Source organism: Teredinibacter purpureus (assembly GCF_014217335.1).
Lineage (GTDB): Bacteria > Pseudomonadota > Gammaproteobacteria > Pseudomonadales > Cellvibrionaceae > Teredinibacter > Teredinibacter purpureus.
Map to the genome: position 1 here is coordinate 4,593,528 of NZ_CP060092.1, position 50,086 is coordinate 4,643,613.

The 50,086-nt window shown below is 47.0% G+C and carries 47 protein-coding genes and 1 tRNA gene (1 of these 48 running past the window's edge); 18 read left to right on the forward strand and 30 right to left on the reverse strand.

Translation table 11 applies throughout. The features are described from left to right. From H5647_RS20440 to H5647_RS20485, 10 genes are all read left to right on the forward strand, one after another. Positions 1-458: the 3' portion of an ATP-dependent zinc protease family protein gene (locus H5647_RS20440; protein ID WP_045860838.1), read on the forward strand. 28 nt of this gene lie to the left of the window's left edge; the window shows 458 of its 486 coding nt (coding positions 29-486); the start codon falls outside the window, past its left edge; the stop codon is at positions 456-458. Between the two features lie 88 nt (positions 459-546). Beyond that, entirely contained in the window at positions 547-1,458 is a 912-nt protein-coding gene (gene rimK, locus H5647_RS20445; protein WP_045860839.1) for a 30S ribosomal protein S6--L-glutamate ligase, read from the forward strand. 13 nt (positions 1,459-1,471) lie between these two features. Next, a complete protein-coding gene (locus H5647_RS20450; protein WP_045860840.1) occupies positions 1,472-2,533 on the forward strand; it encodes a succinylglutamate desuccinylase/aspartoacylase family protein in 1,062 nt (353 codons plus the stop codon). Between the two features lie 15 nt (positions 2,534-2,548). Beyond that, positions 2,549-3,589, forward strand: coding sequence for a DUF21 domain-containing protein (locus tag H5647_RS20455; protein WP_045860841.1), 1,041 nt, complete (start codon positions 2,549-2,551; stop codon positions 3,587-3,589). 33 nt (positions 3,590-3,622) lie between these two features. Continuing rightward, positions 3,623-4,828, forward strand: a complete 1,206-nt coding sequence (locus H5647_RS20460; protein WP_045860842.1) for a cation:proton antiporter — start codon at positions 3,623-3,625, stop codon at positions 4,826-4,828. Positions 4,829-5,092: 264 nt separating this feature from the next. Continuing rightward, the gene (locus tag H5647_RS20465; protein WP_408034010.1) at positions 5,093-6,331 is read left to right on the forward strand and encodes an FMN-binding glutamate synthase family protein; all 1,239 of its coding nucleotides are present in this window, start codon (positions 5,093-5,095) and stop codon (positions 6,329-6,331) included. A gap of 53 nt (positions 6,332-6,384) precedes the next feature. Beyond that, positions 6,385-9,057 (forward strand): aconitate hydratase AcnA, encoded by a 2,673-nt coding sequence (gene acnA, locus H5647_RS20470; protein ID WP_045860843.1) that lies wholly within the window; start codon positions 6,385-6,387, stop codon positions 9,055-9,057. A 14-nt stretch (positions 9,058-9,071) separates the two neighbouring features. Beyond that, positions 9,072-10,439 carry a class II fumarate hydratase gene (locus tag H5647_RS20475; protein WP_045860844.1) on the forward strand — a complete coding sequence of 456 codons (1,368 nt, stop codon included), beginning with the start codon at positions 9,072-9,074 and terminating at the stop codon, positions 10,437-10,439. Positions 10,440-10,509: 70 nt separating this feature from the next. After that, positions 10,510-11,478 carry a zinc transporter ZntB gene (locus H5647_RS20480; RefSeq protein ID WP_045860845.1) on the forward strand — a complete coding sequence of 323 codons (969 nt, stop codon included), beginning with the start codon at positions 10,510-10,512 and terminating at the stop codon, positions 11,476-11,478. A gap of 42 nt (positions 11,479-11,520) precedes the next feature. Beyond that, the gene (locus H5647_RS20485) at positions 11,521-12,396 is read left to right on the forward strand and encodes a mechanosensitive ion channel family protein (RefSeq protein ID WP_045860846.1); all 876 of its coding nucleotides are present in this window, start codon (positions 11,521-11,523) and stop codon (positions 12,394-12,396) included. A 278-nt stretch (positions 12,397-12,674) separates the two neighbouring features. On the opposite strand, the gene H5647_RS20490 is transcribed toward H5647_RS20485, so the two are convergent. The 10 genes from H5647_RS20490 to H5647_RS20535 all read right to left on the reverse strand — a co-directional run bounded on the left by H5647_RS20490 (position 12,675) and on the right by H5647_RS20535 (position 21,816). Further along, the gene (locus tag H5647_RS20490; protein WP_082087134.1) at positions 12,675-14,405 is read right to left on the reverse strand and encodes a potassium channel family protein; all 1,731 of its coding nucleotides are present in this window, start codon (positions 14,403-14,405) and stop codon (positions 12,675-12,677) included. 250 nt (positions 14,406-14,655) lie between these two features. Beyond that, positions 14,656-15,183, reverse strand: coding sequence for a BON domain-containing protein (locus H5647_RS20495; RefSeq protein WP_045860847.1), 528 nt, complete (start codon positions 15,181-15,183; stop codon positions 14,656-14,658). Between the two features lie 59 nt (positions 15,184-15,242). Beyond that, positions 15,243-15,827, reverse strand: coding sequence for a sigma-70 family RNA polymerase sigma factor (locus tag H5647_RS20500; protein ID WP_045860848.1), 585 nt, complete (start codon positions 15,825-15,827; stop codon positions 15,243-15,245). 45 nt (positions 15,828-15,872) lie between these two features. Further along, positions 15,873-16,703, reverse strand: coding sequence for a mechanosensitive ion channel family protein (locus H5647_RS20505; RefSeq protein WP_045860849.1), 831 nt, complete (start codon positions 16,701-16,703; stop codon positions 15,873-15,875). Positions 16,704-16,750: 47 nt separating this feature from the next. Beyond that, on the reverse strand, positions 16,751-17,023 hold the full coding sequence (locus H5647_RS20510) for a hypothetical protein (RefSeq protein ID WP_045860850.1): 273 nt from the start codon (positions 17,021-17,023) through the stop codon (positions 16,751-16,753). A gap of 87 nt (positions 17,024-17,110) precedes the next feature. Next, positions 17,111-17,740, reverse strand: a complete 630-nt coding sequence (locus tag H5647_RS20515; protein WP_082087135.1) for an LEA type 2 family protein — start codon at positions 17,738-17,740, stop codon at positions 17,111-17,113. Between the two features lie 91 nt (positions 17,741-17,831). Then, positions 17,832-18,680 carry a universal stress protein gene (locus tag H5647_RS20520; RefSeq protein ID WP_045860852.1) on the reverse strand — a complete coding sequence of 283 codons (849 nt, stop codon included), beginning with the start codon at positions 18,678-18,680 and terminating at the stop codon, positions 17,832-17,834. A gap of 60 nt (positions 18,681-18,740) precedes the next feature. Continuing rightward, positions 18,741-20,084 carry a magnesium transporter gene (gene mgtE / locus H5647_RS20525; protein WP_045860853.1) on the reverse strand — a complete coding sequence of 448 codons (1,344 nt, stop codon included), beginning with the start codon at positions 20,082-20,084 and terminating at the stop codon, positions 18,741-18,743. Further along, positions 20,081-20,929 carry a magnesium transporter MgtE N-terminal domain-containing protein gene (locus tag H5647_RS20530; protein ID WP_045860854.1) on the reverse strand — a complete coding sequence of 283 codons (849 nt, stop codon included), beginning with the start codon at positions 20,927-20,929 and terminating at the stop codon, positions 20,081-20,083. Before H5647_RS20530 ends, mgtE begins: the two co-directional genes overlap by 4 nt. Further along, positions 20,926-21,816 (reverse strand): mechanosensitive ion channel family protein, encoded by an 891-nt coding sequence (locus H5647_RS20535; protein ID WP_045860855.1) that lies wholly within the window; start codon positions 21,814-21,816, stop codon positions 20,926-20,928. Before H5647_RS20535 ends, H5647_RS20530 begins: the two co-directional genes overlap by 4 nt. A gap of 254 nt (positions 21,817-22,070) precedes the next feature. On the opposite strand from H5647_RS20535, the gene H5647_RS20540 reads away from it, so the two are divergent. From H5647_RS20540 to H5647_RS20550, 3 genes are read left to right on the forward strand one after another with little or no spacing between them, the layout of a single operon-like run. Then, positions 22,071-22,862: a hypothetical protein gene (locus H5647_RS20540; protein ID WP_052692244.1), complete on the forward strand. Its 792-nt coding sequence runs from the start codon at positions 22,071-22,073 to the stop codon at positions 22,860-22,862. Between the two features lie 31 nt (positions 22,863-22,893). Then, entirely contained in the window at positions 22,894-23,781 is an 888-nt protein-coding gene (locus tag H5647_RS20545; RefSeq protein WP_045860856.1) for a mechanosensitive ion channel family protein, read from the forward strand. After that, a complete protein-coding gene (locus H5647_RS20550) occupies positions 23,778-24,167 on the forward strand; it encodes a hypothetical protein (protein WP_045860857.1) in 390 nt (129 codons plus the stop codon). The genes H5647_RS20545 and H5647_RS20550 overlap by 4 nt, the downstream gene beginning before the upstream one ends. A 56-nt stretch (positions 24,168-24,223) precedes the next feature. On the opposite strand, the gene H5647_RS20555 is transcribed toward H5647_RS20550, so the two are convergent. After that, positions 24,224-25,389 (reverse strand): IS3 family transposase gene (locus H5647_RS20555; RefSeq protein ID WP_408034011.1). Its coding sequence is split into 2 segments (ribosomal slippage): positions 24,224-25,134 and positions 25,134-25,389, totalling 1,167 coding nucleotides; the frame shifts between segments, so codons are not numbered across the junction. A 58-nt stretch (positions 25,390-25,447) separates the two neighbouring features. Here H5647_RS20555 and H5647_RS20560 point away from each other — a divergent pair. Further along, entirely contained in the window at positions 25,448-26,383 is a 936-nt protein-coding gene (locus H5647_RS20560; protein ID WP_045860860.1) for a hypothetical protein, read from the forward strand. A 458-nt stretch (positions 26,384-26,841) separates the two neighbouring features. Here the strand turns inward: H5647_RS20560 and H5647_RS20565 are convergent, their stop codons facing one another. From H5647_RS20565 to ruvC, 17 genes are all read right to left on the reverse strand, one after another. After that, a complete protein-coding gene (locus H5647_RS20565) occupies positions 26,842-28,050 on the reverse strand; it encodes a tyrosine-type recombinase/integrase (RefSeq protein ID WP_045860861.1) in 1,209 nt (402 codons plus the stop codon). Between the two features lie 361 nt (positions 28,051-28,411). Further along, positions 28,412-28,915 (reverse strand): ribosomal protein S18-alanine N-acetyltransferase, encoded by a 504-nt coding sequence (rimI, locus tag H5647_RS20570; RefSeq protein ID WP_052692245.1) that lies wholly within the window; start codon positions 28,913-28,915, stop codon positions 28,412-28,414. Positions 28,916-28,924: 9 nt separating this feature from the next. Next, positions 28,925-29,746 (reverse strand): hypothetical protein, encoded by an 822-nt coding sequence (locus H5647_RS20575; RefSeq protein ID WP_162926448.1) that lies wholly within the window; start codon positions 29,744-29,746, stop codon positions 28,925-28,927. A gap of 52 nt (positions 29,747-29,798) precedes the next feature. Beyond that, positions 29,799-31,346: a 2-isopropylmalate synthase gene (locus tag H5647_RS20580; protein WP_045860863.1), complete on the reverse strand. Its 1,548-nt coding sequence runs from the start codon at positions 31,344-31,346 to the stop codon at positions 29,799-29,801. Between the two features lie 504 nt (positions 31,347-31,850). Further along, a complete protein-coding gene (gene nadA / locus H5647_RS20585) occupies positions 31,851-32,921 on the reverse strand; it encodes a quinolinate synthase NadA (protein ID WP_045860864.1) in 1,071 nt (356 codons plus the stop codon). Between the two features lie 160 nt (positions 32,922-33,081). Beyond that, positions 33,082-33,157 (reverse strand) — tRNA-Lys (locus tag H5647_RS20590). Between the two features lie 137 nt (positions 33,158-33,294). Then, positions 33,295-33,972, reverse strand: a complete 678-nt coding sequence (gene queC, locus H5647_RS20595; RefSeq protein WP_045860865.1) for a 7-cyano-7-deazaguanine synthase QueC — start codon at positions 33,970-33,972, stop codon at positions 33,295-33,297. Beyond that, complete coding sequence (gene queE / locus H5647_RS20600) at positions 33,965-34,615, reverse strand: 7-carboxy-7-deazaguanine synthase QueE (RefSeq protein WP_045860866.1); 651 nt, start codon at positions 34,613-34,615, stop codon at positions 33,965-33,967. The genes queC and queE overlap by 8 nt, the downstream gene beginning before the upstream one ends. 86 nt (positions 34,616-34,701) lie before the next feature. Beyond that, positions 34,702-35,451, reverse strand: a complete 750-nt coding sequence (locus H5647_RS20605) for a YbgF trimerization domain-containing protein (protein ID WP_045860867.1) — start codon at positions 35,449-35,451, stop codon at positions 34,702-34,704. A 22-nt stretch (positions 35,452-35,473) separates the two neighbouring features. Further along, positions 35,474-35,962: an OmpA family protein gene (locus H5647_RS20610; protein ID WP_045860868.1), complete on the reverse strand. Its 489-nt coding sequence runs from the start codon at positions 35,960-35,962 to the stop codon at positions 35,474-35,476. Positions 35,963-36,015: 53 nt separating this feature from the next. Then, positions 36,016-37,329, reverse strand: coding sequence for a Tol-Pal system beta propeller repeat protein TolB (tolB, locus tag H5647_RS20615; protein WP_045860869.1), 1,314 nt, complete (start codon positions 37,327-37,329; stop codon positions 36,016-36,018). Beyond that, positions 37,326-38,090: a cell envelope integrity protein TolA gene (gene tolA / locus H5647_RS20620; protein WP_045860870.1), complete on the reverse strand. Its 765-nt coding sequence runs from the start codon at positions 38,088-38,090 to the stop codon at positions 37,326-37,328. The genes tolB and tolA overlap by 4 nt, the downstream gene beginning before the upstream one ends. A 5-nt stretch (positions 38,091-38,095) precedes the next feature. Next, positions 38,096-38,518 carry a protein TolR gene (tolR, locus tag H5647_RS20625; RefSeq protein WP_045860871.1) on the reverse strand — a complete coding sequence of 141 codons (423 nt, stop codon included), beginning with the start codon at positions 38,516-38,518 and terminating at the stop codon, positions 38,096-38,098. 9 nt (positions 38,519-38,527) lie between these two features. Next, positions 38,528-39,220 carry a protein TolQ gene (gene tolQ, locus H5647_RS20630; RefSeq protein ID WP_045860872.1) on the reverse strand — a complete coding sequence of 231 codons (693 nt, stop codon included), beginning with the start codon at positions 39,218-39,220 and terminating at the stop codon, positions 38,528-38,530. 286 nt (positions 39,221-39,506) lie between these two features. Then, on the reverse strand, positions 39,507-40,517 hold the full coding sequence (gene ruvB / locus H5647_RS20635) for a Holliday junction branch migration DNA helicase RuvB (RefSeq protein WP_045860873.1): 1,011 nt from the start codon (positions 40,515-40,517) through the stop codon (positions 39,507-39,509). 30 nt (positions 40,518-40,547) lie between these two features. Next, a complete protein-coding gene (ruvA, locus tag H5647_RS20640) occupies positions 40,548-41,171 on the reverse strand; it encodes a Holliday junction branch migration protein RuvA (protein WP_045860874.1) in 624 nt (207 codons plus the stop codon). A gap of 36 nt (positions 41,172-41,207) precedes the next feature. After that, on the reverse strand, positions 41,208-41,741 hold the full coding sequence (ruvC, locus tag H5647_RS20645) for a crossover junction endodeoxyribonuclease RuvC (protein ID WP_045860875.1): 534 nt from the start codon (positions 41,739-41,741) through the stop codon (positions 41,208-41,210). Positions 41,742-42,140: 399 nt separating this feature from the next. Here ruvC and H5647_RS20650 point away from each other — a divergent pair, with 399 nt between their 5' ends. The 4 genes from H5647_RS20650 to H5647_RS20665 all read left to right on the forward strand — a co-directional run bounded on the left by H5647_RS20650 (position 42,141) and on the right by H5647_RS20665 (position 44,453). Next, complete coding sequence (locus tag H5647_RS20650) at positions 42,141-42,863, forward strand: DUF1538 domain-containing protein (RefSeq protein ID WP_045860876.1); 723 nt, start codon at positions 42,141-42,143, stop codon at positions 42,861-42,863. A 62-nt stretch (positions 42,864-42,925) separates the two neighbouring features. Then, a complete protein-coding gene (locus tag H5647_RS20655) occupies positions 42,926-43,696 on the forward strand; it encodes a DUF1538 domain-containing protein (RefSeq protein WP_045860877.1) in 771 nt (256 codons plus the stop codon). Positions 43,697-43,698: 2 nt separating this feature from the next. Continuing rightward, entirely contained in the window at positions 43,699-44,049 is a 351-nt protein-coding gene (locus H5647_RS20660; protein WP_045860878.1) for a P-II family nitrogen regulator, read from the forward strand. Further along, complete coding sequence (locus H5647_RS20665) at positions 44,046-44,453, forward strand: CBS domain-containing protein (protein ID WP_045860879.1); 408 nt, start codon at positions 44,046-44,048, stop codon at positions 44,451-44,453. Before H5647_RS20660 ends, H5647_RS20665 begins: the two co-directional genes overlap by 4 nt. A 67-nt stretch (positions 44,454-44,520) precedes the next feature. On the opposite strand, the gene H5647_RS20670 is transcribed toward H5647_RS20665, so the two are convergent. Then, positions 44,521-46,023 (reverse strand): tryptophan halogenase family protein, encoded by a 1,503-nt coding sequence (locus H5647_RS20670; protein WP_045860880.1) that lies wholly within the window; start codon positions 46,021-46,023, stop codon positions 44,521-44,523. Between the two features lie 65 nt (positions 46,024-46,088). Beyond that, positions 46,089-49,316 (reverse strand): TonB-dependent receptor domain-containing protein, encoded by a 3,228-nt coding sequence (locus H5647_RS20675; protein ID WP_045860881.1) that lies wholly within the window; start codon positions 49,314-49,316, stop codon positions 46,089-46,091. Positions 49,317-50,086: the final 770 nt, after the last annotated feature.

A 50,086-nucleotide genomic window follows, 5' to 3' on the forward strand; every position in this document is an offset into this window, starting at 1 on the left:
TGGCAGATTCCGAGCTGATTATGCTGGGTTGGCGCGAGTGGGTCAGCTTGCCTGAATTGGGTATTGGTCCCGTTAAAGCAAAAGTGGATACCGGAGCCCGAACCTCTGCCCTGCATGCCTATTTCGTGGAGCCCTATCAAAAGCAGGGCGAGCACCGGGTCAGGTTTGGTATTCATCCCCATCAGGACGACAATGATACCGAGGTTATCTGTGACACAGCCGTGCTGGAAGAGCGTACAGTAACCGATTCAGGTGGTCATGCAGAGCGCCGCTTTGTGATAGAAACAGCAGTTGTTATCGGTGAATTGAACCGTATGGTCGAAATAACGCTCACCAATCGCGACAGCATGAAATTTCGCATGTTGCTCGGGCGCACCGCGCTGAACGGCTGCTATTGTGTCTATCCGATGGCATCCTATCTTGCCGGAAACCCCCAATGTGACTTTATGCAAACTTAGTCAGTCCAATACCCATTAAAAGCGTCGCTCGGATGTCATGCTCGAGTAACATACTCAAAAATAACAGAACGACAGTAGAGGACAACCCATGAAAATAGCCATTCTTTCAAGAAACCCCAAATTATACTCTACCCGTAGACTCGTAGAGGCCGCTACTAAACGTGGCCACGAGGTTCGTGTGATTGATCACATCCGCTGCTTTATGGATATGGGGACGGAGAACCCCTCGATCCATTTCAAAGAAGAGGAATTCAATCCCGGTGACTTTGATGCGGTTATCCCTCGCATCGGTGCATCGGTAACCTTCTACGGTACCTCGGTAGTACGTCAGTTTGAAATGATGGGTACCTATTGTGTTAATGAGTCTGTCGCTATTTCCCGCTCGCGGGACAAGCTGCGTTCCATTCAGTTATTGTCACGCAAAGGCGTCGGCATTCCCGTTACCGCTTTCGCCAATTCGCCTGATGACGTGAAAGGCCTTATCAGAGAAGTTGGCGGCGCCCCGCTGGTGATTAAACTGCTTGAAGGCACACAGGGTATCGGCGTCGTGCTCGCTGAGACTAAAAAAGCGGCGGAAAGTGTTATCGAGGCCTTTATGGGTGTAAAAAGCAATATCCTGATACAGGAGTTTATTAAGGAAGCCGGTGGCAGTGATATACGCTGCCTGGTTGTGGGAGGCAAGGTTATTGCTTCCATGCAAAGGACAGCGCCCGAAGGTGAGTTCCGTTCCAACCTGCACCGGGGTGGCTCTGCCCAGCTCGTTAAATTATCACCGGCAGAACGCGCCACAGCCGTTAAGGCGGCAAACATCATGGGACTCAACGTATGCGGTGTCGATTTACTGCGCTCTGAAAGAGGTCCATTGGTGATGGAAGTCAACTCTTCACCCGGATTAAGGGGTATTGAAGAGGCCACTAAAAAAGACGTGGCCGGTATGATTATCGACTTTATCGAAAATAACGCTAAACCCAACAAAACACGCACGCGTGGCAAAGGATAATAGTTACGTGACAATGACGATAAAAAATCAACCTATCACTATCAATGGCATAACAGTACAGCCTGGTGAACAACAGGTGATTGACCTGCCCGTGGCCAAACTGTACACCCATATCAGTCTAAATATACCCGTGCAAGTTATCTGCGGTAAAAGACCTGGCCCGCGACTGTTTATCAGCGCAGCCATTCACGGTGACGAACTCAATGGCGTTGAAATTGTTCGCCGTTTATTCACCACAAGTGCGCTTAAGAGCCTGCGTGGAACGCTGGTGGTGATTCCTGTCGTCAATGTATTTGGCATTATCCAGCACTCCCGTTATCTGCCCGATAGACGTGATTTGAATCGCTCTTTTCCAGGTTCCAGCCGCGGCTCTCTTGCCGCCCGGCTTGCCCATATTTTTTTGCAGGAAATAGTCAGCCAATGCAATTATGGGATCGACCTACACACCGGCGCATTAAACCGCTCCAACCTGCCACAAATTCGGGCTAATCTGGATGACCCGGAAACAAAAATGCTCGCCGAAGCTTTTTCGGTACCGGTGTTACTGAACTCGAATCTGCGTGATGGCTCTTTGCGCCAGGCTGCCGATGAGCATGGCGTGAAAGTACTTTTGTATGAAGCCGGTGAAGCGTTACGTTTCGACGAACTCTCCATTCGCGCAGGCGTGCGGGGTATCATATCGGTTATGCGCAAGCTGGCTATGTTGCCAGCGGCAAAAAAATCATCAAAACAGCAAGAGCCTTTTATTGCTCGATCCAGTAGTTGGGAGCGCGCACCGGAAAGCGGCCTGCTGCGCTCAATGGCATCGCTAGGATCACGAGTCAATAAAGGTGATATTCTGGGCATAATATCTGACCCGTCGAATTTGTTCGATCCGGTGGAGCATGACGTTAAAGCAGGATATTCCGGCATCATTATCGGTACAAGTAATATTCCTTTGGTCAATGAAGGGGATGCACTGTTTCATATCGCTCGCTTTGAAGATATCAAAGAAGCAGCAGCATCAGTCGACGCTTTTCAAAGTACGGCTGAGCGGTCTCCCAATCCAGGCTTTGACGACCAGGCACTCATTTAATAGGAGCACACATGAATGTCCTGGCTTAACACTCTGCCTCAGCAAGACCTGTGGATATGGCTGGGCATCGCTTTTTGTATATCCCAATCCGCTATGTTTTCCGGTTTAAATCTGGCCTTTTTTAGCCTGAATCGCCTGCAACTGGAAGTTGCAGCGGGTGACAAAAACAAAGCTGCGTTAACCGTGCTCGCTATGCGTCAGGATTCCAACTTCTTACTAACAACCATTTTGTGGGGCAATGTCGGGATCAATGTCCTATTAACGTTATTGTCAGATTCAGTGCTGGCCGGAGTCAGTGCTTTTGCATTTTCGACGGTATTTATCACCCTGTTTGGTGAAATCACGCCACAAGCTTACTGCTCACGCCACGCGCTTAAAACAGCGTCTCTATTAGCGCCTTTATTACGGTTTTATCAACTACTGCTTTTTCCTGTCGCCAAACCTTGTGCGCTGTTACTGGATGTATGGCTTGGCAAAGAAGGCATCACCTATATGCGCGAGCGTGACTTGCGACAAGTGATCAAAAAGCATATGGAGGCTGACGAGGCTGAAGTTGAGGCTGTCGAGGGAATTGGTGCGCTTAATTTCCTGCAAATCGACGATATTGCGGTGTGCAATGAAGGCGAGACTTTAGATCCAGAGAGTATTATCGAATTACCCACCCATTTGGACCTACCGATACTGCCAGACTTTAAACCTTCAGCAGATGATCCGTTTTTGCAACAAGTACAGTGTTCCGGCCATAAGTGGGTTGTACTCGTTAACCAACAGCAGCAACCACTGGTCGTGTTGGATGCTGATGGTTTTTTACGCGCCGCTCTGTTTAGACCATCCGCTGACTTTCAACCTTATGATTATTGTCATCGGCCTATTGTCATTACTAACCCGCAATTACCTTTGGGGGATGTACTGGGTAAGCTAAAGAAGAGCCACGATACTCAGTGCGATAGCGTCATTGATCACGACATTATTTTGTTGTGGTCCGAGCAGCGCCGAGTCATTACCGGTGCTGACATCCTTGGACGACTATTAAAAGGCATCCATGCGGGTACCTGAATCATTGGATAGATAATCTGGAGCAATAGTCTTATGAACCATGTCATGCACTCCGTTGAATTTCAAATGAGCGTACTGCTGTTTATGGCACTGAGCGGTTACCTGCTGGCCTCTATGCTCAAACAACCCTCAGTAGTAGGACAAATTTTGGCGGGCATCATCATCGGCCCCAGCGTCTTTGGCTTGATAACCTATACCGGTTTCGTCTCCAGTCTCGGTCATTTGGGCGCTGCAATTTTGCTGTTTACCATCGGTCTGGAATTCAAGGTTAAGGATCTGCTGCAACTACGCTATGCTGTCATTGGCTTGTTTGGTGTAGTAGTGCCTTGGGCCTGCGGTTTTGGTTTAGCTTTGTTGTTTGATTTTGACCCTGGCCGAGCCACGTTAATTGGTGTGGCTTTGTCCGCAACCAGCATTGCGATTACCGCCGATACCCTACGCGAAATGGGCAAGCTCGATAGTGTGGCAGCCAAAGCCATTATCGGTGCCGCCGTTATTGACGATGTACTGGCGCTATTAGCACTCTCTATAAGCCTGCAGGTAGGCGGTGGCGAAGCGTCGCTGCCTGACATCGGTTTTATGCTATTGAAAGCCGTGGTGTTTTTAGTGGCAGGTGTCATATTAAGCCAGCGCTATCTCCGCCACTGGATTACCAAACTCGACGGCACTGCTTTTGCTCAACGTTATACAGAAGCGGTTTTTGTCCTCGCCATGATGCTGGCCTTTGCCTATGCCATTGTCGCTGAACTGATGGGTTTGTCGGCTATTGTCGGTGCCTTTATTGCCGGTGTCAGTTTGGAAGGCGTACACCTCAAACACAGCCGTAATTTCCATGAAGGCGCGGATTACCTACGTATCGTCTTTGGTGCCATTTTTTTCGTTTCGCTGGGAATTTTAGTCGATGTATCGGCATTCACCACTGACATGTTTCTGTTTTTATTGGCGCTGACGGTTGCAGCGATTGCCAGCAAATTGATCGGTTGTGGTCTACCGGCACGCTTGTTGGGTATGAGCAATAAAGATTCTATCGCTATCGGTGTTGGTATGGTCCCACGTGGAGAAATCGCCATGGTGGTGGCTTTATTAGCGCTCAATTCTGGCGCCATTGAACAGGCTGCTTATATCGCGATCGTGCTAATGAGTTTGTTAACGGCTGTATTTACGCCATTGGTATTACGCAACTGGGTTTATCGCCCATCCCCTCATCAAAACAAAGCGCATCAACACTCTGCTGATTAAGTAAAAATCATCGAGGATGGTTAAGGCACTGACACTATCGAACACCTGAAAAACTATCAGTTTATTGTTGAAATACTGGTTTACAGTATTGTTCTGGCTGCAGGTTTTTTTGCCGCAGTCATTGTCTGGATGTATATCAACGATAAATTACAAACCAAACAGGCCATCCGTCATAACTTTCCGGTTATCGGCCGCCTGCGTTATGTGTTTTAGCATTGGGGGATATTTTTCCGCCAGTATTTTTTTGCCAATGATCGTGAAGAAATGCCGTTCAACCGTGCCCAACGTAACTGGGTTTATCGTGCCGCAAAAAATCTCGATTCCACGACCGCCTTTGGCTCAAGTCGTAATCTGTCCATTCCGGGTACGGTGTTTTTTGCCAATGGGCTCTATCCCGTTCTGGAAAATGAAGCGATTGATACAACAGGGATTATTATTGGGCCCGACACACCTACCCCCTATTATTGTGAAAAATTTTTCCATATTTCTGCCATGAGTTATGGTGCCATCTCAGTGCCCGCCGTTAGAGCATTATCGCGTGGGGCAAAGATGGCTGGCATTTGGCTTAACACGGGTGAAGGTGGACTATCATCGTATCATCTGGAAGGTGGTTGCGATTTAGTGTTTCAAATCGGCACCGGTAAATTTGGTGTGCGTGATCATAACGGCGATTTTTCTGATTCAAAACTGAAAGAACTGGCAGACCATCCAACGATTAAAATGTTTGAAATCAAGCTCAGCCAAGGGGCAAAACCCGGCAAAGGCGGCATCTTACCCGCCATTAAAGTCACTGAAGAAATTGCCCGTATCAGAGGTATTGCGCCCGGAGAAGCCGCCATCAGTCCCAATCGTTTTCCCGAAATCGAGGGGCCTGATGATTTATTAACTATGATCGACCATGTACGAACAATTACCGGAAAGCCGACGGGCATTAAGTTATGCATAGGCAATCCTGTTGACATGGAGTTATTGTGCGAGGCGATTATCAAAAGAGGCCAGGCAAGTGCACCGGATTTTATAACTATAGATAGTGGTGATGGCGGCACCGGAGCAGCACCGATGAGCTTGATCGATAATGTGGGTATGTTGGTTTACGAAAGTTTGCCGCAAGTCGTCGACATCCTTATTCGGCAAGGTTTACGTGAACGCATCAAAGTCATTGCCAGCGGCAAGTTAATTAATCCTAGTGATGTCGCCTGGGCACTGTGTGCCGGAGCTGATTTTGTTAATAATGCGCGCGGCTTTATGTTTTCTCTGGGCTGTATTCAGGCGATGCAGTGCAATAAAAACACCTGCCCTACCGGCGTAACGACACACAATAAACGGCTTCAGGCAGGTTTAGACCCACTCGACAAGGCTCACCGTGTTAATCATTACGCCAACAACATGATAAAAGAAGTGACAACTATCGCTCATTCCTGCGGCGTTAAAGACCCACGACAACTAACGCGACAACACATACGTACTATTGCAGACAATGGGAAATCAATGGCTTTTGATTAAAAACATAGACCCTGTAATGCTTACAGCAATCCATACCCCCGAGGCAATTCACGATGACTCGTTCAAAAAACTCTTTTAATACCCTCAACACATTGCAGGTTAACAACACTACATTCAGTTACTACGCAATCAATGGTGGTGAGTTAGCAACCCTGTCAGCCATTAACCGGCTACCGGTTTGCACAAAAATCTTATTGGAAAACCTGCTTCGCCATGAAGATGGACAAACTTGCAGCCGGGAAGATATACAAGCGCTGGCAGCCAGCGCCGGTCGCGGCAGCGATCAGGAAATAGCCTATCACCCAGCGCGCGTTTTGATGCAAGATTTTACCGGGGTGCCAGCCGTTGTCGATCTGGCCGCTATGCGCCATGCGCTGCTTGAGCAAGGGATAGACCCACAGAAAATCAATCCACTATCAAAGGTAGATTTGGTCATCGACCATTCGGTGAATATCGACAAATTTGCCACCGCAGATGCTTTTGGCGAAAACGTTGACATCGAAATGCAGCGTAACAGTGAGCGTTACCAATTTTTGAAATGGGGACAAGGTGCGTTTAATAACTTCAGTGTGGTACCGCCAGGCACAGGAATTTGCCATCAGGTTAACCTGGAGTATCTGGCCAAAACGGTGTGGACTGAACAGGACGGCGACCAACTCATGGCCTACCCTGACACGCTGGTAGGTACCGATAGCCATACCACCATGATCAATGGGCTGGGTGTATTGGGCTGGGGGGTCGGTGGTATTGAGGCTGAAGCTGCCATGCTAGGACAGCCAATCCCCATGTTAATACCAGATGTCATTGGCTTTGAGCTGACCGGGCAACTAGCCGAGGGCATTACTGCCACCGATCTGGTACTGAGAATAGTGCAACTGCTGCGCGAACACGGGGTGGTGGGTAAGTTTGTTGAATTTTACGGCGCGGGGCTTGATCATTTGCCACTGGCCGAACGCGCGACCATTGCCAATATGGCGCCGGAATATGGCGCCACCTGCGGCTTGTTCCCCGTGGATAAGCAAACCCTGCATTATCTGCACTTAAGTGGCCGCGACGAGGACAGTATTGCGCTGGTCGAAGCCTATTGCAAAGCACAGGGCTTATGGCGCGATGAAGATAGCCCAACACTGAATTTTGCTGACACGCTACACTTGGATATGGCAACCGTCGAGGCGAACTTGGCCGGGCCGAAACGCCCTCAGGATCGTGTCACTGTGTCAGCACTGCACTCGGCGATGGATGGCTATATTGAACTGGAAGGCAAACTCGGCCAGCTCGACCAGGGTTTCCCGCTAGCGGACAGTGATCTGGAAATGCATCATGGTGATGTTGCCATTGCCGCGATCACCTCTTGCACCAATACCTCTAATCCCGCCGTCATGCTTGGCGCCGGGTTGTTGGCCAAAAAAGCGCTCGCCAAAGGTTTGCAGAGAAAACCCTGGGTTAAATCATCCTTAGCCCCCGGCTCAAAAGTCGTTACCGACTACCTGCTAAAAGCCGGTGTACAAGCATCGTTGGATGCGCTGGGATTTAACCTGGTGGGTTATGGCTGCACCACCTGCATCGGTAATTCAGGGCCATTATCCAAAGCGGTAGAGGATACGATACAGGCTAACGATCTGATCGTTTCATCCGTATTGTCGGGCAACCGAAATTTTGAAGGCCGGATTCACCCACTGGTCAAAGCAAACTGGCTAGCCTCACCGCCACTGGTTGTCGCCTATGCTTTGGCGGGCACCACCCGCATTGACTTAAGCCGCCAGCCGATCGGTAATGACAGGGACGGTCAACCGGTTTATCTTCGCGATATTTGGCCCAGTAATGCAGAGATAGCCGAGCTAATGCAATCCATCACCAGCGACATGTTTAAAAAACAGTACAGTGCGGTTTTTCAGGGTGACGCCGCCTGGCGAGCTATCGATAGTGGTAATGACGCGGCCTATACCTTTATGCCTAACTCCACTTATATCCGCCTGCCCCCCTTCTTTGAAGAACAATATCAAGGCAACCAAAGCAACATCCTAGGCGCACCCATGCTAGCGATGCTGGGCGACTCTATTACCACCGACCACATATCCCCCGCCGGAGCCATCCCGGCGGACAGCCCGGCTGCTCAGTATTTGATGGAGAACGGCGTGGCTAAACCTGACTTTAATTCCTACGGTTCCCGGCGTGGTAATCACGAAGTCATGATGCGTGGCACTTTTGGCAACATTCGTATTCGCAATGAAATGACCCCGAAACTGGAAGGCGGTTATACACGACTTTCCGGCAGTACCGATGCTCTGCCAATTTACGATGCAGCCATGCACTACCTATCCAAGGCAACGGCAACCGTCATCGTTGCCGGTAAGGAATACGGCACCGGTTCCAGCCGCGACTGGGCGGCTAAAGGTACATTACTGCTCGGAGTAAAGGCTGTTATTGTAGAAAGTTTTGAGCGTATTCACCGCTCTAATCTTGTCGGAATGGGTGTATTACCCTTGCAGTTTTTACCGGGTGACAATCGAAAAACGCTGGCACTCACCGGCGATGAACATATCGACATTCTCGGTCTGGATCAAGCACTGCAACCCAAGCAGCATCTGACTGCCTTGATTCATTATCCGTCCGGTGAACAGCGTCAAATCACGCTGCAATCGCGCATCGATACCGCTGTGGAAATAGAATACTACCGCGCGGGTGGAGTCCTCAGGTATGTCCTCAACCGAATTGTTAACAATTAACAGGAGCGAGTGTCATGGCCCAAAACACCCGGATTGAAAAAGACAGTTTGGGCGAAATCCCTGTTCCTGAACAGGCACTGTACGGTGCACAAACCCAACGAGCCATTAACAATTTCACCCTTAGTGGCATTCCCATGCCAAGGGATTTTATTCGCAGTCTGGGGTTGATCAAAGCAGCGGCGGCCAAAACCAATAATGAACTGGGCGAACTCGATACTGATATAGCCGAGGCCATCAGTGCTGCCGCGCTTGATATTACCGAGGGTAAGTATGCGGATCAATTCCCAGTGGACGTATTTCAAACCGGCTCCGGCACCAGCAGCAATATGAACATCAATGAAGTCATTGCTACATTGGCCAGCAAGGTACTAAAGCGCCAGGTACACCCCAACGACCACGTCAATTGCAGCCAAAGCAGTAACGACGTCATCCCCACCGCCATCCATATCAGCGCCAGCCTGGCTCTGCATCAGCAATTAATACCCGCGCTGCATCAGCTAACTAACGCCATTGCCAAACGTGAAAGTGAGCTGACAGGGCAGGTCAAAACGGGGCGCACTCATTTAATGGATGCTATGCCTTTGACCTTCACTCAGGAGTTATCAGCCTGGCGCGCACAACTGCAACTTGCAGAGCAACGCCTTAATGATACTCAGCAACGTCTTCGTCAACTGGCACAGGGCGGCACCGCTGTGGGTACCGGGATCAATGCACCTAAGAGTTTCTCTGAGGTATTTATAAAACATTTATCTGTACTCACCTCACTTCAATTTGAACCTGCCAATAATTTATTTGCCGCGATAAGTAGTCAGGACACAGCGGTAGAATTGTCCGGTCAGCTCAAAACCCTAGCGGTAACCTTGATGAAAATCGCTAACGATTTACGTTGGATGAATAGCGGCCCCTTGGCGGGTTTAGGTGAAATCAGTCTTAAGGCCCTACAACCCGGCAGCAGTATTATGCCGGGAAAAGTTAATCCAGTGATACCCGAAGCTGTTGCGATGGCGGCAGCACAAGTCATTGGCAATGACACAACGGTAACGATCGCCGGTCAATCGGGAAATTTTCAGCTCAATGTGATGTTACCGGTGATTGTCTTTAATCTGCTGCAAAGTATTCAGCTACTGGCAAACAGTTGTAGCTGCCTGGCAACAACAGCGATTGCAGACTTCGTGGTCAACGAAACAGCCACTGAAAAACATCTGGCACGCAACCCTGTGCTCATTACCGCACTAAATCGGGAAATAGGTTACAGTCAGGCCTCCGAAATTGCCAAGCGCGCTTATCACGACAATCGCTCCATATTAGAGGTCGCTATAGAAATGACCGACATTGATGAAGATCGGCTCCAGCAATTACTCGATCCGAAAAACCTAGTATAAAATCCGTGTAATAAGACTGTATTCAACCAAGTTTGCCCTCGGTGATTCGTACACAATAAGGAAAAAGACAATGCCTGACTCTGCACTTATTTTTGCAAAAGAACTAGATGGCAATGGTGGTGCTATCGAGCACACAGATCTCGAGAAAATCAGCCAATCTAATCACCCCTTGTGGTTTCATTTTGACGCCAATCATCCAGATTCCGAAAGCACTGTCCACCACACATTTCCAGATATTGACGAATACAGCGTGCGTGCCATTTTCGATCAAGACGCCAGGCCCCGTATGCTCGAGCTAGAAAATGGAGTGCTTATTATTTTGCGTGGTATCAACCACAATGAAGGTGGCCAAGCGGAGGATATGGTCGCCGTTCGGCTATGGATTACTGAGACTCGAATCATCAGCCTGCGCTATCGAAAATCCAAAGCCGTAATGGAAGTAGCTGATAGCTTCAATCAAAAACATGGGCCGAAAACCATCGGCGACACTTTCGCCGCTATCAGCTCAAGATTATTTAATTATATAGAAAACGGAATTGACAAGCTGGATGAAAAAATTGGTCTGCTGGAATCGCGGATACTGGACAAACCTGATCGTCAACTGCGCCACGACATTTCCGAGATTAGAAAATCAGCGATATTGTTACGTCGTTATATCGCACCACAAAAAGAGGCCATTAACCAACTACGCTATGCCGAAGTTGTCTGGCTAACCGGCAAGAACCTACGTCGCCTTCAGGAAGCTCAGGATATTCTAATGCGAGGCATCGAAGAACTGGATGCTATTAGGGAACGCTCACAAGTGGTCAAAGATGAGCTGGTAAACGCATTGTCTGACCAACTCAATCGCAACTTATATGTGCTATCGGTGATTACCGCTGTTTTTTTACCGCTGGGGTTTTTAACCGGTTTATTCGGCATTAATATCGGTGGTATGCCCGGCGTAGATAACAACATAGCTTTTTCATATTTTGTGGCTAGTTTAGTGACGGTCGTTATTATTCAAGTAATTTTATTTAAATTTTTTAAGTGGTTTTAAACACCCCGATCAGAAAACAGTTATGAATAAAAAAGGATACCTATGTCAGATGTTAAAGCACTCATTCTAGATATACTAAATACGACTCTATTTACATTGAGCGATACCTCCGTAACGGTTAGCAAATTATTGCTTCTTCCGCTCTTACTCTTATTGGGTTTTCTCACACTAAGATGGTTATCTCGTAAAATAGTCAAGCAATTGGAAGCCAGACATGTCAATGCCGATGTTATTCATTTGGTGAGAAGAATTCTCTTTGTTTTGACACTCATCATTCTGGTTATCACCACACTCGATATTTTCAATATACCCTTAACGGCATTTGCGTTTATATCAGGCGCGGTGGCTATTGGCGTAGGTTTTGGCGCGCAAAATATCATTAATAATTTTATTAGTGGTTGGATACTAATGTGGGAGCGGCCAATTAAGATAGGTGATTTCTTGGAGATTGGTGATACCGCCAAAGGTACAGTAGAGTCAATCAACACCCGCTCTACACGCATTCGCCGAGTCGATGGCGTTCATCTTTTAGTCCCCAACAGTCATCTATTGGAAAATGCCGTCGTCAACTGGACATTAATTGATCGACTATCTCGCACCTCAGTTAAAGTGGGTGTTGCCTATGGCTCACCGGTAAAAAAGGTCGCTGAATTAATCAGGCAGGCGATAGATGAAAATACTCAAATTCTACGCGAACCAGAACCGCTAGTTATCTTTGATGACTTTGGCGACAACGCATTGATGTTTGATAGCTCATTCTGGATGAATGCTAGCAGTGAAAGAGATTTACGGGTTATTCGTAGTGATATTCGATTTCGCATTGAAGAGCTTTTTCGTGAGCATGATATTGTTATTGCTTTTCCACAGAGGGATATCCATCTCGACGGAACAGTGAACATTAAGTCGTGCACTGAATAGCCCATTAATGGGTATTGAACGTTAACGCCGCGATGAGGAGCACTTCATCCAGATAATAACCCTGCTTACTCATACGCGTCCAACAATTCCGTTCCCCTAAAGTTGCACCTCTTTATAAAACAGGTAGTGTTTCTGTGCATCGTCACTGCGGGTAAAAACATTGCTTGAGGCTAAAACTCTATACCCTCGGATATCAAACTGATCATTGGATAGAGTGTGGAATTCAAAGATTTGAGCAATTTATTGCGGAATAAACTAACTACGAAGGTGCTGCAGGCCTATTCGGATTCAGAATTAAAGCGTCTGAGGAACTCAGCTTCACCTGCCGGGGTGCCAATTAACACAACCTCCCCGCCTTCTGGTAAAATAGAATCCGGTCCCGGATTAGTCATAGTCTTATCATCCAGATCGATACCAATCACACTGCAGTGGGTCATTTGTCGAAAGTTCGATTCAGCCAATGTTTTTCCTGCCAGCGTTTTCGGTACCTGAACTTTAAACACATCTAAGCCTTCAGCAATCATCAGCAAGTCACTGCGTTGCAGAAAATTAAAGAGTGCGTTTGCACCCATCGATGCATAGGACAGCGCAATATCACATCCCGCACGATGCAGTGCCGCCAGATTGCGCTCGAAAGTGGCTCGGCTAATAATCTGTATGTCGGGTCGCAGTAGTCGACAGAAAATGGTTAGGTAGATATTGGTTTCATCATCCCTGGGGGTAATGATGACGGTTTGTGCGTTTTTTATGCCCGCTTTTTCCAGTACCATCTTATCAGCGCCCGAACCAATAATAGTCTTGTCGCTGTCCATAACACGTTCTTCAATCAATTCAACGATGCGATAGTCCATACCACGTCGTTGCAGTGCTGCTGCGGTTGATCTGCCCACACGGCCTCCGCCGATAATGATGACAGGGTTTGGTTCAGTCGCTGCTTGCTCCGCTTGAAAACTGGCATTGAACTCCTTGAACTGATCCGCAGAGCCCGCTATAACCAGTAAGGTATCTTCTTCGATGATACTTTCAGGTTGCGCAATTTCAAATGTTCCTCGCGCCCAGTAGCCAATAATGCTGATGCTGGTTATCGTTTGGGCTTCCAGATACCCCTTTCCAACAAGGGTCGTACGCGTTGAATCAACCTCCGCAATCAGCAGGTCATCAATCCTGCCGATGATATGTGGAAACTTCGAACTACCCGCAATTCTGCGGCTCAGTGCCTCTGCCATTAGCTTTGTAAGTTCAAGCACCTGGCTGCACCCTGCCAGTTTCAGTACCTCTACAGCCGCCTCTTCTCTTGCGGTCGCTATCACCGGTGTTGAATCCGTCACCCCGCGTATCGTAAAAACGACAGAAGTATTCACGATATCGTCGCGTGTTGTTGCTACCATCGCCGCTTCTTCAACACGGGCCTGAACCCATGTGTCAGGGTCATTTAACTCACCGAACATCGCATTGATGCCATCGTCAATCAGATTAATCACCTGGTCGAGTTCTTGAAGGACAACAATATAGGAGTAATTGAAATGCTCTAGTTTATCTATTAGCGCACGTGCTACCGGGCTGTAGAACGTTAGAATCACATGATCGCTCATCTGTGCTGAAACACTTCGATGAATCTGATTGGCTGCGCGGGCTTTCATCCAAGGCTCATAAAACATTTCGATAAAAGTAAAAGGCAAAATAATCAGCAGAAAGATCATGCCTGATAGCAGTACGATGATAGAAAACACTCGACCAATGTCACTCACAAAACTGATGTCACCGTAGCCTAGCGTAGACATCGTTGACAGCGTCCAGTAAAGACCGGAGATCATTGAATGCTGCTGCCCCTCATAGGCCATCAGCAACTGGAAAATAACAGCGTATCCAGAGATTAAGCCCGTCAGAATTAATATAAAACGCAAAAATTGTTTCACATCACGCCGCCTGATCAGCTTCTTCAAACGAGATGACAGCAACTCACATTTGACACTAATCCAAGTGTTTACTGAATGTTTATTTTCTGACATTACATTTCCACACGGAGGAGAATAGCTTAATTATCAGCACTACTGACATCCATTTTTACCGTTTGACTTTTTAATCGGGTAGGACACCAGGCATTATTCTCATCGACGTTTTCCTGGCAACGAAAATGCATTGCCTAAAAAACTACGTCTTGGTAAAAAATCAGTAATACTAATAAATAGGGTGTTTGAACTAATGATTCATACATGATAGCTGACTACTTAAAGTAAATTTCTGATACTTTTTTGATGTCTATTTTTGCTGCCTGAGTTTGATTTCTATAGTCGAAGCAACGGATATTACACCCTCTGTATTGTAAGCGAGAACAATAGCACGGCCGATAAATCCTGGTGGAAGACGACCCCCTGATAATGATACTTTGCCATTACGGGATTGCACTTTGATAACACTTCTGGCCAACACTGGATCATTAGCATAGCCTTGTACTATTTTTACGCGAATACTCTCATCACTTATAGCGGCTTCGACAGCCTTACTCGCTTTTTTCTTCGTCCGTATAACACGACCATTGCGGGTCATTTCGTCTTCGACAAAAATAGGCGATAAATCTAGCATTAACGCAGTCGCAGCGGATAGATTAACACTATCATTAGCGTCTTTTTTGTGTGCCGGCTCTACTGCAGTTGCATCACCACTATTCTCATAGCCGCTATACAAATTATATTTTATGGCGATAAATACGGTTAATCCAATACCAACAACAGCGCCCAATAAAAAAGTGTAAGCCAAGGATTTAAATGATGTCCGATTATTCTCCATGGATATAATCTCCTCACTTTGGTTCATTGACTGACCAATCGTGTTTGTCTGTTTAGCACTCAAAGTTGTTCTTTCAATTTTTCCAATGCGCGATAAAAACGCATTTTAGTAGCGCTAAGCCCCAACTCCATCAGGGTGGCGATCTCTGCCAAAGATAGCTCGCTAACAAAACGTAAACTGAGAATATGTTGTTCTTCCTCACTTAAACAATCAACCATAACATCGAAGCTATCCCTCCATAATGACTCCGGTGACTCATCCTGTTGATCGTTATGGTTATCATCGCTCTGCTCTGTAAACGCAGAATAGAACGCCCGATCCCGCTTCAGTTTTTGATGGCGACTAAAGCAGGTATTATGAATAATTTTTGTCAGCCAGGTTTTAAACGCTGAGCGCTCTTGAAAACGCGGCAAGCCATTGAACACTTTAAGCAAGATAACTTGACTGGCTTCTTCAGCTTCACCGCTATCACGCAATATGCCAAAGCAGGTGCGGTAGATGAGAGGGTAATAGCGTTTGATCAACAGTTCATAGGACCGAGTCACATAAGGCAACTCTTTAATAGCCTGCGCGACCAACTCGGTATCGCCACAGTCAGCCGAAGGCGTGTTACTCGTCACCATGGGTTCCTGAGCCAACAGCATAATATCGCATCCTTAAATGGCCGCGATGAATAAATGAATAGGCGTTCAGCGCTTCACGCTGACTTTGGCATTGATAATGATCGTATTAGCGACCGAGACCAGGTCGCCGTCTTGTTGTTTGATCTGGGTTTTAACCGTACCAATACTTTCCAACGTACCGCGAATATCGTCCAGTTGTATTTGATCCCCGGCGCGGTATAAGTCACGCGCATACACGCCAGCGAGAATATTGGCAGAAAGATCGCGACTACCCAAGCCAAGAGACAATGCAGCGGCAATGCCAATAGCGGCAATAAAAATCGAAATAACTGTATCCAATAAGCCTGTATCAATCTCCAACCGGCCAATCGACAGCGACACAATCACCACAAATAATAAACCATAAACCGCTGATGCCAGAGGTTTCGCATACTCTACACCGATGCCTTCGGCACCGGTACGAATCAAATCGCGAACAAAGTGTGCCACGAACAAACCTATAATAAGAATAAGGGCTGCCGCGATGACCTTGGGCAAGTACATGACAAATTCATCAATGGTTTCCGATACTCTGGGCAAACCCAAGGCCTCAGTAGCCGTCACCAGGAATGTCAGCATAATGATCCAGAACGCGATTTTGCCGATGATTTCAGCAGCATCGAGCGTGATATTGGCACGCGCCATCGTCGCCGCTACACCCACCTTCTTGCTGAGTTCATTAAACCCTGCTTTATTGAGTCCTTTGGCTAACACAAATCCAACAAATCTAGCGACAAAGTAACCTATTACGAGTAATAAAATAGCCCCCAGCAAATTAGGTAAAAAACCGGCAAGCTTACCCCAAAGAGTAGTCATTACAGTGAGAATCGTTTCGCTCCAGACATTGACTTTTTCCATGATGTACTCCTCAAAATATTGTAAGATTATTTAGGCAAAAAAGGTTTTTAATCGCTATTAGCTCTAAATTTTTTAGTGTTTTCAGTCGATGTGAAACGTCTTCCTTTTCTTGCCGCTGAGGCGGCTACTATCGGCGCGCAAAAAGCCAATAAGAAGGCAAAGAAAGACGAAATAGCGAGCGTTAATAAATCACGGGCGCCGGTCTGTACACTGGCTTGCCGAACAGTTATTTCGAGGAGTCCTTCCAGGGCTGGTGGTTCTGGAATTTCAATTCCCAATCTATCGCGCAACTGCTTTTCTTCGTCTGAAAGGTCGTTCATAGCGTATCCTCTGTTTCGATCATAGACTCAGCGATAAGCAGCAAAGTCACAATTTTATTCACCACTCTACTCCAATGCATTTTGCCGCTATTCACTGCCCTCAACAGACTGGGCCAATCGTGGTAAAAGCAATGGTCCGGCATGGTGGAAAAGCAACGGCGTATTTTCACCCTGGAGTTTCACGCTACCACTGATTTCATAAGACGATGATGTTGTACGGCTTAAGGCAGTAAGAATATCAGACAGATGTTGATCATACGCCAGGGATACCGGAACTCGAACTGAGCGTTCGCTGTTCGCAGAAAAGTGTTCTTGCTGCTGAATACGACCGTATTTGATGTGAGTTTGATTCAAAGTAAGGCCGTAGAGAATCGTTTCAACAACCATATCGACTGAATTAGGATTGCGAACCTCTAAGTCTATAACGATATGCACCACATCCAGATTGAAGGAAACCAGTGCTATATCTCGCAACTGAATCATCGGCGGTTTTAGCTGTGTGGTTTCAGCAACCAACGGCGCTTGCCACAGTAGCGAGAGAAGTACCGATATAATAACGAACAATCTGCAGCGCAGTTTCATTGATGCACTGCCTGTTATTACTGCTATTTTCTTAGCACTTGGTTTTTTTACTGCCCTGTAGGATATCAACACCGGCGAGATGCCCCGCGTAGATAACGGTATGGCGTACTCAGTCTTGTTAATAGGCCTTCTCATTGCCGTTTTGTCCAGAGCTTTCTATTTAGATTGTTTACGTCGTTTTCAAATCAATTCTTATTTTGGCCTTGTAAACTTCCCACGCTGCCGATTATGTTTTGATGAGCAGCATGTCACAAGGTGGCGACTCTAACAACGCGCTGGTTGTACTGCCGACCCAAAAATGTCCCAAGCGCGTCCTCGCCACCAAGCCGATAACGAGCAAATCACTGTGGTTCGCTTTTATATATTCCGGGAGTACATTTTCAGGATTACCCTGTAGTAGCGTGGTTTGCGATGCTTTCACCGCCGATTCTTTGGCAAAATCATCCAGTCCTTCACGGTGTATTCCCAAAATAGCCGTTTTATGCTCCAAAAAAACTCCCGGTACAAAACAACAATGAATCAATTGCCAATTGGCATCCAGTCTACCGCCCCACTTTTTAGCCCATTTAACAATCGATGTATCCAGTGTTTTCGGACGTGCGTTTTCATGCAGCGGATCAACCGCAGCCACCACTTTGAAGGGGGTATGCCATGACGTTGTTGTCAGCAGCAATACCGAACAAGGAAGCTGGCCAAGCTGCTGGAAAATCGAATGCCTTTTACCCGGTGGTTGATTGTCGATAATCAGCAGATTCTTTTCTTGAGCGTTCAGGCATTTATCTAGCGAGATCAAATAGTCCGCATCGATAACATCAACTACTCTGTGCTTGATATTATTATCGCCCAATGAACGCTGCACATAGCTGGTTAATTGGTTTTGTTGAGTTCTACTGTGCTCTAATAGCTGGGTGTTTTGCGGCCACTCTGGCAGATACCAGCGTTCAAAACTGCGTATTCGTTTATCCACGATAATATCTATCGATACAGCAAAAATAGTCGCTATCTCGATAACCTTTTGTAGTGTTATATCAGAGACGGTAAAACGCGCATCAATAAACCAAATAACTTTATTCATAGGTTTTTCTCCCCGCTACACTATCCACACTTTTTGATAAAGTGCTACCGGCGCTCCGGCTCATACCAGCATGCTGGACAGTGCTGTAGCGATACCCAAAAAAGACATAAATCCGGCGATATCCGTCACCGTTGTCAGAATGATTGAGGACGACTGCGCTGGGTCTTGCCCCAGTTTTTTGAGGCAAATAGGTACCAATGCACCAGCCATTCCGGCAATCGTCATAGAGATCACCATGGATACGGCTATCACTAACGCAAGACCTAGACTCTTACTCCAAAAATAAACGCCCACAGCGCATGTCAGCGCAATCGCGATACCATTGATCAAGCCGGCACTGGCTTCTTTAAACAGCACATTAAACCAATGGCGAGTAGTAATCTCACGCAGAGTCAATCCCCGCATAGTAACAGCGAGCGCCTGCGCGCCGGTGTTACCCGACTGCCCAGCAACGACCGGCATCAATACGGCAAGTGCAGTAAACTGTGCGATCGTGCCTTCAAACAAGCCCACAACGGAGGCCGCCAAAAAACCCGTTAATAAGTTTATTTGCAGCCAGGGTTGGCGCTTGCGCACGGCGAACAAGCTGCTCGATAAGGCCCGTTCGTCGGCGCTGGCACCCACCATAGTTTGCAGATCAGCCGCAATATTCTCTTTTAATACTTCAATCGCGTTAGCGCCGCGGATAATACCGAGTAAACGGTGGTGGATGTCGACAACCGGCAGGATGTCGATGGCGTTTTTCTGTAGTTTTTCAGCGACCTCCTCTTTGGGATCTAGCGCAGTCACGAATACGGTAATCGAACGACTCAGCTCTGCCAACGTTTCTGTTGGCTGCGCTGCTACCAAGTCGATCAGGTCAACCTGCCCGTGCAAGCGCCTGTCGTTATCCAACGTATACAGTCGACGGCGCATAATGGCGGGGTGCTGTGTCAGCTGCACCATGGCTTCTTCTACGGTAATCGTCATGCTAAACGTCAGCACGCCAGTATCCATCATATGGCCGGCGCAGTTGGATGGATAATCCAGTAACTCGCGCAGTTCATGAGCCTGTGATTCAGCCATTAAGCCCAGATAGCGCTCGCGCTGGCTCTCATCAAAGCGACTGATCAAGCTCGCACAAGGGCCTGCATCCAGGGCCCTTAGCAACTCAAGAGCGACTGGGTCCGGTGTCAGTGGCAAGATATGACTTGCTGCCGGTGGTGTGATGTCTGCCCAGACACGCTGGCGCAGCGCTGAAGGTTGTGACGCGAGAATGTGCGCTGCGTCCTCCGGTGTTAAGGATTCCAGTTTGCGTGCGGCATCGCGTGGGTAACCGCGAAAAAATGCCTGTGTCAGTGCCTCTGCGGACGTTGACACAGCAGCCTCTGCTTGCTCGGGTAATACCGCTGTATCGACTGTCATGAGGATTCACCCATTAATGAGCCAGACTGCGGCTTATTCAGCAGTCCCAGTAATGCAATCAAAGTGCCCTTATAAGCCTCACCCATTTCGCCCAATAAATCATCTTGAGATACCGCGCGGGATGTTTCACCGAACTGCTCCAGGCTGCGCCGTAAATCGGCATGGCGTAATAAACCCACTAACTGTTTGTCACGGTTAAGTACCGGTAAGGTGTCATAGCACTGCCAGCCCTCATGACGGGCAGCCGCCGCCAAACTGGTTCTACTCGACAAGACTGGAGGCCCATCCTTACTCAGTTGAGAAACCGGAGACTCTCCCTTTGCACGTAACAAATCCCTTAGATAGACCTGGCCTATCGGGTGATTTTCATTATCGACAAGCAGCAGCGCATCGCCCAGTAGTGAACTGTCCTCGACCGTGAAACGCTGTAGTGCTTCAGCCACCCGACAATTAGGCGGTAACATGATGATATCCGCATGCATCCAGGCACCTACCGAATCATCAGAATAACTCAGCAATAGGCGGCACAGTATCGCGTTTTTTTCGGGCAGAGCCTTAAGCAAATCGTTGCGCACGGGTTTGCTTATGTATCTCAATATAGCCGCAGTTCGGTTGGCATTAATAACGCAGAGCAGTGCCGCCGCCATATCTAACGGCCAGTGAGTACACAGTCTGGCAACATAGGACGGCAACATAGTGGCGATCAGTTGGCGACCCTGAGTTAATGGCAACGCCAAAATAAATTCGGCCGCATTGCTCTGTGGTTGCAACTCCAGTTGACGTGCGGCGTCATCGGGGTGCTGTTGAATAAACGTTAACACAACATCCAGTTCACGAGGGCTCATGCTGACCCTCCTTCTTTTTTGAATAGACCGCCCATAAAGGAACTGCCTTCTTCGGGGGTGTCAGCAATAATCTCAGTGATCTGCTCATGACATAGTTTGGCAGGTACTACTGCCCTACCCTTTTTTGTATCCAGGATCATCAGGGTGGGCGTAATCTCTAATAAATAACCCTCACTATCGCCAAACTTAACCAACTGCCCCAGCTGATAGTGCTTACGCGCTGTCTGTACGCCAATCACATTGGCAACAAAGTGCCTCGCACCCAGTGCAAAAGCCAGCGCCGCACCACCCAATAATACGCCAGCAACAACAATCAAGGTGGTGGTGAGAAAAGCAACATTAATACCCAGCTGCTCGACACCAATGGCCATCGCCGTCAACACAACCGTTACCTGAGCGATTCGAGCCAGTAAATCAGCCTGAGCGATGCCAGTAGATTCAGCGGTGCTGGCTACTGCTGAGCGCGCAACCCCACTTAAGGCAAAGCCGGCCAGAATAATCAACAAACCTGTCAGCACATTGGGCAGATAAGTCAATAGCGCAGTGGTCACACCAGAGAACACTTTCCAACCCAGCAGGTTGGCGCTGGCGGCGACAAAAAACAGCAACACGCTCCAGAATACAATATCGCTACCCAGTCGTGCATAGGACCGAACCGATGACGTTTGCGAGCCGCGTTTTTGCGCGGTGCGCAGCAACAACAACTCAAACCCTCGAATCAGCTTGCGCGCTAATAGGCGCAGCAGCCAAGCGATAATCCAGCCGGCCAGTAGCAACGCCAACGCGCCCAGCAATTGCGGTATATGATCAATCATTTGCCGGGTGAATTCCTGGTAGGTTTCGGCCAGCGCCCCCTGCCAATCGAAAGCCTGTTTAGTCTCTGCCATGGCAGACTCCTTATTTTTTACATTAACGTTTAGCCGCTATTGCTGTGTTTGACTGATAGGCTGTCATCAAAGTCACATTAGCTGTATTTTTTGTATTCTAATAGAGCTATGCAAAAACAAAGCACCTTTATTGATAGCCTTTATTTGATGTGACTTTTTGTCGTTTAATACAGTCTATAGCACGCTGGCATCTCCGGGTGGTTTAATGAGCTGTCACGTATGCCCGCAGATAATTATCAATAGAGATCAGACACATGCCAGACAGCGAACCTTGGTGGGGAGATTTTCCGCTTACAGAACAACAATCATTGTGCTGGTCCATCGGCGAGCGGCAACTCATCATTCAACGCCAGGCTAGCGAGTGGAGTACCTGGAATATTGAAACCGAGACAGAAAACCAGGAACGACTGGTACGGACAGACCATGCCAACCAGGAACTACCCGATCAGGTATTGCTGGGGCGGCATTTACAAGCGACTACGGCGGCCAGCCTTCGTGTGATACCTGCCCTGGCCGATCGTTCCATCGTTACTCGCCCCAATGTGCCCTTGCGTTTGCTGGGTGGAGAGAAAACACGAATTTATGTCAGCACGCCACTCTGGTTTAAAGCACTGACACTACCCGGTGATTTGTGTTTGTTGGACGTTCCTTTTTGGCGCCCTTCTGATTCTTGGTTCGGCCCCTCAACTCGGGAGGGAGAAATGTGTTATGCCAAGTATACCGAGGCTCGCCTGCAGGTAGCGCTACTTGAACAGCGCCCGCATCGCGCTATTACGCCCGTTTTTATCCACAATAAACAACGGGAGGCGCTGCTGATTGATCGCCTGAACGTACCCGTGCCCTTGCTCAGCCTCTATCAGGATACCCATCAAGGGCTATGGACCAATACTATCAGCGTGACCCGTGAGGCGGACGATGACCTGATAGAACTGCTGCTGGAAAAACAAGCGCCGGCAGAAGCTCAGGATGCCAGCCTAGTCGCAGCACCTCGAATCGCCAGCGGCAGACATACGCTGATTCGTAGTTTGGGTAGTTTATTCGCCTAGTTTTACCCATACATAATTACAGGAGACTATTGTGGAAGATATTAAACGCATTATTGAATTCTTGGAGGCGACTCATTTGCCGTCTATCGCCCACGCAATACTATTATTGCTATTTGGTTATATTGCCGGACGCCTCGCCAGTACCACCTTGGTGAAACTCTTTCACAAAGGCATGAGTCCGCATGGGCAACAAATTCTAAAAAGGTCTGTATTTTACGGAATTTTTGGGTTGCTGGTGATATCTGCACTCAAACAATTGGGATTTGACCTAAGCATATTACTGGGTGCCGCAGGTATTTTCACCGTAGCCATTGGTTTTGCCTCACAAACTTCTGCCTCCAATTTAATCAGCGGACTCTTTTTGATGATTGAGCGGCCCTTTTCCATTACCGATATCATTCGCGTGGGTGACACTACCGGCGAAGTGATTTCCATTGATCTATTGTCTGTCAAGCTGCGCACGTTCGACAATTTATTTGTACGGATACCCAACGAGACCATGATCAAAACCGAAGTCACCACATTAACCAAATTCCCTATACGTCGTGCCGATCTTAAAATTGGCGTTGCCTATAAAGAAGACATAGACCGGGTAAAGACGCTGTTGACAGACATGGCCAGTAAAAACCCTTTATGCCTCGAAGAACCCGCGCCGCTATTCATATTTAGCGGCTTTGGTAATTCATCCATCGATATCCAGTTTTCAGTGTGGGCGCAGCGAGAAAACTTTTTGCAACTGAAGAACAGTCTCTATGAGGACATTAAAAAAACCTTTGACCGGGAAGGCATTGAAATTCCTTTTCCTCACGTCAGTCTTTATACTGGCTCTGCGACGCAGCCACTACCGATTACCCTGACCAATAACGATCCAGGCAATAACAACCCGGAAGATAAACTATCAACAGAGGAGTTAACATGAACATACAACAATTTTTACTGCGTACCGGCATTGCCATACTACTGGGTACTCCTCACTATTTATCCGCTAGTGAGGAACTCAAGACTGACTGGCTCAAAGCGACAACTGGCAGCAGCGGCGAAACATTAGGCTCAGAAGTTATCAACGTAAAACAAGAGGGCGATATCACCACCGTGGAGGTGGATATCGATGTTGATAATTTGGAAGATTACGAAACAGTGGTGGTCATTGGCAAAAAATCCAATAAGCCAGTCGAACTAACAAAAGAACCTGAGCTGCTAAGCAATGACGACGAAGTCTACGGTATTCGTTTTCAAATAAAGCGGCTACCCGGATTTGAATTCCGTCTACGCATGGCGGATGACAGTGAGCAGATACTTAAATAACGCGATTAATATTGTCGGGAACACCATCAACATTGTCGGGCTTGTGAGTGTAGTGGTCAACCTTTTCTGGCCAGCCAATTAGAGGTTTTCCAGTAAAAATCTTCTTTTTTATTTGGCGGTAATCCCAAGTTATGACTGTGAGGCCGAGCAACGTTGTAGTATTTGTGAATGTAATTCATCACTGATCGCTTAGCCAGACCCTCATTTATGTAACCTTTTTTAGGCATGTTCTCCGTCTTCAAACTTCTGAAGAATCGCTCCATCGGTGCATTGTCCCAGCAGTTTCCACGGCGACTCATACTCTGCTTTATCTGGTATTTCCAAATCAACTGCCTGAACGACAAACTGGTGTAATGGCAACCTTGATCCGAGTGAAACATTAAATTCTTTGGCCGGCCACGAGCCTCAAAAGCATTTGATAAGGCCTGCTTTGTTAATTCACTATCAGGTGAATCTGATAAAGAAAAACCCACAATTTTGCGGCTATATAAATCCAAAACCGCCGCTAAGTACTGCCACTTGTCACCGACCCAAAGGTATGTAACATCACCACACCAAACTTGATTGGGCCGTACGGGACTGAACTCACGGTTTAGATGATTTTTAACATTTACGTGCTCTTTTTTTGCGACTTTATATTTGTGAGTTGTTGGCTGACAACTCACAAACGACAAGCGCTTCATAGATTTAGCCGCTCGATAACGGCTCAACGGATAACCATCTTGCGTGACCAGTGTAGCGATCGTTCTGGCGCCTGCTGACCCATCGCTTAATGCGTAGGCTTCCTTCACTTCCGCATCTATACGTATATTTTTGGCGTTAACTTTGCCGTAATTTTCAAACCAATAGCGATAGCTACTTCGGTGAACACCAAAGACCTGGCAAAGCAGGTTAATCGGGTAGCTCTCTTTCAATGACTTAATCAACGCAAATCGTTCATTGAGTCCGACATCAAGAGAGCGGTAGCCTTTTTTAAAATTTCTTTCTCCGTTTTAAGCCGCTGGATTTCTCGCTCCAACGCTTTAATTTTGACTTGCTCTTCAGATATTGGGGTACTCTCTGGCGGTTCTCCTTGGCGTTCGTTGTTTAATGAACGTGACCACTTATCAACGGTGGACTTACCAACACCCATCGCCTCAGCGGCTTCTCGGATGGAATATCCTTGATCAAGAACCAGTTCTGCAACTTCCTGTCTGAATGCGGGTTTAAAATGTTTTGGCATGATGCGACCTTCGTTAAGGGCGATTATAATATCACCTCTAAATAGGTGGCCAGATTCAGTGTGCCACTACAAAGCCGACTGGCCGGAAGATTTGGACACACAATATGATGCTTTAGTTGAAAAGCAGGAGGCACTGGAACGAGAGCGAGACAATCAATATCTTACCTTCTCCGACGAGCAAAAAGCTTACAGCGGCTGTATCGTGGGCTTTGATCGAGACGGTAAATTAACCCTGACCCAAGGGGTGGCGCGCAAGAAGGACATTCCACAACCTAACAGCAAAAATAATGATGGCGAGGGGCATCCTAGCGATGGACAAGAACTTGCTCAAGAGACACAAGACACAACGATTTCTCAAGCACTTCGCACGGATTTAGGCCGTTATCGACAGCAAGCAGTGAAGGCCGCATTGCTGGCTGACGCTACAGCAGCTACGGATATTCTTTACTACAGCTTATGCCAACAGATTCTCTCAGGGGCATACCGGCGGTTGGACGATCTAATGGATGCGTCCTTTAATCGGGCCTGCTCAGAAAGCAGCAGGGAGGAAACCGACAGCCCTACCGCCTCGAATGCCTTGCAAGCCGCTGAATCGAAACTGGATACCCAGTGGGTGGCCATTGAGGATGACGGTGAGCGTTTCACGGCCTTTCGTGCCCTTCCCCAAAAAATGAAAGACAAGCTGGTGACGTACTGTGTTGCTCAATCATTACAAATTGGGGTTCGAGGTGCTAACACGACCCAAGATGCGTTGGTGGATATGTTATCGGTTGATTTTGCCGACTACTGGCGACCCACCAAGGACAACTACCTGTCTCGCTTGAGCAAACCCCTGCTACTAGCGACATTTACACCGCTGCGCCACAAAGACTGGGCAGCAATGTACGGTGATATGAAAAAATCAGCGGTGGTCGAAAGTATGCATGAATGGTTTAGCAGTACGCCTGACAGCGACAATGGCAGTGCCGTGACATGGATGCCGCCGGAGTTCTAAATCGTAATATCGATTGATTTGATTGCCGCCTACTCCCCTCACCGAGGTTCAACAATTTTGGCTTGGGGAGTAAAGCGTCCCCACTGCATGAACCCTTTTTAGCCATACAATCCAAATAAGAATTTAGAATCATGGTCATATCCAAGATCAGGATCAATGTTATGAGAACAGACATATCAACCCACGAGCTTTGCGACCGCTACCGTTGTTCATCACGAACAATTTTCAGACGCATGAAACACGAGATCAACCCTTTCCCCCCTGCCTGCATGAAACATTCTGGATCTTGTAACCTTTGGGATGCACAGGAAGTAACGGACTGGGAAGAACGGGAAATTGAAAAAACAACAACACACTCTCAGCCAAAAACAGTTTGACTAGAAATTTACTACTACCGACTACCAGCTTGAAACATACTGGGGTTTACAGCTTTAGGAAAATAAAAAGACGGTAATCCGTTAAAGCTCTACTAACCCTTTCAGCCTCATCCACCATGCCTTATAAGCCTGCTCCTGTTCTGGCAGGTACTCATAATGATCATATACCCTCCAAGAACCAGGTAATTTATGCCCGAGCATAATTTCAGCGATATGCGGCTCTGTCAGGGATGAAAAATTGGTGCGAGCCGTTTTTCGTAAGTCATGAACAGACCAATGCGGTATATCATAAGCCTTGTTCTTACGCAGCCATTGCATGATGTTATACGGAAGCTGCACTGGCGCACCAACACCCATAGGTTCATTCGTGCCATTATTGTTGAACAGGTAATCCCCTTTACCGCTCAGCGCTATAGCTTCCTCAATGAGTTCCTTCACCTCTGGAATGATTGGACGTGATAAGGGCTTGCCGGAAGCTTTTCCGAGCTTGTGGTTTTCTGGTGGCACCATCCAGATCATATTTTTAAAATCAAAATGATCTTTACGGCTTAATCTTAACTCTCCGTTCCGGCAGCCAAATACTAAACAGAGCTTTAAATACAGCTTGTTTTTAGTAGACATACGGGACTCATTAATTGCCAACCAGACATATTTAATTTCATCATCAGATAACGACCTGTCCCCTACACCTTTTTTAAGCTGCAAATCCTCCCTAGCATTGATACCTGTTAAGACACTCTCAGGAATAAGTTTACGCCTCACCGCCCATTTAAGCATTTGCTTACCGTTGGTTAAGATACGGTCAGCAATGGAAGGGCGCTTTTCAGCATGCTCTTCCAAGATCGCAAGCCACTGGTGAAGGGTTATTTTCTCGACAGGTAAATCACCAATAACAGGCAGAACATATAATTCAAAACTGCGTTTTATCTCGTGATGCATTTTCTTATTCTTCTCACAGTAGCTTTCATACCACTGTCGAAAAATAGATTCTAATGAGCCCGCATTGATGATCGCCTGCTTTTCGAGCTTCCTAACGATTTTTGGATTATGCCCTTGCTCAAGCTCCTTTCGCAGCCGGTCATTTTCATTCCTCGCCTCTTTGAGAGATATTTTAGGATAGGAACCAAGATCAAGGCGGCAATGTTTATTGTCATAGCGATAGCGCATTTGAAAGGTTATCTTGCCGAGAGGAGACACCCGAATACCCATATTATCGCGGTCTTTAAACTCTTCTACTTTCTCGCGCTTCCTACCTAAATTTGCTTTGAGCCAAGCATTTGATAGAGACATAATCTACCTCTCAACATCCTTGCGTACATATTTTTTAAGAGCCTTAAAAATTCAAATTATGTACGCTAATATGTACGCAACAGGGAAGGCTCAGCCTGTCTTTTAGTGACTTCCATTATCGTACATACGGGAGGAATATCCAATAAAATCGGGGAATTAAGGGTTTTCTGTCTCTAACTGTCAGTCAGTAACTTTGAGGGATAGATCGGGGTGAGAGATAATCGCGAAAGTACGGCGCTTATCGATTTCTGGTAAAAGGCTCATAGTATTAAGACGGCTGATTAAAAAATAAGGGGGCGATTATGCCTGAAGCCGTGCTTACACGTAAGAGAGAGTTTGAAATGAGGGCGGGGAAGGAAAACTAGCCTATGCGTAAGGATTTTCCGTAAATATGAGCATCTTCTCGACCGTTTTCGGAGGGGTAGTAGCCGGGGCGTACGCCTAAGCAATTAAACCCGCATTTGTCGTACATGCTAATAGCACGGATATTCGACGCCCGCACTTCAAGAAAAAGCTCAGCCGCGAAATCTTCGAGTATTTCCACCATTAGCTCGATAAGTTTGCCCGCGACGCCTTTGCCTTGCCATACCGGGTCGACAGAAATAATAAGTAATTCCGCATCGCCCGACGCTATCGAGAATACCGCCTGTCCAATCCACATACCATTTTGCTGGACACCAACGCAAATATGGTTGTTTGCCGTTGAGTCACGAAAGTTTCGCTCACTCCAAGGGTAAGGGTTAGCACGCTTTTCAAGCGCTAATATACCGCCTAAATCGGCTTCGTCGTAATTACGTAAAACACACGCACTGCCCTCTTCGAGGTTAAAATTACGATTAATACTGTTTCTTATCTCAAGACTCAAATGACACCTCTAACGCTGAGCAATTCCATGTCGCAGCAAACACTGCCATACCGTTTTTTTCTGGCTTGGGTCATGCAGTATCTCTGCAATACTCGGAAAAACGAGCGCTTGTGCTGCAAATGCATCGATATCCACACACTCGAAACGTAAGTTTCGACAAGCGTCGGCACTCAAGGCCTCATCCGCTATTGCACGGAAGCTTTCCTCACCAAAAAGTAACATCGTAGTTACGGGCTTTACCAGCAGCTTCCCTTCCAGAAAGGTTGCCACCATCTCTCTCGCTGCAGCCCAATCTTTAGGTTTACCCGGCAAATCGACCATTGGCCAAGATAGCGTATCCGACGCGGGTAAATAGCCAGAACCTTGCGCACAAGCCCTTAAAATATTCGACAAAAGCGCTTCTGTCGGAAGTGCAGCGCCCACTTGTCGAGCATCAACAGCAAGCAGGCTATCACTTACCCGCCATATAGAGAGTGAAAATTGGGCATCGGGATCGAGTATTGGTTCCACCGCTGGCTCAATTGCCGACGAGGATGGGTTGTCATTGATATCAACACCCGATTGAACGATTGCGCTCGCCACCTCAGATGTCTGTAATATGTCGCCAAGCGCAACTATGGACGGCCCTTTGCTACTATCGTTTCTATCGTTTCGCGCATCAATAGCGCGTAATGCGGGCGCTCCCTGCGCAGGGGGTGAAGGACTTGCATCGATAGGCTCATCAGGTAATGCACACGTTACCGACGGCCGCGCTTGCGATAACGCAAAACGCGGTACAAACATATCGATACCGGCGGCTTCCATGTACTGCATACGTTGACGTTCATTCATGGCCGGCAGTGTACCTGTTACACCAACTTTCACAAACGTCTACGCGCACTTTTTATACGCCATCGCGCTGCGGGTGGGAACGCTTTTGGCTCGAAACAAGAAGGTTCAGAGCATGTAAGTAAGCCTTCACTGACGCCACAACGATGTCTGTATCGGAGCCTATCCCATTTACAATATACCCATCACGCTCTAAACGCACGGTCACTTCACCTTGGGAATCGGTGCCTTGCGTTATCGCATTCACCGAATAAAGGTGAAGGTCTGCGTGACTATTCACCACACTCTCAATCGCTTTGTACGCGGCATCGACAGGGCCGCCACCTTCAGATTCTGCAACATGATCTTCTCCTTTAACTTGGAGAGTTAGTCTAGCAAGCGGCTTCGATCCTGTTTTAGAGCAAACCTCCATGTCGACGAGCAGATAACTCTCCTCCATAGCCTCGCTGCCTTTCGCTGAGACAAGCGCATGAAGGTCTTCATCGAAGATTTCATGTTTTTTATCAGCGAGATCTTTAAACCGCGCAAAGGCTTGATTAAGGTCGTCCTGGCTTTCAAAAACAATACCAAGCGCTTCAAAGCGTGCTTTAACCGCCGCCCGCCCAGAATGCTTGCCTAGTATTATTTTGTTAGTGTTCCAACCAACCGATTCGGCACGCATAATTTCATACGTTTCACGATGCTTTAGAACACCGTCTTGATGTATGCCCGATTCATGCGCAAACGCGTTAGCCCCAACAATGGCTTTATTCGGCTGCACAGGGAACCCCGTAACAGAAGATACGAGTCGCGAAGTAGGCACGATGTGCTTAGCGTCAATGCACGTCTCAACAGGGTATAGGTCCTTCCGTGTGCGAACGGCCATCACAATTTCCTCTAGGGAAGAATTGCCCGCTCGCTCACCAAGGCCATTGATTGTACATTCCACTTGACGCACACCATTCATCACCGCCGATAGCGAATTCGCTACCGCTAGCCCGAGGTCATTATGGCAATGTGTCGAAAATATCGCTTTGTCTGAATTCGGTACATTTTCGATTAGCCGCTTAAACATTGCCCCATATTCACTGGGCTCACCGTAACCGACGGTATCGGGCACATTAATGGTCGTTGCACCCGCCGCAATTGCCGCTTCAGTAATTCTGCACATAAATTCAAACTCTGAACGACTGCCGTCTTCCAATGAAAATTCGACGTTGTCGGTATAGTTTCGAGCGCGCTTTACGGAGTGAATAGCTTGCTCTAATACTCGCTCTGGTGTCATTTTCAGTTTGTATTTCATGTGGATAGGCGACGTCGCGATAAACGTATGAATACGCGAAGAGTTAGCGCCTTTAAGTGCTTCAGCGGCACGGTCTATATCGCCATCAACCGCTCGGGCTAGGCTACAGATAGTTGAGTCTTTAACGGCGTTAGCAACCGCTCTCACCGCCTCAAAATCACCTTGGCTTGCAATCGCAAATCCCGCTTCGATAACATCAACTCTCATTTTTTCGAGCATTTTAGCGATGCGAACTTTTTCTTCCCGCGTCATGCTCGCACCGGGGCTCTGCTCACCATCACGTAGTGTCGTATCAAAAATAACAAGTTTTTCTTTGGTCATTCTCTTCTCCTAGTGCCTGCCGGGATCACCAACAAAGCGGTCGACCACTCCTAAGATAATCAGAAATGGTATGTCATTAATATTTACAAAAGTTCGGTTAAAATCGAGATGCAATAGAGATGGTTTTACGCTAACGCCCTTTAGGGCAGGGCTACCGCGATGCCATCAAGATATGAAGGGACGCAACAAGAATGCTCGCTGAGCACGGATAGACGTGTGATGCTGGTGGTGTTGAGTCGTCATGCAACGTTACCTCCCTGCGAGTGATTGATTAGGAAAGTGTAGAGACTAAACCTCCCAGCATCAACATCTATCCTAATATCAAGACACTTTTAGGATGAAAAAACAATAATCGCCCAAAAAATCGCTGGACACCAAAATATTCATCCTAATATTTGCCGAAACACGCACACACCCCACTCTCCCTAACAAGAGGCATGCACGAAGAAAAACCAACCACGCGACATAACCACAACATCAATGAATGGCTGTATCGATTAAACGCTATTTGGAGGCCGTAAAATTCAGCATACGCTGCAGCGGGATCATCGCTTTCTTCGCTAATGATGGCGTAACATGCACTTCGCAACCCTCGCCGCGACCACCGTCGAGATTCAGCAGAAGCTCAGCTAAGTTCTGGAGTTCATTCATTGCCATCCAAGGACAACTTGCACAACTGCGACACGTCGCTCCGGTGCCAGCGGTCGGCGCGACCAATAACAACTTATCCGGACACGCCTGCTGCATTTTGTAAAAGATTCCCTGATCCGTCGCAACAATGAATGATGGGTTAGGTAGGCGTCGCGTCGCCTCAATCAACTGGCTAGTGGACCCTACGGCATCGGCTAGATCCACAACCGGCTTAGGCGACTCTGGGTGGACGAGAACCGCGGCATCAGGGTAAAGCTTTTTTAAATCTTCAATACCACGCGCTTTAAACTCTTCATGCACAATACAAGCGCCATTCCACAGAAGTACATCGGCACCGGTCTTCTCCGCGACATACCCCCCCAAATACTTATCAGGAGCCCATAGTATTTTTTTGCCTTGCCTATCGAGGTAATCCACGACATCCACCGCAATACTGGACGTTACCACCCAATCGGCACGCGCTTTAACGGCCGCTGACGTGTTGGCATAGACTACAACGGTGCGATCCGGATGTGCATCGCAGAACGCTGAAAACGTATCGATAGGGCAACCCAAATCCAGCGAGCACGTAGCTTCCAGCGTGGGCATATACACCCGTTTCTCTGGCGACAATATCTTCGCCGTCTCCCCCATAAACTTCACGCCAGCGACTATCAATGTTTGCGCAGCATGATTTTTACCGAAGCGCGCCATTTCTAACGAATCGGCAACGCAACCACCCGTCGCTTCGGCCAAAGCCTGAATGTCGGGCGAACAATAGTAATGAGCAACTAGCACAGCCTTCTCTCTGACAATCAGCTCAGATATCTGTGCGACGAGCTGGTCACTGTTCACTGGAGATGTGTGGTCTACGGCTAGGGCTTCATCAAGGTGATGTTTAACTAGCATTTCAGGAGAGAGATTTTGTTCAATATCGGTAGGCATGGCTAGAGTTCTACGCTTAAAGAAAGTGTGTCTGTATTTTCAGGCTACGCGGTTTAGCGGTTGAAATCCATTGAGCGATAGCCGATGAAAAAGTGCCGAATGGCAATGCCGTAAACAAAAACGAAAAAAGGGGACATATAATGTCCCCTTTATCGGCGTATGGTGGGTCGTGCGCGATTCGAACGCGCGACCAATTGGTTAAAAGCCAACTGCTCTACCGACTGAGCTAACGACCCTAAAAGCTCAAAAAACTGGTATCCGAGGCCTAAACACGTGTTTTAGATGACCCCCGAAAGAGGCGCATATAGTAATGATTTGAATTTAAAACTCAAGCGCTTTCTTCGTTTTATTTCATGATTCTTTAGAACAGCGGCTACTCGGGCTGATAAAGGGTTGAATCTTGTACACCTGCGTCCAAAAACCCCTTCCGACGCAACCGACAGCTATCGCATCTACCACATGCTCTGCCAGCGTCATCAGCTTGATAACAACTTACAGTTAAAGCGTAGTCCACATTCAACGCATGACCATGACCAATAATATCGGCTTTCGACAATTCTATTAGTGGCGTTTCAATTTTAACGGGGCTACCCTCGACACCCGCTTTCGTTGCCAACTCCGCCATGCGCTGAAAAGCACAAATATAATCCGGCCGACAGTCTGGGTACCCCGAGTAATCAACGGAGTTTACGCCAATAAAAATAGCCTCGGCTTCAAGCACTTCCGCCCAACCTAGCGCTATCGATAGGAAAATAGTATTGCGTGCAGGCACGTAGGTTACGGGAATGCCGGTTGTTTCAGATTCGGGCACATCGATACTGTCGTCCGTCAGAGCCGATCCGCCTATAGCACGAAGGTCTAGCGTAATAACTTTGTGCTCAGTGGCACCTAGAGCCTTAGACGCCCGCTGAGCGGCATACAGCTCGGCACGGTGACGCTGCCCGTAATCAAAACAGATGGTATAACACTCGTACCCTTTATTTTTGGCCATAGCCAAAACGGTGGTTGAATCCAACCCTCCGGAAACCAAAACGACCGCTTTTTTACACACCGGGCGTCTCCCCCCATAATTGTTTATGTAACTGCATCTGAAAACGAACATTCAAATGATCGCGCAATATCCACTTGGCGAGCTGTGCTGGCGCTAATTGCTCGAAACTGGGTGAAAATAAGACCTCGCCCACACGTTCATCCAGATGATACTCATCCAGCTTAAACACCGCCCAGTCATAGTCTTTTTGACTGCAGATCACAAACTTGACCTGATCTTTTTGGGACAATAGCGCAATGTTGTCATAGCGATTTTTATCCACTTCAAGAGAATCTGGCGTCTTTAAATCCATCACAATACTTACGCGTGAGTCCACCGCAGAAACATCCATCGCGCCACTCGTTTCCAATGAAACCGTGTAACCGGCGTCACACAGCACTGTGAGCAGCGGCAGACAAGCCGGTTGCGCTAAAGGCTCGCCGCCCGTTACACAAATATATCGAGGCTTAAATTCGGATACTGCATGCTGAATCTGCGTGAGCGTTTTTCGCTCGCCACCATAGAACGCGTATTCGGAATCACAATATCCGCAACGTAGAGGACAACCAGTGAGGCGCACGAATACCGTAGGCAAACCAACGGATTGGGCTTCTCCCTGCAAGGAATAGAAAATTTCGGTAATTCGAAGACTGTGCTCGCTCATTGACGACTCGGCTCTAACATCAAGGGGCGGGATTCTAACGAAAACCGCCATAAACAGCGAGCATAGCTGAATACGGCGGCATCAAATTAAGAGTTAAAATGCTCTCGAAGGTAGCGTTTCGCTAAGCGAGCGGCATCAGAACTAGACGCCGCCACCTCATTAAGCAACGTTTTAGCTTGAGCTTCGTCTCCCATTAGATGGTAAACCTTACCCAATTTAAACTTCCCGTCAGGCGCTTTACGATGAGCAGGGTACTCCGCAAGGAGCTGAGCAAACCATTGCCGCGACGACTCTAAATCATTTTTAAGCAAATAAATTTCGCCCAACCAATAAATCGCATTCGCGGCATAACGACCACGAGGGAAAACCGTTAAATGCTCTTTTAGCGCAACCACAGCCTGATCGTATTGCTGTTTTTTTAAGACGAGATCAATTGCCGCACGATAGTGGCGTATCTCATCTTCAGGTGCCGTGCTCGTCACGCTGGAACTAACGGCGGGTTGCGAGGCTTCGGTAACCGCCGTACCAGCGTTCCCCTGCCCCAACGCACTTAAACGTCGATCGAGATCAAGATAGTCATCCAAACGCTGCTGCTTTAAACGCTTCACTTCGTGAGTTTGCTGTTCAACAAGCCCTCGAAGCTGAAGAACTTCTTGTTGCAACAACTGCAGCTGATAATAAAGTTCGCCCGCATTCTGAGCAGAAGAAGGCTGCACGATGGGGGGCGGAGGTGTTTGCTCACCGCTAACAGGAGACCGGTCAATGACTTCTACCTGAGCAGAAACACAAAAAGCCGCCATCAAGAAGATGGCAGCTAGCAGATTTTTTAAAACCATAGGTTAACCGTAGTTAAATAGTTTACAGCTTAATTTGTACGCGACGATTTTGAGACCAAGATCCTTCGCTTCCACCAAGCGCTACAGGGCTTTCTTCACCATAGCTAACGGTTTCAATGATAGAGGCGTCAACGCCTTGAAGAACCAAGAAATCACGAACGGCATTTGCACGCTGCTCACCTAAAGCCATGTTGTATTCACGGGTTCCGCGCTCATCAGCATGCCCTTCTAATCGAATGGACTTAGGTGCATCACCAAGCACTTCGGCGTAGATCATTAAAGCAGCACGGGCTTCAGCTTTAAGGATCGACTGATCAAAGTCAAAGTAGAATACAGTCGATAAACCCTCAAGGGCTTCGTACGGATCAACTTCAATGACAGGCTCCATTGTGGGCTCTGGAGTTGCCACAACGTTGTCATCATTGTCGGATGATGAACTTGTGTTAGTACAACCGGCCAACAAACTTAATACCGCAGCCAAAGTTAATAATGTTTTTAAAGTGTTAGTCATTTTTTATCACTCCCAAGTGTTAGTAAAGCGTAGCAACCCCGTTTCCCCCTCTCTTACTCGGCGACAAAAGGAGACCACGCAGGCTCCCGGACATCACCTTGTTTAGAGGGTAATCTAAATTTTACCCCTGCATCCATCGACACAGCAGCAAGTACACCCTTATTGTTATGCTGCGTAGCATACAACAACATCGCGCCATTAGGCGCTATGCTTGGCGATTCGTCAAGCCAGGTTTCGGTAAGAATACGCATATCGCCTGATGCAATATCTTGCCAAGCAATATGAAACACGCCTTTATAACGATGAACCATTACAAGACTTTTACCATCTGGCGACACTCGCGGTCTAGCGTTGTAATCACCCTCAAAGGTTAAGCGTTCTCGGCTACCGCTTTCAAGCCCAATTTGATAGATTTGTGGGTTACCTCCACGATTCGAAGTAAAGATTAAGCCCTTACCGTCGGCTGTCCAGTTCGGCTCTGTATCAATCGCAAAATGACGTGTCACACGCGTTAAGCGTCGCGTTGAAAGCTCTAACGTGTAAATTTCTGGGTTACCATCTTTCGACAACACGAGTGCAAGGTGTTTGCCGTCTGGCGACCACGAAGGCGCACCATTCAACCCTTGAAAATTCGTTAACTGTTCTCGAACCCCCGTGAGCAAATTTTGGCGGAAAATTGCCGGCCGGGATGTTTCGTAGGAAACATAAGCCACTTGCGATAAATCATGTGACCATGCGGGAGACAACAAAGGCTCGCTTGATGAAAACAATATTTTTTCGCGCGCACCATCAGCATCCGCTGTCACTAAGCGATAACGGCCAGCTCCTGGCGTATTTAAGTCTTCGATATACAAAATTTTCGTAGCGAAAGCGCCTCGAATGCCGGTGACCGCTTCGTACACTTTATCGCTGACGTGATGCGCAAGGTCCCTCAGCCCGGAAGCGCCCACGATAACAGAATCTTTAAAAATATTACGCTGAGCAATAACGTCGTACAAGGCGTATTCAAGCATGAACGAGCCTGAATTGAGCTTCGTCAAATCAGAAGAGGGCGTGCCCACCTGCAGCTGCCCTATCACGAGAAACTCGGCACCAAGAATGCGCCAGTCACGGTAATAAACGTCCTCTTCGCGCCGCGGGGTCGATAACATATCTCCCTGAGGAATAGGCCGAAATAAACCACTACGTTTGAGATCGGCCGTTACTATTGCCGATATATCGTCAGGAAGCCCTTGGCTCCCGCCAAAGGGCACAACGGCAATAGGTGTTGGGTTATCCATACCATGGGTAATTTCGATCAGTAACTCTGCACGCGTACAAACGCTTGCACCTAGCGCAAGTATCAGCAGCGCTATTTTTGTAATCATTGTCTCAAGTCCTCTGGCTGAAAGCCTAAACTGAATTGCCTAAAGTGACGCTCGAAAACGGCAATGGGAATGTTTTTAACTTCGGGAAATGCCCCTACCTTCTTGACCGCTGCGACTGCCGAACGATCGAATACGGCATCACCGCTACTGGTTTTAATATTAACATCGATAATTTGACCGTTGGGTACCATATCGATGGTTAGCTCACACCGCATGCCATTACGTGCGGAAGGTGGGCGGCTCCAATTTTGCTCAATACGCCTACGAATAAGGTCTGCATAACTTTGAGCTTCTGAAGTATATTCCTCTTCTAGCAGCAGCCCCTCTTCCTCTAATAACGCATCATCAAACTCTTGCTGCAACTGTTCCAGCCTCTCTTTCTCCAGCAATGCCTGATCACGCTGCGCATCGAGAAGCGCCTGTTCTTGCAAGGCTTTTTTTTGTGCCGCAGCAAGGTCATCTGCATTTTTTTTGTCTATCAAGGCCTTAAGACGCTGCTTTTCCGCTAGTCTTTTTTGTCGGTCTTGCTCTAATTTTTTTGCAGTTAGGTCTACAATATTAGGTTTTTTTTTGGTCGTGGCTCTTTTAGTTGTTTGCGTTTTTAATTCAACTAATTTCGCCTCTATATAGCGCGGAGCAATAGTTTTTTGCTCTGGAGAACGCGGCTCCCAGCCTAGCGTTAGAACAGCCACCAAGCCTAGGTGAAGCGCTAAGCTAACGGTGAGGGGAACTGAGTATGTTGTTAAATAATAGCGTAACAATTGAATTACTCTACCGGAGGGTCTGTAACTAAACCCACGGATGTTGCGCCCGCTTTTTGAAGATCCGTCATTAGAGAGACAACTACACCATACTCTACACGTGTATCGCCCCACACTAACACAGGCGTATTCGGCTTTTGGCGTAAGACTTTTGCAATGGTTTCCGTTATTTGTGTGAGTGGCTTTGCCTGCTGTTGCTCAACGCCCAAATTTAAATAGTAGGTGCCATCAGTTTTTACCGAAACGATAAGCGGTTCATCGTCTTTATTTTCCATGGGAGTTGACGGTGCTTGAGGTAAATCTACCCTAACGCCCTGCATTAACAAAGGTGCGGTGACCATAAACACCACCAACAGCACGAGCATGACATCAATGTAGGGCACCACATTGATGTCAGCCATCGGCTTGCGTTTACCCTTATTCGCCATTAGCTAATCCTATGACGTTTTGACATGCACTTGACGGTGCAAGATGGATGAAAATTCTTCTGCAAACGTTTCATAACGCGTCGTTAACCGTTCCGCATTTGCCGAGAAACGGTTATACGCTAGTACTGCCGGTATGGCCGCAAACAATCCCATTGCGGTGGCTACCAGCGCCTCTGAAATACCCGGTGCAACCGTTGCTAAAGTTGCTTGATGAACATTAGCCAAACCGCGAAATGAATTCATAATACCCCATACCGTACCGAACAATCCGATGTAAGGGCTAACAGAGGCAACACTAGCCAAGAAGGATAGATTACTTTCAAGCTTTTCTTCTTCTCGCGTCAGCGCTACGCGCATTGCCCTTTGGGTACCTTCCATAATGGCATCCGGATCGGTACTGCCTTGCTGACGTAGTCGAGTAAATTCCTTAAACCCTGCCCTAAAAATATTTTCAACGCCCTCTAACGTATTTCTATTCGCATCACTATTCCCCTGCCGATAAAGCTGAGTTAAATCGGTTCCTGACCAAAATAGTGTTTCAAAAGCTTTAAATGCGGTACTGGCTTTGGTTTGATATATTCCGCGTTGCACGATCATCACCCACGAGACCATAGAGGCTGCGAGTAAGATCAGCATCACGATCTGCACCAATAGGCTCGCGTTTCCAATCAAATAGAGAATGGATAAGGGTTCTTGATTCATTAATTTAATTCCCCCCAAGGGATTAGACTAAACCTGCCCGATATTCTACTGCTAAAGCGCAGTTAAACGAACGAAACTTATTGACCATATTTTATAGCGGTTAAGGCTTCGGGACGGCTACGGTTAAATGGCCAATACCGCAAGCCAAGGTTACACCTCTACGGTCATACGTATTCAGCAGCTCACCGGCTCTTAGATAGACGCTTACCCGGAGTGAAAATTCACTTTAAATAAAAAATTTAATCGCTCACAGGCAATACTGGAAGCAACGTCTTTTCTCGCCACTTTAATCATCGCTAGGCACTGGCAAACCAAAGTGTAAGTAAGCATTTTCAGTGGCCATTCGGCCTCGAGGAGTACGAATAATATACCCTTGCTGAATTAAATAGGGTTCAAGCACATCTTCAATGGTGTCGCGTTCTTCGCTAATCGCTGCCGCCAAGCTATCAACCCCTACCGGCCCCCCCGAAAACTTCTCTATCAGCGCCAATAATAATCGGCGATCCATGTGATCAAAGCCATGGTTATCGACGTTCAGCATATTTAATGCAAGATCGGCTATCTCGCTACTCACAACACCGTTACCTTTCACCTCGGCATAATCACGAACGCGGCGGAGCAACCTATTCGCTATACGAGGCGTGCCGCGCGAGCGTCGCGCAATTTCTACAGCGCCTCCTTGCTCAATAGTAATACCCATTAGCTCGGCGCTGCGCGTAACGATATACGTAAGATCTGTGACATTATAAAACTCTAAGCGCTGCACAATGCCGAAACGGTCACGCAATGGAGAGGTTAGCAATCCCGCCCTAGTTGTTGCTCCCACCAATGTAAAAGGCGGCAAATCCAGCTTTATAGACCGGGCCGCAGGGCCCTCACCTATCATAATATCCAACTGAAAATCTTCCATTGCGGGATATAAAGTTTCTTCTACAACGGCACTTAAACGATGAATTTCGTCAATAAACAATACATCGCCAGGCTCGAGGTTCGTCAAAAGCGCGGCTATATCACCGGCCTTATCGAGCACCGGGCCAGAAGTGGTTTTTAAATCACCGCCCATTTCCGTGGCGATAATATTCGCTAACGTCGTTTTCCCAAGCCCTGGAGGCCCGAAAACAAGTGTATGATCGAGCGCCTCTTTACGCGCACGAGCAGCCCCTATAAATATTTCCATTTGCTCACGCACAACAGGCTGGCCAACATATTCTTCGAGCGTTTTCGGACGAACAGCTCGGTCGAGCTGCTCTTCTCTCGGCTGCGCCACGCCATCAATTATCCGATCTTGTTCAATCATAGTTTTATTTCAAATTTTCATCTAATGGCGTTAAGACGGTATCATGCTCCGCAAAGCCAGCTTGATCAGGTCTTCACTTCGGCTAATGTCGGTCGTCATTACTCGCGATACAGCTTTCGCTGCTTCAGCGGGCTTATAACCCAAGGCAACAAGTGCGCTTTCGGCTTCTTCAATCAGTACGCTATGCCCACGCCCGCCGTTTTCTGCCGTTAAGGGTAGAGCCGTACTATCATTAGCGGAATTGCTGGTCGTCCAATTTTTTAATTTATCACGCGTTTCAATAATGAGCCTTTCGGCCGTTTTTTTACCAACGCCAGGCACCTTGACAAGAGCGGCAATATTATCGTCCATAATACATCTCACAATGTCATCTCGCTCAATAGCCATTATGCCAACCGCCATTTTAGGACCCACGCCGTTCACTTTTATTAATAGACGGAAAAAGTCGCGATCTTGACTCGAAATAAAACCAAATAATTGCTGAGACGTTTCACTAACAGCGAAATGAGTATAAAGCAGCACCGGCTGATTAATGTCGGGGAGACGGTAGAAAGTCGACATAGGTGCGAGCAAGTCATAACCAACGCCCTGAATATCTACCATTAAGTGAGGCGCTTGCTTTTCAACCAACACGCCATTTAATCGACCGATCATAATGCTGAGGTATCCTAACCGAGGTAACTTAAAAGATTATACCGCTCGACCACGTCGAAACTTTTTCGCACCAGCCATACGGACTAAATTATTGAAGGTATTAGCATGGCAAATGGCCACAGCCAGCGCATCAGAAGCATCTTCTGGCGGAGCCGTTGGCAGCGCCAACAAGGTTTTTACCATGTGTTGCACTTGAAGTTTATCAGCGGCACCCGTTCCAACCACCGCTTGCTTTACTTTCCGAGCTTCGTATTCGGCAACGGGTAAATTTTGATTTACCGCAGCTACAATCGCCGCGCCTCTAGCTTGCCCCAGCTTTAATGCCGATGAGGCGCTTTTAGACATAAAAACCTGCTCAATGGCAAATTCTTGGGGCTGGTAACGCTCAATAACTTCAGTGAGCGAATCAAAAATAATCTTTAGACGCTCCGCTAAACAATCGGCCACCAATAATGGTTGTGGAATACGAACAATACCGCTGGCGACGTACGTGATCTTAACGCCAACATTATTGATAATGCCATAGCCCATCTTGCGAGAACCGGGATCTACTCCGAGTATTAAGGACATAAGGAGGCACTCCAACAGTGGGCCAGTGAATAGACCAAGCATTCTATCATAAGCGTAGAACAGCTCTGCTGCTTGATTTTACGCCCCCAAAATGGTCTAGCACACACGCTATGCCTTATAATATGCAACTACATTCGGGCTATACGAGCGTCTAACGACACGACTTCATAGTAAAAGGTCGAAATCGACGGTAAGCAGTTAAATAGGCCGACACCTCCAATGACACCTATACAGTCTTCCCATTATTAGATTTACGTTAATTGAATACGCTCAAATTGATTAAAGCCAAACACGTTTAATCAAACACATGAGACTTTACGGTTATACTAAAATTAGATTTGCTAGGCCCTGCTTAAGGGGCATACAGCATCACCACTTTATTGAATAGCTAACTCCACTATGAAAGCGTTAATTACCGCCGTATTAAGCAGTGCTAGAGACCTCCTTCCTATCGTACTCGTTATTGCTTTCTTTCAAGCTGTCGTCCTTCAACAGCCCCTACCCAATATCATTAGCATATTAACAGGGCTGTTATTTGTAGTTATCGGCCTCACGCTGTTTATACGAGGCCTGGAAATCGGGCTATTCCCTGTAGGCGAAAGCATGGCAAATGCATTCGCACAAAAAGGCAGCCTTACGTGGTTACTCATCTTTGCTTTTTGCCTAGGCTTTGGCACAACTATCGCTGAACCGGCGTTAATAGCAGTAGCGGCTGAAGCTGCAAATGTCGCCGCAGGAGGCGGTGTCATCAGCAATTCTGACGCCGCCCGAAGCCAATATGCGGACGGCCTTCGACTGACTGTCGCTTTCAGTGTAGGTATCGCTATTGTTATCGGAGTATTTCGTATTGTTAAGGGCTGGCCCATACAGTATTTAATTATTGGTGGATATATCACCGTTATCGTTATAACCGTATTCGCGCCGGATGAAATTATAGGTATTGCTTACGACAGTGGTGGCGTAACCACTTCCACCATCACAGTTCCATTAGTTACGGCCTTAGGCGTTGGTCTAGCATCCTCAATAAAGGGACGCAACCCTATGATAGATGGATTTGGCTTGATCGCATTCGCCTCGCTTACGCCCATGATTTTTGTCATGTTATACGGCATATTGCTTTAACTTTACACGGATTACAAAACCATGAAAAAACTCAGCTATACCGATAACGGACGCCCATAGCTATGGACCTCGTTACCGAGTTTTTCAAAGTTTTGCTAGCCACTACGCGCGACGTTATCCCCATCGTCGCGATTATTTTTGGCTTTCAAATAATTGTTATCAGAAAAAAAATACCTGCACTACCCCAAGTGGTTATGGGCTTTTTCTTGGTGCTACTAGGGCTCACCTTTTTCCTACTTGGCCTCGAAAAAGCCCTATTCCCAGTCGGCCGCCTAATGGCGGAACAGCTAACGGCACTTAACGACCCTACCGTTGGCTACCTTTGGGTCTATCTTTTTGCGTTTTCCATTGGAGCTAGCACCACAATCGCAGAACCCTCACTTATTGCTGTCGCAATTAAAGCTAACCAAGTATCTGGCGGAGCCATCGGAATTTGGGGGCTTAGAATAGCCGTCGCTATCGGCGTTGCCGTCGGTATAACATTAGGCGCTTGGCGTATCGTGACGGGTTATCCCATCCATTGGTTTATCGTCGCAGGCTACATAATAGTAGTTATACAAACCACGTTTGCACCAAAGCTTATTGTTCCGCTCGCTTACGACTCCGGCGGCGTCACAACGTCGACGGTTACGGTTCCTCTCGTCGCAGCTCTCGGCTTAGGGCTCGCTGAGAATATTCCCGGTCGTAGCGCACTGATTGACGGCTTTGGCTTAATTGCTTTTGCCAGCCTTTTTCCAATAATGTCTGTTATGGCCTACGCACAAATTGCTAATTTTAAATCCAGTAGAACCAAGAATTCCCGACCCACTGCAAACAAAATCAATGAGGTGTAAACATGCGCTTTAAACTTCTCGTGGTATTCGCTGAAGACGCGAAAACCGATGTAATAATGGATGCCGCTCGCGCCGCTGGCGCTACGGGAGCAACAATCATTAACAATGCTCGCGGCGAAGGAATAACGCAGAAGAAAACATTTTTTGGTTTATCTCTCGAAACCCAAAGAGACGTAATTTTGTTTCTAGTCGAAGAACACCTAAGCAGGCAAATTCTAGAGTGCATCGAAAAAATAGGCGAGTTCGATTCATCGCCTGGCACCGGTATCGCCATTCAAATTGATGTAGAAGACGCGGTAGGTATAGCCCACCAAGCACGTGAACTTTCAGAAATTATCGAGGAAGAACTATGACCCGCAAAGTGATTACTTGCCGTGATGTAATGAACCAGCGTTTCGCAATTGTAGACGGCCTAACAACGGTATCAGAAGCCCTTAATATCATGAATGATAATGACTATAAAAAAGTGGTTATCAAAAAACGCGACGAAAGTGATGAGTGGGGCCAGGTGCTACTTTCTGATATAGCAAAACATGTGATTGCCAAGGACCGATCGCCAGAGCGCGTAAATTGTTACGAAATTATGGCCAAGCCCGTTATCGCCGTGCGCCCCGGTATGGATATAAAATACTGTGCTCGCCTCTTTAATTCTTTTGGCTTATCGTCTGCACCTGTAATCGAAAACCAAGATGTTATTGGAGTGGTCAGTTACAATGATATCGTTTTGAGCTGGCTGGACTATTTGGAGTCAAGATAACATCAGCGCCGCCGAAAAAATTGTCGACCACACGAGCCATATAACAATATCGGGCTCGTGTGATAATTTACCTTTTCTTTAGAAGTTCTTGAACGTACTTTTTATGGGGCGGCAATCCTTTTGCCATTTTATCCATCAAGCCATTCACCTGCCCCAGAACACCTTTAATTTCTTCAACATCAACATTATTAACAAATGGGTTGTAGCTAAGGGGGTGAACATGCATTCCGTCAAACACGGCATGCCAACTAGGAGGTTTAAATAGATCTTCTGGGTTATGGTACAACCTTCCCTCCTCTCGATACAGTTCAATTCTTTCTTTCAATCGGCCGGGGATCACCATATTTTTGCAGTGCCTCCAAAACTCACTATCCGTTCGATTCGAAGTACAGTAATGAAGTATAACAAAATCACGGACATCGTCATAAAGACTATTCATTAAACGATTATATTCATTCGCTAAAACGGGCGAAGCAGTTTTTTTTGGTAACAGATCAACAAACGTTCTTACACCTTTCATTACCAGATGAATCGCCGTCGACTCCAGAGGTTCGACGAATCCAGAAGATAAACCTAGCGACAAACAATTTTTATACCAAATATTTTCTCGCCGCCCCGTAGAGAATGAAATAAATTTTGGTTCTGTAATAATTTCGCCTGATATAGACTGAAGCAATGTATTCTGGGCCGTTTCATCATCACAAAATACGCTGGAATATACATAACCATTTCCAACTCTATTCTGCAACGGTATTTCCCAGGTCCAACCAGCGTCACGCGCAACTGATGTAGTGTATGGCGCCCAATTCTCAGCGCTCTTAGTTTGGCACGTTACAGCCCTATCACAAGGAAGATTATCGCTCCAATCAACGAGAGGAACACCCAATACCTTATCAATCAAAACCCCGGCGGTGCCACTACAATCAATAAAAAAATCACCATGAATTTCTGTTCCGTTTAACATTTTCAGTGCGCTAATATCACCACTCGGAGCCTGTATCGCACTTTCGACAATTCCTTCTACGCGCTGAACACCCTTTTTTTCTGCGTAACCCCGCATATACCTCGCTACCTTGATGGCATCGAATTGCCATGCGTAACTGGCACCCGCCAAAAAAGAATCTTCGGGAGCTTTGTTCGGGTCATAGAAATTATTATAGTTACACAAATGAACCGCAGGAGAATAATCTGTATATGCGGTGCTAAGCCCGGCTTTTTTTGCATTCAACCAATTATCGTGAAAAGACTGTCCGTCTAAGGTTAAACCAACCGACCCGAAAGGGTGCCAATAACTTTCGCCTTTCTCGTACCAATCGGTAAATTTAATCGCCAACTTATAGGTCGCAGAGACCTCGTGCATAAACTCGGCTTCGTCTATACCCAAGTATTTAATAAAATTTACGATAGGAGGAATCGTTGCCTCGCCGACACCCACTGCGCCTATCTCTTCAGATTCAACGAGCACTATTTTTACGTTTAATGGTGCTAACGCTTTACTTAGTGCCGCAGCAGCGAGCCATCCAGCGGTACCTCCGCCCAATATAACAATTTTCCCTAATTCTTCTTGCATTATGTAGGCCCCAAAATTAAAAAAGCGCGCCCTTTCGGGCGCGCCATTAATTCTACGCAGTTAAATTACATACGGTAAGTCACGCCAAGAACAACTCGTCGCTCAAGATTTATATACTGAGAGGGTAATTCCTTCCAGCCGAGGTGAGCACTTTGATCTTCTTCTGTTAAGTTTATACCTTCGAATGTAACCGATAGGTTATCCATAACGTTGTAAGTAAATTGTGCATCCCACTGACCGTAAGCATCAAACTTTTCTGTTACGGTATATGGAGAGTTTGCAATGCCAAAATTTGCTCGGTTCGGTGAAACGTAATCATCACGCCACGAGTAAGCCAATCGAGCACTCATTAACTCCGTTTCATAGAAACCCATGATATTAAAGGCATTTTCTGAAACACCAGGAAGACCATAATTCTGATCTGAGTCGGTAGATGACGTGGTGTTGGATGCAGAATACGTATAGTTAAAAGTTGCACCTAGACCGTTATCCCACGCTTGCTGGTACTGGAATTCTAAGCCGTTAATACTACCGCCATCGCCATTGATAGGCTTGCTTACAGGCGCCGTACTAAAGCCACCACCAGCAGGGTTACCATCAGCCTCTGTAAAATCTTCACTTCCCCCTGCAATAAACGCATCTACAGATTTGAAGAATACACCCGCTGACACTAGACCCAGCTCACCAAAATACCATTCGTAAGTTGCATCTACTTGCTTTGCTCGATAGGGATCGAGCTCTGGGTTACCGTCGCTACCCCCAATAAATTGATAGAAAGTCACGTCATTCTGATCATTACGTGTGAAATTCTTAGAGAAACCTTTACCCAAATCTTGAGAGCTAGGTCGAGCGATTACTTTAGCAGCTGTTACGCGTATTTTGGAATCGTCGTTTAGTTCCAACGCGTAATTTAGGCTTGGCAATACATCCCAATAGGATTTAGTCTCCGTTGAGCTCCCCCAATCGAGCAATACTCCTTGACTGTTCCAGCCATCGGTCGCAATAGACCATGTAGTGGCTTCTGGGTTATCTACAGTTGCTTTGGTTACGGAAACACGAGTATTTACCGCACGCAGACCGACATTCAAAGTATAAGGAATGTCAGCGCCTTCGAAATCAAACTCCGTATAAAATGCGTCAGTGACCTGCTCAACCTTCCAAGACTCAAACGGCACCTGAAACCAAGCTCCCGGTGTGTTTGGCGTAATGCTTTCACGCCAACCTTCCACGTCATTTGCGATAGTCTGCGCATTTTCTACAACAAGATTACCGGTATTGTATGCACCACTAGAGAAAAAGTCAGTTAAGGTAACTGCACGAGAAGGATTTTCGACGTATGTCTCCCAAGGTAAGTAGCCGGGGGAGTTTGACCAACGTCCGACGTAATCATCACCGACGGAAGCATCGTTTACACTATCACCATAGAGTGTTTCAGCGAGATTCAAGCCTGAAGAAGTAGTCCAAGGCGCGTCAGTAGCAGGATCGTTATCCAAAGATTTCAAACCAATGGCAGCATCAACAAAATAACCATAAGGGCCATAGGGGATATTATCGTCAAGACCATCACCATCTATGTCACAAATATTTCCTTCAGGTATACCGCCGTTCCCACAAAGATCGAAATAACGAGCCTCTTGAACGCCGATATTATTCAATACATCGCTAGGAGCGGTATTGGGATCAAAATTTGATGCGGTGTTTACTGATCCGTCTGTGTTGTAGATAGTAGGATGCATGGCACCTTCAGTACGACTAAAGTCAGACAAATAACGAAGCTCGTCGAAAGAGGTTGATTCGTCTGCATGCCTAAAACCAAACTTAATAGTCTTCAATCGAGTACTATCAACACTTAGCTCTACATCACCACGCATAGAGACATTTTGCACATCCGCAGTAGAACCGAGAGCCCAATGAGACTTATACAACAAACCAGCTTCGTTTGATAAAGACTGATAGTCATTAAACCCAATCGTGGGCATACCGCCTGAAGATGCGTCGTAAAAGAAGGTAGATTCTGCAGGTGCATCAGCATTAGGAACGGGAGAGTCACCCCAGCCGTTCGCAGTACCATTCGCCCCTGAAGTACCGAACCACCGCGTCATACGATATTGATCGAACCGCGTATCAACATACCCTGCACGCTGATCGGTTTCAGAAGATGCATAAGTTATATTACCGGATAGCTTCACAATGTCGTTTGGTGTGGCTTCGAATTTAAGCACCATGTTATCAGCGGTGCTTTCAAAAGCTTCACCGGCAGAGTTCATCTCACCTTCACCCATTGTTACAACAGCACCCGTCAAAATATCGAAAGGCTGGCCAACATCTAACAACGTAGCTGCTGCTTCTTCTTCTGCAGTATTCAGGTTGTCGTTGTTATCGCGAAGCGTATGCTTAACGGTATACGACGCCGCCGTGATATTTAAATCAGAGTGGAACCAGTCGAAACCAACGGTGACATCATCGTTAATACTCCACGCAAGGTTCAATGCTCCACCTACGCGTTCACGCTCCATTTCCGAATCTGTAACATACGCAAGGGCAGGTGCAATATACGCATCACCGCTTACCGGCATATTAATCATACGAACGCCGCGCGTTACCGCGTCATAACTATCCGTTGCAACAGTTTTCTTGTTCGCAGCGAACGAAATGATCGCAGCAAAATCGCCCCATCGATTACCCGCCAAGACAAATCCAGAAGGGCTTACCTCACCAGAATTTCCGCCCTGATCCATTTTTAAGTTAGCAGCAAATACCATTTCGTTTAAGCTGAGGGGGTCGCGGGTCTTTAAGTTAATAACACCACCCATACCACCTTCGATCAACGAAGCGGTTGGTGTTTTATAAACTTCCAGCCCGCCCAAGAGTTCTGACGGAATTCCCTCTAACGAACCGCCGTACTCGGTCTTCGATTCTCCGATCTGGAAATATTCCATCCCAGACACAAAACCATTACCGTTTAACAGCGTTACATTTTGATCCAAACCGCGAATACGGACTTTAGTGCCCTCACCGTCACGTCGATCAATCTGAACACCCGGTAACCGCTGCAAAGACTCGGCAACGTTTTGATCAGGCATCTTACCAATGTCATCAGCGGTAATGGCTTCGACAATCTGGTTTGACTCCCGTTTGATATCGATAGAACGCTCAAGCGAGCTCTTAATACCGCGGACAATCATTTCCTCTTCAACTTGCTCTTGGGCGAAAGAAACACCCGTAGCTGAAAAAATACAGGTCGATACCGCAACGGCGAGTACTTTCCGTTTAAAGTTAGGTTTGGTTTCCATTAAGTTCTCCTAATTATTACGCTTTTTTAGTAAACATCCTAAACCCCCAATAGGTCTCGGAATTCTTCCATTCTAGTAACGGACAAATGAATACGGTTACACCTTGCCCCTGTTGCGTGATTGGGGCTGAGCGACCCACCTCACGAAAATTTCGCGTGATTCATCTTTTAAGGGAGATATAATACTCGTGGATTCACGAGAAAATTTTATGATTGGCCACCTTTTTAGCGTGCTGGCGGACCTTAATTTTTGTAATTGTTATATTTTTTATTATAAATTCTATTCGTTTTTCGCCGGCGGTTATATGAATTGCGAGGCGCCTCCTACCGTTAACACTGTGCTATCTATAAATTCCCTTTTAGTCACGTCACCTATCTCAACAAAATCTTGGACGACATCTGAGCAATGCTATCAGATACTCTTCCCAAACATCAACGTCAAAAATTAAAATTGCCCAAATTTTAATTTTTCTAACTCTAAAAAAGGTTAACAAGAATATAGAGCTAAAAGTGTACAGAGCAATAAGTCATACGTAAGCATTGGTAAATTAAACCCTGCTAACCCAATAATTATTGAACGTGCCACACCAAAATACTTCAACCCTTCGGGCCACACTATCGAACACGGCAATCAGGGCCGTTCGGGGCGTATAAACCCAACTAGCCCGTACATAAAACCATCAAGGCCGGCGCCGGCGCCCCGTACTACCGTTTTTACCGCCCACAGCAAAAAACCCAACCAGTTTCCTGATTGGGTTTTTCTAAATTAAA

Coding starts and splice junctions, on each gene's coding strand:
- H5647_RS20530 (WP_045860854.1), bottom strand. CDS start 20,929: ATGAGCCCTCGTGAACTGGATGTTGTGTTAACGTTTATTCAACAGCAC.
- H5647_RS20475 (WP_045860844.1), top strand. CDS start 9,072: ATGGCCCAAAACACCCGGATTGAAAAAGACAGTTTGGGCGAAATCCCT.
- H5647_RS20510 (WP_045860850.1), bottom strand. CDS start 17,023: ATGAACGACCTTTCAGACGAAGAAAAGCAGTTGCGCGATAGATTGGGA.
- H5647_RS20665 (WP_045860879.1), top strand. CDS start 44,046: ATGACCCGCAAAGTGATTACTTGCCGTGATGTAATGAACCAGCGTTTC.
- H5647_RS20520 (WP_045860852.1), bottom strand. CDS start 18,680: ATGAATAAAGTTATTTGGTTTATTGATGCGCGTTTTACCGTCTCTGAT.
- H5647_RS20535 (WP_045860855.1), bottom strand. CDS start 21,816: ATGGCAGAGACTAAACAGGCTTTCGATTGGCAGGGGGCGCTGGCCGAA.
- H5647_RS20610 (WP_045860868.1), bottom strand. CDS start 35,962: ATGACTAACACTTTAAAAACATTATTAACTTTGGCTGCGGTATTAAGT.
- H5647_RS20670 (WP_045860880.1), bottom strand. CDS start 46,023: ATGCAAGAAGAATTAGGGAAAATTGTTATATTGGGCGGAGGTACCGCT.
- H5647_RS20650 (WP_045860876.1), top strand. CDS start 42,141: ATGAAAGCGTTAATTACCGCCGTATTAAGCAGTGCTAGAGACCTCCTT.
- H5647_RS20675 (WP_045860881.1), bottom strand. CDS start 49,316: ATGGAAACCAAACCTAACTTTAAACGGAAAGTACTCGCCGTTGCGGTA.
- ruvA (WP_045860874.1), bottom strand. CDS start 41,171: ATGATCGGTCGATTAAATGGCGTGTTGGTTGAAAAGCAAGCGCCTCAC.
- tolR (WP_045860871.1), bottom strand. CDS start 38,518: ATGGCGAATAAGGGTAAACGCAAGCCGATGGCTGACATCAATGTGGTG.
- H5647_RS20480 (WP_045860845.1), top strand. CDS start 10,510: ATGCCTGACTCTGCACTTATTTTTGCAAAAGAACTAGATGGCAATGGT.
- H5647_RS20565 (WP_045860861.1), bottom strand. CDS start 28,050: ATGTCTCTATCAAATGCTTGGCTCAAAGCAAATTTAGGTAGGAAGCGC.
- H5647_RS20450 (WP_045860840.1), top strand. CDS start 1,472: ATGACGATAAAAAATCAACCTATCACTATCAATGGCATAACAGTACAG.
- H5647_RS20540 (WP_052692244.1), top strand. CDS start 22,071: ATGCCAGACAGCGAACCTTGGTGGGGAGATTTTCCGCTTACAGAACAA.
- H5647_RS20575 (WP_162926448.1), bottom strand. CDS start 29,746: ATGAATGAACGTCAACGTATGCAGTACATGGAAGCCGCCGGTATCGAT.
- H5647_RS20460 (WP_045860842.1), top strand. CDS start 3,623: ATGAACCATGTCATGCACTCCGTTGAATTTCAAATGAGCGTACTGCTG.
- H5647_RS20500 (WP_045860848.1), bottom strand. CDS start 15,827: ATGCTGTTGGCTCAGGAACCCATGGTGACGAGTAACACGCCTTCGGCT.
- tolB (WP_045860869.1), bottom strand. CDS start 37,329: ATGATTACAAAAATAGCGCTGCTGATACTTGCGCTAGGTGCAAGCGTT.
- H5647_RS20485 (WP_045860846.1), top strand. CDS start 11,521: ATGTCAGATGTTAAAGCACTCATTCTAGATATACTAAATACGACTCTA.
- H5647_RS20490 (WP_082087134.1), bottom strand. CDS start 14,405: ATGTCAGAAAATAAACATTCAGTAAACACTTGGATTAGTGTCAAATGT.
- acnA (WP_045860843.1), top strand. CDS start 6,385: ATGACTCGTTCAAAAAACTCTTTTAATACCCTCAACACATTGCAGGTT.
- H5647_RS20655 (WP_045860877.1), top strand. CDS start 42,926: ATGGACCTCGTTACCGAGTTTTTCAAAGTTTTGCTAGCCACTACGCGC.
- H5647_RS20495 (WP_045860847.1), bottom strand. CDS start 15,183: ATGGAGAATAATCGGACATCATTTAAATCCTTGGCTTACACTTTTTTA.
- mgtE (WP_045860853.1), bottom strand. CDS start 20,084: ATGACAGTCGATACAGCGGTATTACCCGAGCAAGCAGAGGCTGCTGTG.
- H5647_RS20580 (WP_045860863.1), bottom strand. CDS start 31,346: ATGACCAAAGAAAAACTTGTTATTTTTGATACGACACTACGTGATGGT.
- ruvB (WP_045860873.1), bottom strand. CDS start 40,517: ATGATTGAACAAGATCGGATAATTGATGGCGTGGCGCAGCCGAGAGAA.
- H5647_RS20455 (WP_045860841.1), top strand. CDS start 2,549: ATGTCCTGGCTTAACACTCTGCCTCAGCAAGACCTGTGGATATGGCTG.
- H5647_RS20550 (WP_045860857.1), top strand. CDS start 23,778: ATGAACATACAACAATTTTTACTGCGTACCGGCATTGCCATACTACTG.
- ruvC (WP_045860875.1), bottom strand. CDS start 41,741: ATGTCCTTAATACTCGGAGTAGATCCCGGTTCTCGCAAGATGGGCTAT.
- H5647_RS20605 (WP_045860867.1), bottom strand. CDS start 35,451: ATGGTTTTAAAAAATCTGCTAGCTGCCATCTTCTTGATGGCGGCTTTT.
- rimK (WP_045860839.1), top strand. CDS start 547: ATGAAAATAGCCATTCTTTCAAGAAACCCCAAATTATACTCTACCCGT.
- queE (WP_045860866.1), bottom strand. CDS start 34,615: ATGAGCGAGCACAGTCTTCGAATTACCGAAATTTTCTATTCCTTGCAG.
- H5647_RS20505 (WP_045860849.1), bottom strand. CDS start 16,703: ATGGAAAAAGTCAATGTCTGGAGCGAAACGATTCTCACTGTAATGACT.
- tolQ (WP_045860872.1), bottom strand. CDS start 39,220: ATGAATCAAGAACCCTTATCCATTCTCTATTTGATTGGAAACGCGAGC.
- nadA (WP_045860864.1), bottom strand. CDS start 32,921: ATGCCTACCGATATTGAACAAAATCTCTCTCCTGAAATGCTAGTTAAA.
- H5647_RS20465 (WP_408034010.1), top strand. CDS start 5,093: ATGCCGTTCAACCGTGCCCAACGTAACTGGGTTTATCGTGCCGCAAAA.
- H5647_RS20515 (WP_082087135.1), bottom strand. CDS start 17,740: ATGAGAAGGCCTATTAACAAGACTGAGTACGCCATACCGTTATCTACG.
- H5647_RS20660 (WP_045860878.1), top strand. CDS start 43,699: ATGCGCTTTAAACTTCTCGTGGTATTCGCTGAAGACGCGAAAACCGAT.